The organism is Methylophilus sp. UBA6697, assembly GCF_002454655.1.
In the GTDB taxonomy this organism is placed as follows: Bacteria; Pseudomonadota; Gammaproteobacteria; order Burkholderiales; family Methylophilaceae; genus Methylophilus.
The window spans coordinates 1-41,326 of record NZ_DKJH01000011.1 but is presented as its reverse complement, the minus strand read 5'-3'; the positions used below and the strand labels follow the sequence as shown (position 1 = coordinate 41,326).

Genomic DNA, 41,326 nt, shown 5'->3' with positions numbered 1-41,326 from the left:
CTAAAAAGGCCTCAACACTCTGTGTTGGGGCCTTTTTTATTGCACAAAAATGGGGTTGGACATTAGAAATGCCTCCTTAAATATAAAAAAAACCTCTTAACAAGAGGCTTTTTTGCTTAGAGGATCGTTTAATTGATGGTTTGCCATTGGCCTTGTTCTGCTAGGCAGGCGCGATTGCTGGCTTGCTGACGTTTTCCCTGTTCTATCCATTCAAGCCGGTAAGATTTACATTTTTGATTGCTTTGCATGAAGTCTGCGGTTGGCGTGAGGTTGTATTCAATACGGCTATCAGGATTTACCCAATGAACCCGTTGCCCTATGCGTCCCAGTTCGAGCGCGTGACCTATACAGCCCCTATCGTTATTATCTATAGCTTTACCTATCTGATTACCGATCACTGCACCTATGACGGAACCGAGAATAATTGCAATCGGCTTATTTGAGCCTTCACCGACGCTGGCGCCCACTGCGCCGCCGATGACACCACCAGTGACCGTGCCGACGGTTTGCCACTGACATTCTCCGCTGATGACGCCATAGTCACGCTGCCACTGGTAGCCTGAATAGCCACGATAGTAAGGGTCGTGTTTCTTCCTCCAGCCATGTGCTGGCGCGTGGGCAGGCGGGTCCGCGTAGCTGGTGCCTAGTGTCGCGCACAGGGAGAATAAGACGCAGCTAATGATTACCTTGGTATTGTTCATGATTCGCTCCCGAGGATCTATTGTTATGATGGGTACTGCTGCTTGATTATAGAATGACTTTTTAACAAGTGTTTAAGTCGTCTTAAACAAAAGCAGGTAAGCAGTCATGAGGATGGCGTTTTGTTGCAATATCAGCCGCTTGATTTCAGGTGTGCCAAAGAAGTGCATGGCTGCATGATAAAATGACAGGATGACTCAATATCATGTCCTGATTCCCTGTGCCGGCAGTGGCTCGCGTATGCAAAGTGTTGCGCCCAAGCAATATTTACCACTCAATGGGAAACCAATCTTGCGTCACGCTATCGATATTTTTGAGGCGATACCTGCCATCAGCCGTATTTTTATTGTGACTGCACCTGAAGATGCTTATTGGTCGGATGACTTGTTGCAAGGCTGTCATAAGACTGAGGTATTGTCTTGCGGTGGCGATAGTCGCGCAGCTTCTGTCTATCAAGGTTTGCAGGCCATGGCGACATATATTGATCGCGATGATTGGGTATTGGTACATGATGCGGCACGCCCTGGTGTCGATGCGGTGATGGTACAGCGTTTGATTGACGCCATTAGGCCGACTGACGTTGGTGGTCTGCTGGCTTTGCCGCTGGCAGACACTTTGAAGCGTGCTGATACGACTCAGCATGTCGCTGAGACTGTGCCGCGTGAAGCATTGTGGCAGGCACAGACGCCGCAAATGTTTAAAGCCGGCATGTTGCAGCAGGCTCTGGCCACGCATTTGCACCGCCAGCCAACTGACGAAGCGCAGGCAATCGAATGGGCAGGCCATGCACCCAAGCTAGTGCTGGGCGATTTGAAAAATTTAAAAATTACGTATCCGCATGATGTTGCCGTTGTCTCGGCGTTGATGCAGGCTACGCAGAGCGAACAGGATGCAGAATGATCCCCTTTAGAATTGGCCACGGCTTTGATGTACACGCCTTGGTGACTGGCCGTGACTGTATTATCGGCGGCGTGCATATTCCTCATAGTCATGGCCTGGACGGACATTCTGATGCGGATGTATTGCTGCATGCGATTTGCGATGCTTTGCTAGGCGCGGCTGCTTTGGGCGATATCGGCAAGCATTTTCCACCGACAGATATGCAATTTAAAGGGATAGACTCCCGCACGTTGTTGCGGCATGTCGTGGCTTTGCTGAATGACAAAGGCTATCAGGTTGGTAATATTGATGCGACGGTGATTTGTGAAGCCCCCAGGTTAAGCAGGCATACGGCACAGATGTGCAGCAATATTGCGGCTGATTGTCAGGTTGCCGTTGACCAGGTGAATGTGAAAGCAACCACCACAGAAAAACTCGGCTTTACTGGCCGCAGTGAAGGCATCGCTGCCGAAGCCGTTTGTACCATTTATTCCAAGTAGTGATCATGCGATTATTCAGCCGTTTTGAAGCATTGGTGTCCCCATTTCCGCGCGAGATACTGCATCAGCTCCCCACCCGTTTCTGGCCTTTTATGTGGGCATGCTCGTATGGCATGCGCCGTTATATCCTAGCGATGACAATACTCACTGCCTGTATTGGTTCGTTTGAAGCGTTATTGTTTGCACTGATGGGCAAAGTGGTCGATAAGTTGACTGCGATTGCGCCTGGCCAGCTATGGACCACCCATCATGACACTTTGTGGCTGGTGGCTTCTATTTTAATGGGTAGTACGCTGGTTATTGTGTTGCAAACATTGATCAAGCACCAGACGCTGGCAGGTAATTTCCCCATGCGTTTGCGCTGGCAGTTTCATCAGCATATGCTCAACCAGAGCATGGGTTTTTACCAGGATGAATTTGCTGGTCGCGTCTCGGCCAAGGTCATGCAAACCGCACTTGCTGTGCGTGAAGTCTGGTTTATCCTCGCTGATATCATGGTCTATGTGCTGTTGTATTTCACCACGATTGTGACTGTCGTCGGCAGCTTTCATCCATGGATGGTGCTGCCTTTCCTCGGCTGGCTGTTGCTCTATGCTTGCGCCCTGGTCTATTTTATTCCACGTCTGGCCAAGGTGTCACAGCATCAGGCTGACGCACGCGCGCTGATGACCGGCCGCATTACCGATGCCTATACCAATATTTCTACCGTGAAATTGTTTTCGCATGCAGGGCGCGAGGCGAGCTATGCGCAATCAGCCATGCAAGAGTTTCTGGACACTGTCCATGGGCAAATGCGCATGGTGAGTTTTGTCGAAAGCATTAATCACTTTTTGAACATGTGCCTGATTATTGCCAGCGGCAGCATGGTGTTGTGGTTGTGGTCACAAAGCCTGGTCGCGGCTGGCGCTGTGGCAGCCGTGATGGCCATGGGCTTGCGCCTGAACGGGATCTCGCATTGGGTGATGTGGGAGCTGACTTCGCTGTATGAACAAATCGGCACGGTGCAAGATGGCATGAATACCTTGTCGGTAGAAAACCGTGTGGTGGATGTGCCAGACGCGTTGACGCTGAGTGTGCCCAAAGGGGAGGTCTTGTTCCAGCAGGTGGATTTCGCCTATGACAAACAGGCGCCATTACTGCAGGATTTTGACCTGCATATCCAACCAGGCGAGCGTGTTGGCCTGGTGGGGCGTTCAGGTGCCGGTAAATCGTCTATCGTCAATTTGCTTATGCGTTTTTACGATATTCAGGCCGGGCATATCCGCATAGATGGGCAGGCGATTGATAGCGTTAAACAGGATTCTTTACGTCAGCAAATCGGTATGGTGACACAAGATACTTCTTTGTTGCATCGCTCTGTGCGCGAGAATATTTTATATGGCCGCCCGGATGCGACGGATGATGAGATGATCATGGCCGCCAAGCGTGCCGAGGCGCATGATTTCATTCTGAGCCTGCGCGATGCCAAGGGCCGTACCGGCTACGATGCACATGTCGGTGAGCGTGGTGTGAAGTTATCAGGCGGCCAACGCCAGCGTATTGCCATTGCCCGTGTCATGCTGAAAAACGCACCAATACTGGTGTTGGATGAAGCGACTAGCGCGCTGGACTCCGAGGTGGAATTAGCCATTCAACATCATCTCGCACAATTGATGGAAGGCAAAACCGTGATTGCCATTGCCCATCGATTGTCTACCATTGCTGCCATGGACAGGCTGATTGTGCTTGATCAAGGCCGTATTGTCGAAACAGGCACGCATCACCAATTGCTGGCACACGATGGTATTTATGCCAAATTGTGGACGCACCAAAGCGGCGGTTTTTTGGGCGAATAAGCTTTCACGCTTACCACGGCTTTTCTTGGCTGATTTTTTAATCCATTTAAAAACATTTCAATAAATGTTATCCTCTGCTGGGTGTTGGCCGCCCAGACAGAGCGCTCACCTCATTGTCTGGCAGACTGGTGATGTTAATCCAACATTACAACTGTGACAGATTGTCATATTGCCGCCACTTTTCTGCAATCTAATCTGCTTAGTATTGTCATCAAATTTTCATGGAGTGTTAGCGATGCCTTGTCGTTCTGTCCGGAACAGTCGCGGTTTTACCTTACTAGAATTATTAGTGGTGATGGTGATTATTGGCCTGCTTGCTGGTTATGTTGGGCCGAAGTATTTCCAGCAGATCGGCAAGTCAGAAGTGAAGACGGCGAAGGCACAGATTGCGGCGCTGGAGCAGGCACTGGATCAGTATCGATTGGATGTTGGTCACTATCCGGCCACCGAGCAAGGCTTGCAGGCATTGATGACCAATGCCGATAACAACACGCACTGGAGCGGCCCTTATTTAAAAAAAGAAGTACCGAATGACCCGTGGGGCAAAGCGTACCAGTACCGTATGCCGGGTCAGCATGGCGAGTACGATTTGTTCAGCCTGGGCAAGGACGGTCAGGTAGGCGGTAGTGACGAAGCACAGGATATTACCAACTGGTAAACTGCCATGCATTATCAGGCAAAAGTGCTCAATGGTTCTACGCTCACGATGGTGGAGCTGCAGGCTGACGATGAGCAGGACGCGTACGCGCAACTGAAATCCAAAGGCTTGATGCCCGTGTCGCTGCATGCGCAAAAGGCAGCCAAAGTATCCCGGCGCGAGGCGTTTCCCCTGGCATTGTTCAGCCAGGAGTTACTGGCTTTGCTGGATTCTGGCCTCAACCTGGTGGAAGCGATTGATGCGCTGTCTTTGCGCCAGGACCACACGCGCAGCGTATTACAAAGCATTCTGCAGTCCTTGCAGCAAGGCAAGTCATTCTCTGCCGCACTCGAGCGCCAGCCTGCCGTATTCCCACCGCTGTATATCGCCACCGTCAAAGCCGCCGAGCGCACCGGTGACCTGGGCAATGCCTTGTCGCGCTATATTGCTTACGACAACCAGGTCTCACTGCTTAAAAAGAAAATCATCAGTGCCTCTATCTACCCCCTGCTGCTGATTGTGGTGGGTGGCCTGGTGATTGCCTTTTTAATGGGCTTTGTCGTGCCCAAGTTCAGCAGTGTCTATGAAGGCACCGGGGCTGACTTGCCGTGGATGTCGAAAATGATGTTGCAGTGGGGCACGCTGATTTCACAGCATGGCGAGACCATGCTGGTGATACTGGCAGGCATGATCATTGGCCTGGTATTGCTATTCAAAACGCCTGCCATGCGCCAGTCCATGTTGCGGACACTGTGGCGTATCCCCGCCATTGGCGACAAGTTACATCTCTATCAACTGGCCCGTTTTTACCGCACCCTGGGCATGCTGCTGGCCGGCGGTACACCGATTATGACCGCGATTGACTCGCTGGGCGGCTTGCTCGACAGCAGCCTGGCCCTGAGCCTGCAACAGGCACAAACCATGATCAGCGAGGGCCAGCCACTGTCACAGGCCTTTCAAACTGCGGGCATGACCACTCCGATCGGAGAACGCATGCTGCTGGTCGGCGAACGTGGCGGTAACGTCGCGCAGATGATGGATAGAATCGCCAGCTTTTATGATGAAGAACTGGCACGCTGGATAGACTGGTTTACCAAATTGTTTGAGCCTTTGTTAATGCTGTTTATCGGCCTGGTGATTGGGGTCGTGGTGCTACTGCTCTATATGCCTATCTTTGAACTGGCGGGACAAATCCAATGAACCAGCCTGTGCCCAACCACGCCTTATCCGCCTTGCCGGCAGACCTGTTTGCCCAGGCGCAAACACTGGCGCAACAACAGCAACGCCGTGTGATTGAAGTGCTGGAGGAATTGCTTTCTTTAGAGAACGAAGCGCTGATCACACAATTGGGTAGCCTGTTGCATTACCCGGTGGCTACCATGCGTGAGATGCGCGAATGGCAGGTTGCCTTTGATGTCATCAGTTATAACACCGCCCAGCAGAAAGAGTGCCTGGCATTTTATGATGCACAACAAACCCTGATTCTGGTGTTTGCTGACCCGTTTAACCGCCAGTTGCCGCTATGGGTGCAGCATGCGGTACAAGTGCCGTTTGAATGGCGGCTGGCGCACAGGTTGGAAATCAGTGCTTACCTGGCCGGTGAAGAAGAAACCATGCGTGCCATGGATGGTGTCGGCTTGTCTAGCGAGCAGGCGCAAGAGGGCGACGAAGAAGTCGTCATGCAGTTGTCGCTCAAGTCTATCCATGAAGACGCCAACCCCATCGTCAAGCTGATCAACTCCACCTTATATGACGCGCTTAAAACCGGCGCCAGTGATATCCACCTGGAAACGCATCCTGGCGGCCTGGCCGTGAAATACCGCATTGACGGCGTCATGGCCAGCATTGCCAACAGCCCGGGGCTGGACAGCGCAGAACAGGCCATTTCACGCATCAAGGTCATGGCGCAGCTGGATATTGCCGAACGACGGATTCCACAGGATGGCCGCTTTAAAGTGCATGCCATGGGGCGGCTGATCGACTTCCGCGTCTCCATCATGCCCAGTGCCTTTGGTGAAGATGCCGTCTTGCGCGTATTGGACCGTAAGGCATTGACCGAGCAGGCGCAGGGCCTAAGCCTCAAGGCCCTGGGCTTTGATCCGCAGGTCATTGCCGGCTTCAGGAAACTGGCCAGTGAGCCGTATGGCATGGTACTGGTGACCGGCCCGACCGGCAGTGGCAAAACGACATCCCTCTATGCCGCCATTTCGGAAGTGAATACCGGCTTTGACAAAATCATCACCATTGAAGACCCAGTCGAATACCAATTACCTGGCGTCCTGCAAATCCCCGTCAATGAGAAAAAAGGCCTGACCTTTGCGCGCGGCCTGCGCTCCATCCTGCGCCACGACCCCGACAAAATCATGGTCGGTGAAATCCGTGATGCCGAAACGGCGCAAATTGCCGTGCAGGCGGCATTGACTGGTCACCTGGTGTTCTCCACCGTGCACGCCAACAGTGTGCTGGATGTGATCGGCCGCTTTATGCATATGGGGGTGGATCCCTATCACTTTGTATCTGCGGTGAATGGCATTATTGCCCAGCGCCTGGTGCGTGCCTTGTGCCCACATTGTGCCGAGCCTTTTGTGCCGGATGAGGACATGTTAAAGGCTTCCGGGCTGACATCCGCGCAGGCGGCAGGCATGCAGTTCAAACACGCACAAGGGTGCGGCCATTGCCGTGGTACTGGTTATAAAGGGCGTAAGGCCGTGGCAGAAATGCTGGTGCTCAATGATGAGCTGCGCGAGATGATTATCGCCAGGCAACCGATCCGGCAACTTAAGGAGGCTGCAGCCAGAAATGGCATGCGCACCATCCGGGAAGCCGCGATCACTGCGGTGGCAGAAGGCATGACCAGTTTACAGGAGATCAACCGTGTCACGTTTATTGCCTGATTTCCGTTGGTTAGGTTTAACGCGGGTGCTGATCACCGCAGACCGTTTACTGGCTGAGCACAGGCCTGCAGGCTTACACTCACGCAGGCTGACGGCACAAAGCAGCTGGACCGGAACAGACTTGCAAACTGCGCTGCCGGCATTGCTGGCACAACTGCCCGCCACCCGCTGGCAGCGTATTGAAATTTACCTTGCTGACAAGCATGTGCATCTGTTGCGCCTGCCTGCCATGACACACTCCCTGCAAACGCTGGATGTATCCGGGCAGGAACAGCAGGCCTATGCGCGGGCGCTATTGATGCAAACCTATGGCGAAGCCGCACGGGCATGGCCGTTCCGGTTAGCCGATATCCAGCAGCCACAAGACAGCTTGCTGGTGGCGATGCCTGCTTTGCAAGCGTTGAATTTAAATGCACTGTTGGCAAGCAAGGCCATGCAATGGTCGGTGCAACCCTATGCGTGTGCCTTATGGGCGCACACACGTCTGCCTGCGAGCGGCACGGTGCTGACGGCTGAGCCACATATGCTAAGGCTATTGCAGCTGGAACAAGGCCAGGTGACCCATGTTGCCAGCCTGACAAAAGACATGACTGAGGTGGAAGCCATGGCTGCCTGGTTGTTGCGTGAACGTACCTTGCTGGGTGTGCAGGCGAGTCCGTGCTATTGGGTGAGTGAACCGGCCTGCGCGCCTGTGGCTGCCACCGGGCGACGGCTCTCACAGCAACTGGCAGGGCAGTTGCCATGGCAACTGCTCTATGCTGCGAATCAGGTGACTTCGCTGTGGCAGGAGGTCATGCATGTGGCCTAATCCTAACTATCAATTTGAATTTGCGCAGCCAGCGTTTGCCTGGCAGGCATTGCGCTGGCCAGGTGGATTGCTGGTTGTGCTATTGGGTGTGTTAGTCGCCGTGCAGTATACGGGACTGACAGAGACCGAGGCGCAGTTGCAGCGTCTTGCGCAACGCCAGCAGCAGTTGACGCAACAACAGGCCGGTGCGACAGCCACAGAACATCAGCCAGCCACTAAAGTGGCAGTCAAACAGCCTGTCGCGGTATTAAGCCAACCACAGCAGAAGGTCGCTGAAAAAATTGTGCAACAGTTAAATGTGCGCTGGTTCGATCTGTTGCAAGCCTTGGAATCGCGCCAGGTGCCAGACATTGCCTTATTGCAATTATTGCCAGATGCCAATCGCGGCCAGTTTGTGCTGTCAGGCGAAGCCAAGAGTTACCAGGACTTGCTTAAATATGTGAGCCAGTTACAGGCTGTGCCAACGCTCAACCAGGTGCATCTGCAAAAGCACCAGGTGAACGAAAGCCATCCGCAACGCCCGGTCAGTTTCGAGATACAGGGCGGGTGGCAACCATGACTGCATTGCGTCTTGTGACACCCATGACCGTGATATGGCTGCTGCGCCGTTGTGCCTGGTATTTAGGCTGGGTGCCGATGGTGTTGTCTGTGGCATTGCTGGTGATGTGGCTAGTCTTGTCGCAGCAGCAATCTGGTCAGCTGGCGCAGCTGGGTGCACTGGAACAAGAGATTCGGCAGTTGGTTGCTCAGCCTGTGCATCAAGACCGGGTGACGCCAGCCAAGCCTGAAAAAACATTGGCAATAGATATTAAAACAGCACAAGACGAGCCAGTGGAGTTGGCGGCACTTTGGCAGCAATTGCCTGCATTTGCTGACTTGTCTCCGCGCATGATGCATATCGCCAGCTTGGCGCAAAAGCGGCAGATTGCATTGAATGTGGGGGACTATCAATGGCAGGCACATCAAGCTACTAGCGCAATCCAGGCTAGCAGCGCCACACAAGACATTCAGCAGTTTGATATGCGCTTTACGATACAGGCAGACTACGCGACCTGCCGCCAATTTATGATGGATGTGTTGAAGCAATATCCGTCGATGGCGTTGACCGGGCTTGAGCTACGCAAGAATGAAACGGTACAGCCAGTCGTCGATGCCACGCTGACATTCTCGGTGTTTATCCGTGGAGGGCATGCACATGGCGCTTGAGTCTAAAGCGGCACCACAGCCTTTCTTATGGCTGGCCTTGCTGCTCACACTGGGCCTGGTCTATTGGCAGTGGTCGCAAGAAGACACGGCTGATGTGACGGTGGTGGCTGCAAATACGAATGGCGCGCGATCTGCGTCAGAAACGCCAGCAAATCCTGTACCACAAGCGACAGTCAGCCAGACGTTGGCGCCGCCGGTGGTCACATCATCGTCCATTACCCCATTAGCATCTACGCCCGACAATACTTACTTCACGAGGCAACTGCCAGCCGCAAAACTGAGTCATGCCTTGTTTGCTGCGCATGAATGGTTACCGCCACCGCCAAAGCCACAACCGCCACCGCCGCCCGAAGTGCCACCCTTGCCTTATACCTATGTTGGCAGCATGCAGGATGTGCCGGGTGGGGATACAGTAATTTTAATGCAGCAGAAAAAGATGTTGTTACCGAAGCTGGGAAGCAATATCAATGCGCAATGGCGTCTGGACCGGGAGGATGCGCAGTCTGTTTATTTCACTTATGTACCACTCAATAAAGTGGTGGTGTTGAGTAAAACCAAAACAACGTCAGGTGCTGGCCAACGTCAGGCGCTCACCGATAATAATCAAGATGAAATGTTAAACCAATGAATGTCTTTAACTTGAGATCCTCTTTACAGACGGCGATGCCGCGCTTTGTGGCGATTAGCTTGTCGGCATGGGTGTTGTCTTCTTGCGGACTGTTCCCACCCAAGCTGACCGCTACCACCCCGGAAGGTAAAGTGCATGAGCTGGCACAGCAAGTGGCCGAACATCCATCTGATGCCGTGCTGCGTAATCGCTGGTTCCGCGAGCGTGAGCAGGCAATTAATGCGCTGTCTGCCGAGGCAGAAGCCGCCGATGCCAGAGGGGATATTACGACGGCCAAGCAGGTATATGCACGTATTCTGACCCTGGATCCGCACCATATTAAAGCATTGGCCTATGAGAATGCCAGTGCGCGTGAAATCGCCTTGCGCAAGCAGCTCGAAGCCGTCAAGCAGCATATGGATAATCCTAAGCAGGCCTTAAAAGAGGTGCGCGATATATTGCTGGAACAGCCAACCAATGCCGAAGCACAGGCGCTGGAAAAACAGCTGATTGCGATGGAGCCGCGTGCGCGTGCGGCCTTGCCACAATTGCAAACCGGACTTAGCAAGCCAGTGACGCTGGAGCTACGCGATGCCAATATCAAGGTGGTATTTGAAGCCTTGTCACGTGCCACGGGCGTGAACTTTGTATTGGATAAAGACATCAAGCCGGAAACTAAGGCTTCAGTCTTCGTCAAAAAGATGCCGATTGAAGAAGCCATAGACATGGTGCTGGCCAGCAACGGTTTGCAGAAAAAAGTGTTATCGCCAACCAGTATGCTGGTTTATCCGGCTACGCAGCAAAAGAACAAAGACTATCAGGATTTACTTATCCGCAACTTTTACTTTGCCAACACCAGTGCCAAGCAATGCGCCGATATGTTGCGCACCATTTTGAAGGTCCGTGATGTGTATGTGGACGAGCGTTTGAACATGCTGGTACTCAGGGACAGGCCGGAAGTACTGGCACTGGCGGAGAAAATGATCAAGGCACAGGATATTGCCGACCCGGAAGTGATGCTGGAAATTGAGGTGATGGAAATCACGCGCGGCAAAATGAACCAGTTGGGCATCGTTTATCCTTCGTCACTCACCGTTCTCGACAGTCAATTGACGCTGGAAGCGCTCAAGCGTATCAAGTCTTCTGATATTGGTGTCAGCCCTAACCCCAGTCTGCAATTCAAGACCACAGACAGTGATTTGAACCTGTTGTCCAACCCGCGTATCCGCGTTAAAAATAACGAGAAAGCCAAAGTGCTGGTGGGTAACAAGGTGCCGGTGATTACGACTAACACCACCGCCAACGTGGGCACTTCAGAAAGTGTGTCTTATGTCGATGTTGGCCTCAAACTGGAGGTTGAACCACGGGTGATGCTGGACGATTTTGTCAGCATTAAAATTAACCTGGAAGTGAGTTCGCTGGGCGAAGCGATTACGCTGAGCAATAACTCCAAGGTCTATAACATCGGTACCCGTAACGCGACTACCATGCTGCGCCTGAAGCACGGGGAAACCCAGATTCTGGCGGGTCTGATTCAGGATTCAGAGCGTAAGAATGCCGACAAATTGCCGGGCTTGGGTGAAATCCCGATTCTGGGCCGCTTGTTCTCACGTCATATTGATGAAAAAAATAAAACTGAAATTGTGCTGGCGATTACGCCAAAAGTGATCAGCAATGTGACTTTGCCGGAGGCGACCTTCTCTGAGTACTGGAGCGGTACTGATACCGTAATTTCTGACAAACCCTTGTTAAACAGTACGCCGAGCAATGCACCGGCGCGTGGCCAGCAGGCGCGTGAACAGCAGTTGCAACGTCAGCGCGAGTTGAATGATGCCGCAGATGTGCCAGTCAATGACACGCCTGAATCCGCACCGGCGCCTGAACCTGCTGCATTACCTGCGCCAGATGCACAACCGGCCAATACTGAGTCTATGCAGCCTGCGCCAGCCATGCCGGGCTTGTCTAATAACGTCAATGGTATTTCCGAGCAGGGCACGACCACCTTACCGGCACCCAAGGTCATTCCTTGATGGTCTATATAGTGAAACGCACGGCCGGATTTACCTTGATTGAACTGATGGTGTCGCTGGCGATTATCGCCATCATGGCCAGTGTGGCCACGCCCATGATACAACTGACGGTGCAGCGGCAAAAAGAGCAGCAATTACGTGAGCATTTGCGCGAGATGCGACGCGCGATTGATGCCTACAAAAAGGCCGCGGATGAGGGCAGGGTGAAAAAGAGTGCCGATGCCAGTGGTTATCCACCCAATTTGCAGGTGTTGGTAGATGGCGTGGAAGATGCCAAAAGTCCCAAGCATGAACGTTTGCGTTTTTTACGGCGTATCCCGACAGACCCCATGCTGAATGGCCAGGCGAACAAGGGATTGACGCAGTCCGCCAGCCAATGGGGACTGCGCAGTTATGATAGCCCGCCGGAGCAGCCACGTTATAGCCAGGATGTCTACGATGTGTATTCATTAAGTACGCAGACCGGTATCAATGGAGTCGCTTATGCGCAATGGTAAGCAACGCGGTTTTACGCTGGTAGAGTTGCTGGTGGTGTTGTCGATTCTAGCCTTGCTGTTATCGCTGGCGGTGCCGCGTTATTTTTATGGCGTGCAGCGCGCCAAGGAGCAAGCATTAAAGCAGCAACTGGCAACTACCCGCAAAGCGCTGGATGAATATTATGCCGATCAGGGGCAGTATCCGGACACCTTGCAGGAGTTAGTCGACAAACATTATCTGGACAAATTACCCTGGGACCCGATTGCCGAGCGTAATGATGTCTGGGTGATTACGCCGCCGGAATTGCCTGTGGTAGGTGCGGTGTATACCTTGCACAGCAGTGCAGTCGGGCAGGCTGCCGATGGCTCTGCCTATACCGACTGGTAAACGACGGGTATGTTCAGGCAAGACGGTTTTTCTTACATAGGCGTGATGGTGACGCTGGTGATTGCGGCCATAGGCATGCAGGGGGCGGCGGTCATATGGCAGCAGCAATCCCAGCGCAGCCATGAGGCTCAATTGCTGGAGACCGGTGAAGCGTACCGGCTGGCGATTGGGCGCTATTATGAATCTACACCGCAGCCGGTCAAGCAATACCCGGTACGCTTGGATGAGTTGATAGAAGACAAACGCTTTCCGGTACCCAAGCGGCATTTACGCAAATTGTATGCAGACCCGTTTGCGGTCAAACAGGGTATGACCCTAGTTATCAGGGATGGCCGTATTGTTGGCGTGCACAGCCAGTCGCTGTTGGCTCCCATACGCAGCAGTGGCTACCAGGAGTCCCAATCAGGCTTTCATGGCGCCAAGCATTATCGCGAGTGGTTGTTTGTGTATGAGCCTAATACCCTGGCGGACCTGGAGCAGGCCTGGGTAAATCGTTAGAGCGGATCAGTTACTGAGCTGGCTGGCGTAACCTGTGGGTGCGAGCCGGGTTTTAAACGCCTGATAGTAGCCAAGCACCTTGGGAATATATTGCCTGGTTTCGGCAAAAGGCGGCACGGCGTGCTGGTGGGTTTTTACCGCTTGTGGCCCGGCATTATAAGCGGCTAGTGCCAGCGGAACATTGCCTTCAAACATATCCAGCATGCGTCTTAAATAATGCGAACCCCATAATATTTGCTGCGGCACCGACCATTGTTTGACAGGAATGGCAGTCATGGTTTGTGCGGTGGCTGGTAGCACTTGCATCAGGCCGTAAGCGCCTTTACGTGACAGCGCTTTGGGGTTGTAGCCGGATTCGGTGGCAATCACGGCATGGATCAGTGCCGGATCTATCTGCGTCGCCTCAGCTGCGGCTTGCACCTCGGCTTGGTAAGGGACTGCACCGCTTTTCCATTTGGACGGCTGGCTGGCGGGGGATGGCGCGAAAGGCTCACTCTCTGTCTCCGACGCGTCAATATTACTGATCACTAACTCCATGTCGCTGGAGTTATCCAGCAGGATATGCTCGGCTAATGTCTGCGTCGTTGAGGCTGTGCCAACAGGGAGCGTCTCCGCATGTGCTACGCCACACACGATCACAGTTGCCAGCAACGATGCCAGTCTGATTTGACGCAGGGGGGAAGCGGACGCATTCATGATAAGACTGATTGTGCCACAACCATGTGACACAGCAAAGACAATCGGTCCTGCGCTGTCAGGCATGCTTTGCCTGGACATTCATGTGATTGTCATGTGGGTACAGACCTGTGCCAATAAAACCGGCCGTTGGTAAAGTGCCGATTTCCCTTTCTAGTCATACCGCTAATCCACTGTCATCAATTTATCAATCAACTGACACGTGCCAATCATTTTTCTGTCACAAATTCTGAGCAAACTTGCTGCATTTATATAAATGTGGTTAACACATGGATACAACAATAACAGGGATGGATCAGGCCAGCGACCAGTGGACGTTGGCACTAAATGAAGAGCAACGCGCGCTATTTATGGAGGTGATTGAGGAGTCGTTGCGTCTGCAGCATCGCTCACACCTTTTTAACTGGCTACAGCGAGGGTTTCAGTGTTTGTTGGCGCATGAGGTGGTGATTATTGGTGTGCGTAGCTTGGAGCGTGCCAGTTATGACTATGAGTATCTGACCTCCAGCCGCTATTTTGGCGACACCCAGTTTGACCAGGTGCTCAACGATGAAGATGGCCTGGTCAGTGAAGCCTTTACACGCTGGAGCAAGCTGGGTATGCCGGTGTTTTACCATACTGAGCTCGCCGCGCAGCAATATAACCATTATGCCGTTGAGCATGTCGATGCTGAGCGCATGCTGGCTTCCGAGCTCAAGCGCTTTGTTGTGCATGGCTTTGGCAACGAGCACAGCCGCATTGCCACCATGGTCATGTTTGGCCGTTTAAGCTCAGCGGCCAATGCGCAAACTGCCCATTTGCTCGAGTTGCTGATGCCGCACCTGCATTGCGCGATCGTTAAAGTCACTGCTAATAAATGTCCTTCCGTGTTATCCACCACCGCGCGCAATGGCCGTATCAAGCCTTTAAGCAAGCGAGAGCTGGAAGTGCTGGAATGGCTGCAAGCAGGCAAAACCAATTGGGAGATTGGCAACATCATGCAAGTCAGCCCGCTCACGATTAAAAATCACGTGCAAAACATCCTGCGCAAACTGGATGTAGAGAATCGCGGCCAGGCGGCCAGCAAAGCACTCAAATTGGGCCTGATCACCCGCAAGCAATAAAGATTACCCACCGCATTTTTACCGCTTTCATGCAATGACTCCAACTAGTCCGAACGGACTAGTTTTTACTTTAAGCCTGTCATTTTGAGTTTCTAAACTACTTAGGATTTTTATGCGGCTATTTTGCGCGGCCAGACTAGTCCACATGGACTAGGTTTACAAAGTAAGGCTGTCATGTAGCGACTGCATAATTTTTTGGGATGAGTTTCATCGTATTCGCTCAGGTATTAGTAGTTTGCTCTTTCTATTCGGTTTGCTCAAAAAATTAAGGAGAAGTTTATGAAATTTCAAGTAAAAGCATTGGTTGCTGCATTGGCTCTGTCCGCTGCAACTATTCCAGCACACGCGGCTATGACGTTCGCAACAAGCGGCAGCTCAAGCCTGATTCTGACTTTGCTGGACTTTAACAGCAACACATCGGCAACATTTGATTTGGGCTACGGTTACGATAGCTTCCAAAGCCTGGTTGTTGATGCACATACTAACGGCACAATTTCTGCAGATGGTTTGTCTAAAACCTTTGCTTTTGATGTGGCTGGTGGTGACTATGCTAATGCATGGAGTTCTTTCTGGAGCACTGCTTCAGCTTCAACTACCAAGTGGGCGATTTATGCTGCTGATGGTACCGGTACTGGTGCAGGCGCACGGGGCATTATTTCTACCTATAAATCAGGTGCAAACCTGACAAACTCTAACCAGTTGCAGACTTCAGTTGCAAACTTCAATAGCTACATGACCAACAACAACGCGTTGGACAACCACAACGCTGTAGACAATGGTGCAAGCTTAGTGACTTCAAACCTGTCACAGGCCTATGCTGGCCGTGCTGTGGCTTACGGCTCTACAGGTCGTATCAACGGCCAAGGCCATGTATCTATGGATAACCTGGATAGCTCTATGACTGTTGTGCAACAACTGACAGGTGCAACAGCGGCTTCTCCAGTGGCATTCAATACACTGGGCTTAAATGGTAACTTCCAATTCAAAATGACATCCGGTGGTCTGTTGGAATTCGTAGTACCAGTTCCAGAAGCTGACAGCTATGCAATGTTGCTGGCTGGCCTGGGTGTAGTTGGCTTGGTAGCTCGTCGTCGCAAGGCTTAATACAACATTAAAAAAGCCATGAAAAACGGCCGGTTTACAAGCTGGCCGCTAATCAAATCTTTTATCGAAGGAAGCGAAAAATGTTTAAATTTAATAAAGTATGCTTGGCTGTAGCCGCTACTCTGTTTGCAGGTCAAGCTTTTGCTGCGCCTGTCACTCAAGCACAAATCAATACTGCGCGTGGTAATAGCGCATTGAATGAAACCTGGATTTCTGGCGCTTCAGCACCAACTTACAATGTTTTCCAAGGCTTTGCTGCTGGTTGTGATGCAAACACACTGTCCGTGTTCAACAACGGCTCAGCAACAGCCGCAGTAAGACCAGGTAACTCAGCTGCAAGCAACTTCCTGGCTTATGCTTGTACACGTGGTGGTAAAGTGTCTGTGGTTTATCACACGATTGATGGCGGTTCTTTTAACGCTTACGCACCACATATCCCAAACGATGTTGATGGCGATGGTACAGTGGGTACTGCTAATTTGCGCCGTATTGGCAAACTGGGTGCTAACGCTGGTTGTGTTGCTCAAACGGGCACTTTGTCTTTGCCAGGTCAAACTGCAATTGCAAGCTATCGCTCATGTGCGATTGTGACTCCAGCAACTGCTGCTGATGGCGCAACTGTTAAACCAGCAGGTGGTTTCTCTGACGTTGAAGCTGCATTGTTCGGTGTATCCGTTGATGGTTACGGTGTTGAGTCAAACGCTAACGTTGGTCAAGCATTTGGTATCGCTACTTCAACTTCCTTGTATCGTGCGATGCAAGTTGCACAAGGTATCTATGCGAGCGTAGCCGCAGCGAACTCTGCTGATCCTGATTACTTGCCAGCCAATGCACCGAGCATTTCTCACGTGCAGTATGCTTCTATCGTGAGTGGTACTGCTGCTGATGCGGGTATCTTGGTACCAGGTTCTACAGCTGCCTTGAATCTGGCACGTCGTGTGCCAACTTCAGGTACTCAAGCGTCTTCCAATGCGACTTTCCTGCGTAATCCATGTAACGGTGATGCTGCGATTGCCGGTGCTTTGGCACCTGTAGGCCTGGCTGACTCTACACCTACCTTGATCATCACCGAAGGTTCTGGTACGGGTAACGCAAAAACTGCGTTGTCTACAGCTGGCTTTGCGATCGGTGTGTTGTCTCTGGAAAACAACTGGCGTACAGATACATCATCCAACGGCTATCGTTACATCAAGCTGGATAACACTCACCCTGAAGCGCCAGTAGCTGGCTCCGGTCAGACAACAGATGCTAACGCACGTTACACAGCTGCTCAAGGTTTGTACGATTTCCACATGGAAATGAAATCTTTTGTTGCTAACTCAGCTTCCGGTACATTCGGCGAGACTGTGATCAACGAAATCGTTGGTGCTTTTGCTGGTCTGGATTGTGCTGAAGTACCACGTGGTTTGACACTGAACCCATTTGCCGGTTCATCTTGCACGGTCGGTACAGTGGTTGCTAAAGGCTCACGCAATGGTAACAACTGCCAAGCACAACAATTGTTCTAATTCCAAGCACTAGCAGTCAAAAGCTGCGACGTTTGATTAAAAGCACACCCGAACCGGGTGTGCTTTTTTATTGCCTGATTCAATCAAAAACCAGTTGTTATCCGCAAATGTCTGAGTGCCTCCTGCAATGGCTCACATGGGCTATACAAACAAGTCCGCGGACTAGTCCGCATTTCATCTTTGTGACACGCTGCGCTTTCAAAATGGCAAGCCTTGAGAAGTGCTTTAGGCGATTGAACCAAAAAAGAAAGGTGTTGCGATTGTTGCTGCGTGTGATGAGTTGTATGTGTGTTCTGTGGTCTTTTGCATTGCATGCAGAGGAGGCTTCAGAGTCCGCCCAGCACCCTGTGAATGGTTGGGGGACAGAGGTTCCCGGCCAAGCGGCTGCAGAAGTGCTCGCCAAAGACCAGTTCGATATTTTTGAATACGTGGTCAATGGCAACTCCGTGCTCAGCGTGACAGAGATTGAAAAAGCTGTTTATCCCTATCTCGGTGAGCATCGCTCAATTGATGATGTAGAAAAAGCGCGTAGTGCGTTGGAGCAAAGCTTTCATGAGGCTGGCTACCTGACGGTGTTCGTGAGTATTCCAGAACAAGAGGTAAACGGTGGGGTTATTAAGCTGGATGTGCTGGAAGGGAAGGTTGAGCGTTTAAGTGTGGTCGGCTCCCGCTATTACTCCCTGGGCAAAATCAAGCAAAACGTCACAGAGTTCCAAGAGGGCCATGTCCCGCACTTTCCAACGGTGCAAAAACAAATTGCCTCGGTCAATATTAATCAGGACCGTGTGGTAGCGCCGGTGCTGCGTCCAGGCAAGTCACCGGGCATGGTTGAAGTGGATTTGAAGGTAGATGACAAGTTTCCGTTACACGCCAGCATGGAATACAACAACCGGTACACACCGAACACGACAAAGACACGTCTTTCCGGCAACCTGAGATACGACAATCTCTGGCAAAGCGATCACAGCATTGGTCTAGGTTTTCAGGTGACACCGGAAGATGCTAACGAGGTGAAAGTATTTTCGGGCACCTATGTGATTCCTTACGCTGGAGATTACTGGGCTATGTATGGCGTGGTTTCTCAAAGTGATATCAGTGCGGTAGGCGATTTGAATGTGGTCGGTAACGGTAACATTTATGGCCTGCGTTACATTCACCCCATGCCTAGTCCGGTTAAATCCTTCAATCACAATTTGACCCTGGGCGCGGATTACAAAGACTTTAAAGAAAGCACGCGCAGACTAGGGGCGGACTTGGGTAATAACCCGATTACTTATCTGCCTTTCCTGATTGGTTATACCGGCAATTTGGTCATGCCTGAGAGTACCACCAAGTTAGACCTGAACTTTGTCTTTTCAACCAAAGCGCTGGTTAACGATGACGCTGAGTTTGCCCAGCGGCGTTACCTGGCAAGGTCGAATTTCTCTTACTTGAGAGGGCAGCTTGAGCACACGTATACCTTGCCTTATCAATGGCAATGGTATGGCTCTTTAGGCGGGCAAGTGACTGGCGACTCACTGGTTTCAAACGAACAATTCTTTATTGGTGGTTTGGATACTGTGCGCGGCTTCCTCGAGTCCAGTGCGCTGGGGGATACGGGTACCAACCTGACGATGGAGTTGCGCTCCCCACCTTTGCAAAAGTATGCAGGCTCATGGGTGAAGGAAATGCGCCTGCTGGCTTTTTACGATTACGGCTACGCTAAAACGCGTGATCCAGCGACGTTTGCCGATGACCGGTTCTCACAAATCCAGCAATACATCCTGTCCTCATACGGATTGGGTTGGGATGTGAAGGCAGCACACGGCTTGTTTGTGCGCCTGGATTTTGCGCGTGTCTTGCAATCAAGCTGGACATTGGAAAATGGACACACTGCGCCACTCAAGCCAGCAGGGATGGCTGAAAGTGGTGATACGCGCCTGCATTTTAAAGTGGGTTTTGACTGGTAATAAGCGCTTAGCTGAAGTAAACGAGGTGAAATGATGAACAAGTTACGATTCAAGTTGGTATTTAGCAAACGCTTGGGCATGTTGGTACCCATTGCCGAGATTGCGCGTACTCATCAAAAAACAGTGACTTTAGCGGGTGTGGTTGATTGTGATGCCAGCGTAGAAGTCATGCTTCGTCCTTTATGGCGCATATCAACGAGGAGTGTTGTGTTACTGATAGCGGGCTGTCTGAGCTGGGCATCTGCGCCTGTTCTGGCGGTCGATGCAAGTACATTGCCAGTTCAGCAACCCGGTTATAACTTACCGGCCGGTGTGAGTATCCCGACACCAGTGAACAACACCATGAATATCAACACAACGATTCAGAATGCGGTGATTCGTTGGGATAGCTTTAATATCGGTTCGCAAGCCGCGGTCAACTTCAATATGCCTAACGCATCTTCGAGTGTGCTAAACCGCGTCATGGGTAGTGGGGCAAGCTTTATTAATGGCACACTCACCTCGAATGGGCATGTGTATATTGCCAACCAGAATGGCATATATTTCGGCGCTGGTTCACAAGTCAACGTGGGTTCGTTGACAGCGACTACACTGGATAATTTAAAGAACAATAATATCGAAACGATTTACCAGAACGGCATTTTGTCTAATAAGACCGAGCCCGTATTTTCCTTTGCCGATGCCGTTGGTGTCATTGATGTGGCCAAAGGCGCAAACATTACGACTACCACTGGCGGCCGAGTCATGTTGCTGGCGCCTGATGTGACTAACAGCGGCGTGATTAAAACACCTGATGGTCAAACCATCTTGGCAGCGGGCAAGACGGTTTATCTCAGTACGCTAGACAAGTTTGCAGGTTTGTTGGTGGAGGTCAGCTCTGGTGGCAATGCGACTAACTTGGGTGACATTATTGTTAATCATGGGAACGCCAGCTTGATTGGCCTGGCGGTAAACCAGCAGGGTAGTATTTCTGCGAAGACCTCTGTACGAGCTAATGGCTCTATTTTCCTCAAAGCCGAACAAATCGGCTCTAAAAGTGGGGAGCTTAATATCAATCCGCAATATGGCAAGGTGACCTTAGGCAAAAATAGTCAAACTGTTGTGGCGATTGACGTTGATGACAAGGAGGAAATTACGGATGCACAGAAGCTGCCAGTATCACTTTACAAGCTGGATGGTACGCAGACGACCCAAACAGAGCTTGATGGTTCAGTGATCAATATTCAAGGTAAGGACATTGTGATTGATGGTGCTGTGACAGCCAACAGTGGTCATGTATTCGTGACTGCAACAGATATCCAAAATAACAATGGTGGCAGTATTTATCTGGGGGATAACGCGCTAATTGATGTGTCAGGTGTAGATGCGACCGCACCCATGAGCCGCAACCAACTGGCAATTCAACTTTACTCTGACCAGTTAAGGGATTCACCTGTATTAAGGGGCGGCGCCCTGTTTGGCGAAATATTGTTCCTTGATGCTCGGAAAGGCACCAAGCTGCTGAGCCAGAGTGTTATTGATCAAGCCAAGGCTGGCATTACAAGAACTGTGGCTGAGCGCTCTACTAATGGCGGGCAGGTGAATCTTTCTGCGGTGAATATGGTCAGCAAAGCCGGATCCAAAATTGACCTGTCAGCAGGCAGTACTACTTATACTGAAGGTACGATTCGTGAAAGCAGCTTACTTATCAATGGTAAATGGGTGCTGGCTTCTGAGGCGCTCCCTAATACGCCATACCAGGGCATAAGTGATTACTACTCTGTCTCTAGTGGACGCTGGGGTCAGACCCGCCGATGGGCACTGACAGCCAATGCTTTAAATGGTTTGGCAGGCGCCTCTACCGAAAACGCAGCTAAAAGTGCTTCAGTGAGCGGCTATTTGCAACCGGGCTACCAACAGGGCGGTAATGCAGGCGCCCTCAATGTATCGACAACCAATATGGCACTGCAGGGCGATGTGCTTGCCAGCACAGTGAGTGGTCTTTATCAGCGCGGAGAGACTGGGGCGCATAGCACACCATTGGGTGGCACCTTCAAGTTGACCTATAACAACTCCGGCGCCTTGAATATCGTCTCATCTGCTGCCCCGCTGTCTGATAGCTTTAATGAAGACAGCCAGCTGAGCACAGAGCAAAAGCAAACGTCCGAGTTAAGCACAGCCATGCTGGCAAATGGGGTCAACCATGTAGTGATCAAAGCCACTGGGCAGGTCAACCTCAATACAGACCTCAATATGCAGGCGAATGGTAGCCTGCATGTGTTAGGGAGTGGCGGGGTAAACGTGAATAACGATATTCGTTTGCCTTCCGGCACAGTAGCACTGTCAGCCAGTCAAAGTGCCGACGTGAACGTGGCTAATAACGTAAAGATCGATGTTGCGGGCTTGTTTACGAATGATTTACCAGGCGTCAATGGCGCAATGCTGGGCAAGGTTGCGCTCAATGGCGGCAACATTACCGTTGGCAGCATTGTCGTTCATAAGGATACTGGTGACATCATTACCGATGACAGCATCACCCAAGACACCATTACCCTTTATAGTGGTTTGCATATGGGGCAAGGTGCTAGCATGGATGCCTCATCTGGGGCATGGCTCAATCAACGCGGGCAACTCACTGCCGGACACGGTGGTGACATTACAGTGACCATGGCAGATAACAAGATCGGGGCTGGCAGCTTTAACAGTTATGGCATGATGGTCGACGGGCAGCAAACGCAGGGTGGCCATTTAACGGTGAAGTTACAGGGTGAGCAGGCGACAGGGGTGGTGGATCACATCCAGTTGGGGGGCATCAATCCGCAGCAAGAAAATACACTGTGGCTATCAGAAGGCTTTTTCCAGCAGGGTGGTTTTTCAAACTACACCATCAGTAATGCGGACCGCCTGAACGGTGATGTGATCATCGGTGACCAGGCCAATAGCCTGGTGACGATACGCCCTGAGCAACATTCCCGTGTTCTGGGATCCGCTGCGCGCGTGGCACAAAGTGGTAGTGACTTAAACGCACTAGTCAGGAAGACATCACTCGCTGGTAGCATGCGTACACCGGCCAGCATGGTGGTCGTGGCAGGGGATGACCTGACGCTGCAGTCGAATGCCAGTATCGTGATGGATACTCCTGCTAGCCAATCCGGGCCCAGAGGTAATGTCAGCCTCACGTCTAAAGGCCAGATGACCATCCTCGGGGATATTACCGCCCCTGGTGGTGATATCAAGCTGGCGATTGATAACATCGTCCCTGATAAAGGTGACTTCACGCTGCCTAATAAGAGCTTTGATCCAACATTGAGTCTGTTTTTGGGTGAAAATGCCACGCTGAGCGCACGGGCACAATATGTCAAGCCGCCTACCAGTGACGGCAACTTACGCACAGCCTTTGTGACCAAAGCTGGCAGCATCTCTTTAGCTGCTGGTAATGGGGTATTGATTGCAAAAGAAGGTTCAGTCATCGATGTGTCTGGGACCAGCGGTAACGTGGATTTGTCTGTGCCCGGTGGCTATGCACGCCAGTCTGTGGCAGGCAGTGCAGGTGTTATCTCACTGAGCGGACGTGACGGTGTTGCGCTGGATGGAGCATTATTGGGCACCCCGTCAGGTCAAGGTGAGGGCGGCACACTGAATATTACGTTAGGCGGTGTTGATGGCGGCGCTGTAGAAGGTGGCGACCCCCCGTTGTATTTTGTTAATGGCACACGAGTGCTGACCGTGACAAACAACAAGGAGTTAATGGCTGCGAATAATACTGCGGGTGGTAATAATGCCAATCTCATTAATACCTCGAACTCATCTACAATGCCTTTGACCACCGCGCAAGGTGTCGGCCAAATTTCAGCTGAACAAATTCGCCAAGGCGGATTTGATAATGTCGCCTTGACCGTGGAGAACGTCAGTACTACGACTGGCGATGCGATACATTTCGCCAATACCACGATGAGTGTGCCATCGCTACTGACGCTGGATGCCACGACTTTCTCTGGTTCGGCAAATCTCAGCGCCTCTACATTAGTGCTGGCGAACAAGAGCAGCGTTAATATGGATAGTAGTCAACTGGCTGTTGGAACAGACATCTTCAAGGCCCGGGCAAATTTTATTGAGATACAAGGGGCGGTCGCCATCAATCAGGTTGCCCAAACGAGTTTATACAGTCAATCCGACATTCGGGCGCGTGGGCTGATTTCTTCATTGCAGGGCACCGCATCGCTTTCATCACCTGGCCTGATTCAGTTGGATGCTGCGCAAATTTATCCGGCGACCGCTGTTGATTTTACGGTCACAGCCACCGGTGCTGGCAGCAGAATTGAAGTGAGCAACCAGGCTAAAACCGCAAGTTCTGTGCCTTTATCTGCCGTAGGTAGTTTGACCTTAAATGCAGATTCTATTCTGCAGGCAGGTGTGTTACGTGCGCCGTTGGGGCAAATTACCCTGAATGCTAGCCATGATTTAACACTGGCACCAGGTAGCCTGACCTCAGTGTCTGCAGAGGGTAGCTTGATTCCTTATGCTGTGACTGTACTTGGTGGTAGTGAACTGGCCGATACCAAAGGTGCCATCAACAACTTCATGAGTGCAGTTGACAAGAAAAAAGTCACGCTGAATGCCAATAACCTGAATTTGCAGACAGGTTCACGCGTGGATATTTCTGGCAATGGCGATACTATGGCCTATGAGTGGATCCAAGGTATAGGCGGCTCTGTCGACGTATTGTCGCAAGCTGGCTATTATGCCGTCTTGCCATCGCTGGGCAATCAGTACGCACCTTATGATTACCTAATGAGCGCAGGCTCCGATGTAGGTATTGGTCAGGCCATTTACTTGTCTGGGGGCAATGGCTTGGCAGCAGGTAAATATACCCTCCTGCCTGCGCATTATGCACTGTTGCCTGGGGCTTTCCTGGTCAGTGCCAACGGCGCCAATGTCCAGGTCAATACGCAGCTCACCCAAGCTGACGGGACCGGTTTATCTTCAGGCTATTTAACCAAGATTGATGGCACTAGCCGCGGCCAATATACGAGTTTTAATATCGTCAATGGCAATAGTTTTTACAAAGATTACGGTACCAAAAACTATAAAGGCCTGGCTGAGTATCTGGTGAGTTCTGGCAATGCCTTGTTAACCAAGAATGCCATCAGGGATGGTAAGGAAGTCCCAAGGCTGACAAACGATGCTGGCCAATTAGTATTAGCGGCAGGGAATGGCCTTAACCTGGAAGGGGACATTAATACCAGCAATGTGGCAGGCGCCAAAGGGGCGTTGGTGGATATTTCTTCTAACGATATTCGTGTGGTTTCAACGGTTGATCCGCTGCAAGCCGGGGTGTTGCAGATATCAGCAGATCAACTCAGTAAAATCAATGCGGACTCTATCCTGTTGGGCGGCAGCCGCTCTGTAAGCGGTAAGACGCAGACCATTACAACGACTGCTTCCAATGTGACTTTCAGTAACGACTCTGATCATGCCGTGCAATCTGGTGAGTTGATTGTTGCTTCCAAAGATGCGATCACTGTGAATCAAGGTGCGGTGGTGAAGACCGGCGCCAAGCAAGACAAAACAGGGACTACAACCCTTGTCACCAGTGGTGATGGTGCACTGTTGGCAGTATCGGCCAAAAACGACTTCGACTTCTCCAGAACAGGTGTGACAGCTACGCCGACAACAGGCAAGTTAACCATTGAACATGGCGCAAGTGTCACTGCGGCAAGGTCTATGGTGCTGGATGCCACTAATGCCTTTGATCAATCGGGCACTATTGAGGTCGCTGATGGTGGGACGGTTACTTTGGGAGCCAATCAGTATGCCATTGGTGACCAGCCCGTAAACGGGGCAACGCATATTAACTCAGATACCTTGGGTGATTTTGGCCGCTTATCTGCGATCACGTTTAATAGCTATAAAAACATCGATATTCTGGGTGCGGTTAATTTTGGCAATAACAATCTGAATATCACGTTTAATACTGCGGGAATTGCGCATCATGACGCCGGTAATGTGAATATCAATGCCAATAATTTTGTGCTTAAAAACACAAATAACGCTTTATTTACTGCACCTGTAGCCCTCAATGGGCAACTGGCCATCAATGCCAACCAGATTACTTTCGGCGACACGGGTAGTGTGTCCACTAATATTGGTGGATTTAATAGCGTCAGTCTGAATGCCAATAAAGATATCCGTTTTACAGGTACAGGGACGGTCAATATCAACGCTGACCAGACAACCATGAGCAGTGCTGTAATGACGGCAGATTCTGGGGCCAACTATTCTCTTGCAAGTACTGGTAGCCTGCAGACAGTGAGCAATGGTCAGCAGTCAGCGAATACCTCAGGCCTGGGCGCAACGCTTAACCTGTCTGCAACCGATATGCAGTTGGGTGGCAAGCTGGTGTTGAATGCCGGTGCTGTAAATGCGGTGGCACGTAGCGGCAATCTGACAGTGGCTTCAGGAGGCTCGATTGACGTCTCTGCGGCGACGGTTGCTTTTGATAGTACCCATTCCGCCACGACGGATGCAGGCAATGTGCACCTGACCTCGACGCAAGGCAATGTCCAGATCGAAAATAATGTGCTGTTGAATCTCAAAGGCGGCACCACTGCCGGGAATGCCGGTACATTGCAAGTAGAAGCGAAGAATGGTCGCTTTGTGGTCGCTGATGGCACCCTGCAAGGCCAGGCGGCCAAAGATCAAAAGACTGCCTCACTCAAGCTGGATGTCGCCAGTTTAGATAATTTCAGCGATGTGAATAAAGCGCTGGAAAGCGGCCGCTTTAATGAAAACCGTGATATTCGTGTGCGTAGTGGTGACGTCACCATTGCCGCCGGGGATACCGTCACTGCGCATGCCTTTACCCTGGGGGTTGATGGCGGCAATGCGACGGTTGCCGGGCATATTAATGCCGATGGCGACAAAGGCGGTGATGTAGCTATTTATGCCAATGGTTTGGTGACCTTGGCTAATACTGCGCAAATCACCGCACGTGGCCAAGCGGCCAATCAGTCTAGCGGAGACCGGCAAACAGGGTCTGGTGGTTCTGTGCTGCTCTCCTCTAACAGCCTGTCTACTGTGAATGCGGTATCTGCTGATACTGGCGCCCTGATCGACACTAGCGGATATGATGCCGCGGCTAATGGCAAAGTGGGCGTCGATGGCTACGATGGCTCGGTGACATTAAGAGGTGCACGCGGAACCACGGGCACTACCAATACTGTGAATGTGGCGTTTAACACGACTGCTGCGATCAAAAGCGCGAGCGAAGTTACGGTTGAAGGCAGCCGTACTTATACAGCTACAGCATTTACCGCTGCCAATATGGCCGGCATGATCAGTGATACCAACAGTTTCTATAATGCGAATACTGGTGCAGGCAATTACGCACTGACGCAAGATGGCAGCAGCGCGAAAGTGTTGCCTCATATTGAGGTGCGTAGCACCACTGGCAACACGGCAACCGCAATGACGGTTGGCACAGCCGATGTGAATTTGCGCTCATTTGCTGCGTTGCTGCCGGGGCGCGGTGGCTCCCTGACTTTGCGTTCAAATGGTAATCTGACCTTCAGTGGTTCTTTAAGCGATGGCTTCAACACCGCGACTACAGCAGGCGTGTTACAGCCGAATGCAAACACGTTTAACTTTAATTTGATTGCCGGGGCTGACTATAGTGCTGCGAATATCACTGAGACCAAAACAGGGACTGGTGATTTCACGCTGGCAAGTAATAAACTCATCCGTACAGGTGAGGGCAATATCACTATTGCTTCCGGTGGCAATATGACCTTGGGGAATGTCGGCTCCGTCATTTATACGGTGGGTAAAGAGGAGGCAGCTCTGAGCGGATTTACCCCGGCATCCGTAGGCACTAACGTACCGACTGCCGCCAGCTATGTGAATAATGGCGGAGATATTGCCATTGATGTCGTTGGCAATATCACTGGCGCGGCCACGACGCAAAGTGTCAACCAATGGTTGTTGCGCCAAGGCGGTAACGGCGCGGATACCAGCTGGTGGGTGCGCCCGGACCTGTTCCAGCAAGGCGTTGCCGCGTTAGGTGGTGGTAACGTTAATATTCAGGCGGGTGGAAATATCACTAACGTGTCAGCTTCCTCTGCAACGAACGCACAGTTTGTCAAAACGCTGGATGCTAAAGGTAATGAGGTACGTAAGAGCCTGGTCAATGGCGGCGGCGATGTGTCTGTTTCCGCAGGTGGTAACTTGACTAATGGGGTGTATTACGTTGGTCGTGGGGAATTAGCGTTAGAGGCTGGTGATAGCGTACTTAAATCGGGCACGACTGGCACGGTGATTGCCTTGCAGGACGCTAGTGCGGACGTGCGTGCTAAGAATAATCTGAAGATTGAGACCGCGTTTAATCCTACTCTTTGGGTGCAAGGCAGTACATTGGCGCAGAACCAGGTTGCAAATAGTACTTTCTTTAATACCTATTCAGCAGACTCTGCCTTGAATGTAGCTTCTTTATCAGGCAACGTTGAAGTCGGGCAAAGTAACAGGCAGTCGATTGTGAGTACGGGCCTTAATTCAGCGGGGTACACGACATTAACCAATAATGATATGGCTGCTATCCACCCGGGTACAGTCAATGTGACTGCGTTTACAGGGGATATTACGACCTATAAGATGCTGCTGGCACCAGCAGCGAGTGGCAACTTGAGTTTATTGGCCGCTGGTAGTGTTGTCAGTGGTGTGAATACAAGTGGAAATATCAACCCTACAGCGAATATCTTGATTTCAGATGCAGATTTAAGTGCTGTTTTGAACGTCTTTAATCCTACGACAGGTAGTCCAATTGACAGCAACATTACAAGCATTCTGGGGAGTATTAAAACTGGTGTTTCTGCTGTACCCGTGCATCAAAACGATTCAACAACAGCCGTGATTGTGGCACGTGATGGCGACATTCGAATGACTGGGACGCCCACTGAGAAGGGTAGCACCAATATCTATGGCATCAAATCTTCTAAACCAGTTTATATCAATGCTGGTAATAACGTGACCTTGCATGCCTCTATTCAGCATAATAATGTGGATGATGTGTCAGAAATTCACGCCGGTAAAGATTTTGTCATGGAAAACGGTAAGCAGCAGGCACGTATTGATATTAGCGGCCCAGGAGAGGTACTGATCAAGGCAGGCCGCACTATCGATTTGGGTAATACCAGCGGTATTCTCTCTTTGGCGAATACCGTGAACCCTAACCTGGCTGACAACAGCGCTAACGTTACCTTACTGGCAGGTATGGGCAAATCGGGCACTAATATCGATGGTTTTGTCAGCACCTATATTGACCCAACCGGCAGCGGCCCTGCATCTCTACAAGGCGATGCTACTGCATTGACTAATTATCGACAGGCCACCGCTGCACGTGTACAGGCTTACATGAATGAAGTCACCGGCAGCAAAAATCCAGCGACTGGCAAGCCGTATACTGCGCAGGAGGCCATGACTGCATTCCTGGTGCTGGATACGACCAGGAAAGAGATTTTTGCCTTGAGGCAATTCCAGGCTGAATTACTGGAAGCCGGTAGGGAGTATATCAAGACCGCCAGCACCACCAGAAGTGACGATGTCATTGCCTCCTTGTTCTCTGGCAAGGACTACTCCGGCGATCTGCTGATGTATCAAAGCCAGATCAGGACCTCCAGGAATGGCAATATTAACCTGTTTGCCCCTGGCGGCTTGATTAATGCTGGCGTGGCTTCTAACAACTCACTTGAGCACGATATTGGTGTTGTGACTGAGAAAGGTGGCAATATCGGCGCTTACGCTGACGGTAACTTCCTTGTGAACCAGTCGAAAGTGATTACGCAGTATGGTAGCGATATTCTGATCTGGTCCAATCATGGTGATATTGATGCCGGCAGAGGCTCCAAAGCAGCACAGTCTGTGCCTGAGCGCGTGGTCAGCATCAACGCCAACGGCGATGTGACTGTCGAGGTAAAAGGGGTGGCTTCTGGTTCTGGCATTCGTGCACAGACTTATGACCCAGATGGTCCTAGTGGTCCACTGCAAGGGCCTAAACTCGAAGATGCTACCGTTGCGTTATTCGCGCCGCGTGGTGTGTTGGATGCGGGTGAAGCAGGCGTAGCTGCGGGTAATCTGTTGGTAGGCGCTACACAAGTGCTGAATAGCTCCAATATTACCGTTTCAGGTACTTCTTCCGGGGTTCCTGTGGCAGATACGGGTAGTCTGGCTGGTGCAGCGTTAAGTTCTTCAAGTACTTCTGCAGGCGCTGCCAATACCATGACTGAAAATCTGGGTAATCAGATGAATAATCAAAGTGTCACGCCTAAAGAGTTGCCGCCTATCGTGACGGTAAAAACGATTCGTCTGGAGGATTAAACGCTTGATCGTAAAAACGCCCACCAACCGGTGGGCGTTTTTATTTCTGTGTGATTAATGTATTTTCCCGTTGCCAGCAAAGGCCTTGCGTAACTCACCAATCGCAAACACCTGTGCTTCCCTGGCTTTGGCGACGACATCGGCCATGCCAAAAAACTCATGGGTGACGCCATCAAAATGGCGATAACTCACAGGCACACCATCTTGTTGTAGCCGTTCGGCAAATGCGCGTCCCTCCTCATATAAAGGATCAATTTCCGCCGTGATGAGGGTGGTGGGTGGGAGTGCTTTGAGGGACGTTGCCTTGTCTGGTAACGCATAAGCGCTATCAGCCTCTGTGGCTTGGCTGTCGTGTTGAAAAAACCACTGCATCATGGCGGCATTCAGCGGTTTGGCATGGGCATTGTCCGTATAGGACGCATTCTGCGTATCGTTATTGACCAGCGGATAAATCAGTAATTGATGGATCGGCAGGGGTACATCCTTGTCGCGCGCCATCAGTGACGTCACCACGGCAAGATTGCCGCCAGCACTTTCCCCGGCGACGGCGATGCGCTGGTGGTCGCCATTCAATTCTCCTGCATGTTGTCGCAGCCATTGGTAGGCTGCGAATGCTTCATCGGGCTGGATCGGGAATGGGTGCTCGGGTGCCAGGTGATAATCAACCGCGACCACGATGGCGCGTACACCTTGTGCGAGCGCAAGAATCGATGCCTCATAAGTTTTGCTGTCGGCAAGCACAAAACCACCGCCGTGAAAATACAGGATGATCGGAAACGGTCCTTCGCCTGCCGGGGCATAGACATGGGCAGGAATGTTACCGAGTGGCCCGCCGGGCAGGCTGATTTCTTTGCTGGATACCTGTGCGGTGGCTGGGAATTGACCTCGTTCTTGCAACACGCGCTTGACGGCATCTGCCGGTGTTGGTTGCTCGCGTGCTTCAGCAGGCGACAGGGTTTCAATCGGTTTGCCACCTAGCGCGGTCAATGCATCCAGTACCAATTGCATGTCCGGGTCGGCTTGGGGTGGTTCAGGGAGAGGGGGCATCATTTCCGCCAAAGGAGCTGCACCTTCAATGCTTGGCACGAGGGCGACGACCTTGTCGAGTAAAGATTCATGTGTGTTTGCCATTGGTGTCCTTTCTTGCATACATGGTTCTAAAGCTCACACTGTAAGCGGCTCACTTTTTTGTCGGTATCAGGCATTGCGCAATCTCATGTAGGACAAGCCATCCGGCACGCTTTTGGTGCATGTGACTAGTAGGCAGGTCTGGTCATTGACCAAAAACTGTACCAATTGCCGCGGATTTAAGGTGGTTTTCTAGTCCGACCTGCCTAGCGTGTTGGTATGAAACTTAACATTGACAGCAATATAGATTGCTAAAGTATTCAGGATTTTATCGAGTCATAAAAACTTCGGAGTCCTGAATGAAATTTAAAAAAATGCATTGGGCGCTAGCCTGGCTAGGCCTGTCTTCCCTGAGTCTTCCTGTATATGCCGAGGTGGTCATTAGCCAGATTTATGGCGGCCAGGGCAGTGTCTATAACCAGGACTTTGTTGAATTATTCAATGCTGGTGCAGCCGCGGTGAATATCAATGGCTGGTCTGTGCAGTATGCCAGCGCGACTGGCAACGGTAATTTCTCTGCCAACGGTGTGACTGCGCTGTCTGGCATGTTACAGCCTGGCCAATATTACCTGGTGGGCTTGCGCAGTGCGGCCAATGGCCTGGCATTGCCTACGCCTGATGTGGGCAATAACGCTACCGACATGAGCGGCACGAATGGCAAAGTCGTGCTGGTAAATAATAACACTGGCCTGGCCTGTAACGGTGGCTCTGTGGTGTGTAGCCCGGCTCAGCTGGCACAGATTGTGGACCTGGTCGGCTACGGCACGGCCAATTTCTTTGAAGGGGCTGTTGCTTCGGCAATCAACAGCAGCACCGCTTTGTTACGCAAAAATAATGGCTGCCAGGATACCAACCAGAACGGCAGCGACTTTGTGACAGGTGCACCTGCGCCACGTAACAGCAGCAGTGCGGTGAACGTGTGTGGCGGTGGTACGGGCACCAATCAGCCGATTGTGACTTCTTGCCCGGCAGTGACTTTGCAAGTGGGCGAAGCGGATTCGGTATTGCTGCAAGCGTCTGATGCGGACAGCGTCGTCAATGCGGCAACCTTGTCAGCCTCTGCGCCAGCCGGTATTACATTGAGCAACTTTGTCGCCGCGGGCAGTGATGGTCAGTCAGCCAGTGCGAGCTTGCAACTGGATGGCAGCCTGCCAGCGGGTAACTATGCTGTTGACGTGCAGTTTGCCAACAACGAAGCGCAAACGGCCACGTGCAGCGTGAGCATCAATGTACAAAGCAGCAGCATTACCCGTATTTTCCAGATTCAGGGCAGCGCCTTGGGCGTGGACTCAGTGAGTCCACTCAATGGGCAGACCGTGACCACTGAAGGTGTGGTGACGGCTGTGTTCCCGGGTTTGAATGGTTTTTACATGCAAGATGCCAGCGGCGATGGCAATCCACAGACTTCTGACGGTATTTTTGTTTACCTGGGTTCGGGCGTGACACCGACGGTGAGCAAAGGCCAGAAAGTCCGCATGACCGCCAGCGTGACAGAATTCAACACCATCACCGAGCTGATCAATATCAGCGGCTTGCAGGTGTTGAGCAGCAACAATGTGATTCTGCCAACAGACATCACATTGCCGGAAGTGACCGAAGGCGATCTGGAAGCCTATGAGGGCATGCTGGTGCGCATCACCACGCCAATGACAGCTTCACAGAATTACTTTCAGGGACGTTATGGTCAGGTGACCTTGTCTGCAGATGGCCGCATGATCAAGCCTAGCAATATTTATCCGGCCAACTCAGCGGCTGCCGCACAACTGGCAGATGAAAATGCCCGCCGCCGCCTGGTGCTGGATGATGGCAGCAGTGTACAAAACCCCAACCCGATTCCATTTATCGGCGAAGACAATACCTTGCGCGCTGGTGACGTCGTGGAAAACCTGACCGGGGTGATAGATCATGGCCTGATCACTGCATCCAATCCGGGTCCGCGTGACTACAAATTGCATCCGACAGAAGCGGTGCAGTTTAGCCGTGAAAATGCGCGTACAGCGGCGCCTGCCAGTGTAGGCGGCAACGTTAAGGTGGCCAGTTTCAATGTACTCAATTACTTCACTACTTTCACCAACGGTGCCACGGCCAGTGGTCAAAGTGGCCAGGGATGCAGCCTGGGTAATAGCGTATCGGCCTCTAATTGCCGCGGCGCCAATAACCTGGTGGAGTTTAACCGCCAGCGTCAAAAAATTATCCGTGCACTGACTGCGATTAATGCCGATGTCGTTGGCTTGATGGAAATCCAGAATAACGGCACAACTGCGGCACAAAACCTGGTCAATGGCCTGAATGGTGTGTTGGGGGCCAATACTTATGCCGTGATTGCTGATCCAGCCAACGGCACAGGTACGGATGCGATCAAGGTGGCCATGATTTACAAACCGGCCAGATTGACGCCAGCAGGGGCTGCATTGTCTGATGCCAACAGCGTCAATAACCGTCCTACGCTGGCGCAAACTTTTCAGGCAGCCAACGGTGAGAAGTTCTCGGTATTGGTGAATCACCTCAAGTCCAAGAGTTGCTCGGATGCCAGTGGCGCAAACCAGGATCAGGGCGATGGCCAGGGTTGCTATAACCCACAGCGCCTGGCACAAGCCAATCAGCTCACCCAGTTTATCCAGACCGTTAAAAACCAGGCCAACGATCCCGATGTGATGGTGATTGGCGACCTGAATGCCTATGGCAAAGAGGATCCGGTGCTGGTGCTGGAAAACGCTGGCTTGCAGGATCAGATTGCACGCTTTAATCAGCAGGCCGGATATTCCTATGTGTTTGATGGTGAGTCTGGCTACCTGGACCATGCCCTGGCCAATGCCGATTTGGCCACACAAGTTACGGGTACGGTGCACTGGCATATCAACGCAGACGAACCATTTGTGATTGATTACAACACCGAGTTCAAACCGCAAGACCTCTATAGCGACAGCCCTTACCGTTCTTCTGACCACGACCCGGTCATTGTGGGCTTGCAACTGGTGAAGTCTGTGCAAGGTAGCGCGCAGCGTGACACGCTGGTAGGCACACCAGGTGACGATGTCATCACGGGTGGCGTGGGTGCGGACACTATCACGGGCCTCGCCGGACGCGACACCTTTGTCTATCAAAGCATGCGTGATGCGACTGACACCATCACCGACTTTACGCCAGGTGAAGACCAATTGCAGATCAGCGAATTGCTGCAAAGCATAGCTTATACAGGTAGCCAGCCATTTACTGATGGCGTGGCGCGCTGGGTGAGCGTGGCAGGTGGTGTGCAATTGCAAATCGACACCGACGGCACTGCCGGTGCGGCGACTGCCAAACCGCTGGTGACCTTGAAAGGATTAGCCGTGAACCAGCTGGACGCACAAAGGGATGTGCGCTGGTAATTAAATCATCAATAAAACCCTAATCAATCAATACCTTGTTTTTTAAATATCTAGTGAGAGGATAGTTTTATGAAAAAAATCAGTTTAATCGCAGCTTTGTTGCTGTCCAGCCAAGCCAACGCGGCCCTGAATGCCGGTGACATCATGTTCACCGCCTTCAACGCCGATGAAGATGGCCTGTCTTTTGTGACCTTTGTCGATATCGCCGCCAATACCACTATCTACTTCAGCGATAACGAGTGGACAGGCAGTGCTTTCAATACAGGCGAAAGCTACAACCAATGGGTATCCAGTGACGTTGTGAGCGCAGGGTCTGTGGTGCGTTTCTCCGCTTACGACAAAGCCACCCTGTCTGCCTCTACCGGCGTGTTGTCCCGTGTCACTGTCAGCGGCAGCAGCAACTGGGGGATTTCCAATTCTGGCGAAACCGTTTATGCCTACCAGGGTACTGGCGCCACCACGCCAACGACTTTCCTGAGCGCGATTACCAACGGCAAATTTACAACAGATGGTTCTTTGACCAACACAGGTCTGACTGCGGGCGTGAACGCCATTGAACTGACTGCCAAAGCCGGTGCTTCCAGCGAGCCTGACTACGCCGAGTACAACGGTGTGCGTGACGGCCTGAGCAATTTTGCTGATTACAAAGCGCAAGTGGCTAATGTCAACAACTGGAACGTAGACACCGTGAATAACAGTGCTTCTGCAACGTTGATCCCTAACACCACTGCTTTTACTGTCGCAGCGGTGACACCAGTGCCGGAAGCTGACAGCGTAGGCATGTTGCTGGCTGGCTTGGGTGTATTGGCCCTGGTACGTCGTCGTCAATCACGTTAATACTTGAATGAGTGCATGCCGTGATGCGTCACGGCATGTATGGAGAGAGCAATGTTTAAACTGAAACAATTAACGGCTTGCGTGGCGTTGGCATTGACTGCCGGTGCTGCCTGGGCCGAGGGTGTGACGGTGTTACACGTGGGTGACCAGGAAAGCTGGTTGTTGTCTGCGCAAGGCAATTTGCGCGATAACGCTGGTCAGGCCATTTCTTTTTACGGCGGCATTGACCGCCTGGCGTCTGTGATTAAAAATGCAGAAACCGCGGCGACCAGCCAGGGCCGCACTGTACTGAAGTTGAATGCTGGTGATGCATTCTTGCCAGGCCCGCGTTTCACCGCCAGCCTGAACAATCTGGCCAATAGCTACACCGATGGCGGCCAGGATTTTTACGATGCGATTGCCTTGCGCCAAATCGGTTTTGACGCCATGGTGTTCGGTAATCACGAGTTTGACCTGGGCCCGCAAGTGGCTGCACGTTTTGCCAAAGTATCCGGCAGCACCTATCTTTCCAGCAACCTGAACTTTAATGCCACCGCCGAATTCAGCGCCTTAAAAGCCAGTGGTAAGGTTGCGCCTTCCAAAGTGATTACGACCACTGCGGGTCATAAAATCGGCCTGGTGGGTGCAACGACACCTTTGTTGCCGAATATCTCCTCTCCAGGCGCGGTGAACGTGATTGGATATGACGCAGGCAATACTGAAGCGCAAAACTTGCAAGCATTGATCCCGCTGATTCAGGCAGAAGTGAACCGTCTGCGCAGCGAACAAGGCGTGACGACCGTTATCTTGATGAGCCATTTGCAAAATGCCGCGAATGAAATCGGTGTGGTGATCCCAGCCCTGACCGGCGTGGATCTGGTGTTGTCCGGTGGTGGTCATGAGTTGATGGTGGACCCTGATGATGCCCTGATCAATGGTGGCGTGGCAGCGACTTATACGTCACATCCAGTGAATGCCGTCGATGCACATGGCCGTACCGTGCCGGTACTCACCAGTCATTTCGGTAACCGTTATGTCGGCCAGGTCAATTTCACCATTGATGATGCCCATGGCACTTTTGTTGGCATTGAGTCCAGCAAAATGATGCGCGTGACTGGTGCAACGGCCGATGCTGACCGCGTAAGTGGCGATACGGCGATCCAGGCACAAGTAGTGACACCCGTGCTGAACTATATTTCTGCATTAAACGCACAAATCATCGGCACCACTGCGGTGAAATTGAACGGCCCGACACATACCACGTGTGCTGCACTGCCTTGTACCTTTGTGGCTGGCGTACGTAACGCTGAAACCGGCCTCGGTAACCTGGTGGCAGACGCCATGCGATTTGCTGGCAAGACTGAGGTAGCGATCCAGAATGGTGGCGGTATCCGTACCAATATTGCAACAGTGGGCAATGTGTCTATCGGCGATACCTTCAATGTGCTGCCTTTTACCAACCTGGTGAAACGTGCGCCGGCTGTCAATGCCACGCAACTGAAAGATTTGCTGGAACATGGTTATGGCGATACCAGCCCGACTGGCCGCGCCAATGGCCGTTATCCACAAATCTCCGGCATGCAAGTAGTGTATGACAGCCGCAACACGGCCAGAACCACCCAGGGCACGGGCAACCGTATTCAACGTGTGGTGCTGGATGATGGCACTGTGCTGATTGATGGTGGTGTGGTGATCAATAACAGCCGCACATTCTCTTTCACCACGATTGACTTTACTGCTGCAGGCGGCGATGGCTTCCCATTCGCAGCCAATGCCGTGGTATTTGAAGATAGCCCGTTCACCATTACCTACCAGGAAGCTCTGGCCAACTATATCCAGTCACCTAAAGCCGAAGGTGGCCTGGGTCGTCTGAGCAATGCCGATGGCGATGAAGTCACCGGCAACTTGTACGGCCTGGAGAACCAGTATGACAAAAGCGGCCGCCTGATTGACCTGGCCATTGCAACGACCACGCCTGGCGTGACGCGCAACGGCGCTGCCAGCCGCGACGTACTGGTAGGTACTGCCGGAGATGACATCATCAATGGTGGTCTGGGTGTGGATACGCTGACCGGAGGCGCTGGCAATGATGTGTTTGTGTATAGCAGCATGCGAGACGCCGGAGACACTATCACTGACTTCACGCCTTATGCCGACAAGTTACAACTGACAGCTTTGCTGTCTTCACTGGGAATTTCTGCCAATAGCGCACTTAGCGGTGCTTACCTGAGCCTGGTGGATGTGACTGGTGGCGTGCAGGTCATGGTGGACACTGACGGTGCCGCAGGCCCGGCAGTAGCCAAACCATTAGTGACCCTGAAAGGCTTGACCGCGAAACAAGTGTCACCCGCCAGAGATTTCATACTTTAATGTTTACTAAAGGAATTTTGCAATGAATTATTTAATGAAAAAAATCACGCTGGTCGCTTTGCTGGCAACGTCTGTAAGTATAGCCATGCCAGCCCAGGCGGCCATTCAATCCCTGCAGTTTGCAGGTCAGGTGGAGTCTGGTTATTACAATGGCACCAGCTACCAGGGCCAGTTCAGCTTTGATGATGCCGGTTTGCTGGCATCAGGCACTGAGTTGCTCAACCTGAGCAGCCTGAACTTCAATTTCGGTGGCAGCCTGTTTAACCTGGGCACACCAGCATTGGCCGATGCCACTGCCGTATTCCAGGACGGCGTGTTTACTGGCCTGGAGTGGTCTGTGGACTCAAACAGCCCGGCCATTGGCTTTAGCCTAGTAGCTGGTTATGCCGATACTTCAGATGCTTTCTTTGCCTATGACACCGCGTTGGGTTTGTCCGGTACCGGTAGTCTGGCCTATGCCGCCACTGTGCCAGAACCGACACAATCCGGCATGATTCTGGCTGGTTTGGGCCTGATTGGCTTGATCGCTGCCCGCCGTCAATCTTAAGACTACCCACGTCTGCAATGCACGACAAAGCCCGGTTCGCCGGGCTTTTTTTATGCCCCAAAAAAGGATATCAGGCAGGCATAGTCCGACTAGTCCGATCTTAATGTGTCTGCAACATTCGCTCTATAGACTTGCCACTCGAATTAACTCGTCAGCGAAGCTATGAAGAAAAAACTTGGTTTATTGCTTGGATTATTAGGGCTCAGCCTGTCCACGTCCGTGTTTGCCGCCTGGAATGCAGATTGGGCTGCACAACAAAAAATTACGATAGAGACCGCCAATATTAAAGAGGCTGTGAACCAGGCACCGGTACTGGTGCGCCTGCATTCTGGCAACTTTGATTTTACCGGTGCCAATGTAGATGGCGCAGACCTGCGTTTTATCGCTGCAGATGATAAGACGGAACTCAAATTCTCGTTGGAAAAATATGACGCAGTCAATGAGTTGGCTGTGGCATGGGTCGTGTTGCCGCAAGTATCTGCCGCTAATAAAGACCTGGCGATCAGCTTATATACCGGTAACGAAAGTGCCAAGGCAGCCAGCGATGCCCAAGCGCTCAATGACCCGGCCCTGCTGGCGCGGTTTGCTTTTTCAGACAATGCCTTGCTCAAGGATAGCGGCCCTAGCCAGCTGACTGCGAGTGGCAATGCAACGGTGCAAAAGGCCGGTCTGATTGCCGAAAGTGCCACGCTGAACAATAGCCCGCTGACCATCACTTTGCCAATGGCGCCAGTTTTGGCTAATGGTAGCACTTGGTCAGTGTGGTTAAAACCTGCCAACCTGCCGCAAACCGCTGAAATCTTTAAAAGCGGTAACGTCACATTGAAGCTGGAAGGCAGCGCTTTGGCATTGCAGGCAGGAACTGCAAGCACGCAAGCGGGTGAATTAAAGCCTGGCCAGTGGCAGCATATTGCGCTGGTGTTTCAGGGTGGCCAGGCCATTATTTATGTCAATGGCCAAGTCGCAGGCCAGGTGGCGGCCAGCGATGCACAGGCCGCAGCTGGCTTCACGCTGGGTCAGAATCTGAATGCCGAAGTGGACGAGTTGCAACTGGCTGTCACTGCCCGTAGCGCGGCCTGGTTGGCACTGGTAGCGCAATCACAAGGGGCGGATGCCAGTATCGTTAAAGTGACGGCAGCCGACGCTGAAGAAGAGGGCGAGGGTGGCGAAGCCAACTACATGGGCATCCTGATTGATAGCCTGACCGTCGATGCCAAGGTGGTGATTGGCATTCTGGCGGTGATGTTCGCTATCAGCGTCTGGGTGATGATCAGCAAAGCCCGTCTGGTGGTGCGCACCGATAAAGATAATGCCTTATTCCTCAAACGCTTCCAGCAAGCCTCTGCCAAGGACTTGCTGGACTTGGACAAGACCGGCACTTATGCCAATTCCAATCTGTTTGGCTTGTATAAAGCCGGTTTGCGTGAAATTAAAAAACGCGAGCATGACGGCAAAGTACAGTTAAGCGGCGCATCGATTGATGCCATCAAGGCAGCGGTGGATGCCGACCAGGTACGTGAAACCCAACGCCTGAACAGCATGATGGTATTACTCACCATCGCGATTTCCGGGGGGCCTTTCCTCGGCCTGCTGGGGACCGTCGTCGGTGTGATGATCACCTTTGCTGCGATTGCGGCGGCGGGTGACGTCAACGTCAACGCGATTGCGCCAGGTATTGCCGCTGCGTTGCTGGCCACGGTGGCCGGTCTGGGCGTAGCGATTCCAGCCTTGTTTGGGTACAACTACCTGGCCAGCCGTGTCAAAAACATCACCATCGCCATGCAGATTTTTGTCGATGAGTTCATTACCCGCACCGCTGAACTGTACGGTAAGGAATAAGGCCGCGAGATGTCAGAAGGCGTCAAGGAAGAGAACCAGCTCTACGATGAAATCAATATTACGCCCATGCTGGACCTGGCGTACGTATTGCTGGTGATTTTTATCATCATGACTACCGCATCCGTGCAAGGCGTCAAAGTCGATATGCCACACACCGTGAACTCGGCCGCACTGGCTAAACCGCAAATGCGCGCGATCACGGTGACCAGTGACGGCAGTGTCTACCTGGATGCGTTTCCGGTAGATATGGCGCAACTGGAGCAGCGTCTGGCTGAATATAAAAGCAGCAACCCTGAATTGCCCGTGGTGCTTAAAGGCGATGCTGCGGCGCATTATGAAAAGGTGTCTGAAGTGCTCGAAATCTGTAAACGGCTGGACATTACCGAAGTTGGCCTGGTGACCAAGAAAGTGGTGGAGTAAACCATGCAGGTACAAAACGACGCTCAACCTTACGACACCATCAATATCACGCCGATGCTGGATTTAGCTTACGTGTTACTGGTGATTTTTATCCTGATGACCACCGCTGGTGTGCAGGGTCTGACCATGAATCTGCCCAAGCCGTCTAACAAGCCGAGTACCGAAAAACACGATATCAAAATCGTGCAGGTGCAGCAGGGCGGCACGCTGACGATTAATGGTGTTGGTGTGAGCATGGCCGAGCTGGAAACGCAACTCAACCAGGCCAAGGCCATGGACCCCAAATTCAACGTCATGATTAAAGGCCAGGCGCAAGCACCTTATGCCGGTGTGATTGGTGTGATTGATCTGGTCAATCGCCTGCAAATTGAAAATGTCGGCCTGGTCACCGGCAAGATCGGGACATAAGCATGGCATTGCATGAAATGGATGCCGTGGCAGACGAAACACCAGTGCCTACCGCGCGTTTATGGACAACACGCATCGTGATTGCGTTGCTAGTGCTGGCTGTGTTGGCGGGTGCTGTTTATGGCATCAAAAAATTATTTTCAGGGGGCGCTACGCATAAAAAGCAAATCACTACAGTGAAGTTGTTGCCGGATACGCCGCCCCCTCCACCGCCCCCACCGCCAAAAGAGCCACCCAAGGAAACGCCGAAAGAGCAACCTAAGGAA

The 41,326-nt window shown here is 51.9% G+C and carries 29 protein-coding genes and 1 pseudogene; 27 read left to right on the top strand and 3 right to left on the bottom strand.

Going from position 1 to position 41,326, the window contains the following annotated elements; translation table 11 throughout:
* Positions 1-128: 128 nt before the first annotated feature.
* Positions 129-701 carry a glycine zipper 2TM domain-containing protein gene (locus B3355_RS04175; RefSeq protein WP_292780508.1) on the bottom strand — a complete coding sequence of 191 codons (573 nt, stop codon included), beginning with the start codon at positions 699-701 and terminating at the stop codon, positions 129-131.
* Between the two features lie 190 nt (positions 702-891).
* Here B3355_RS04175 and ispD point away from each other — a divergent pair, with 190 nt between their 5' ends.
* From ispD to B3355_RS04105, 14 genes are all read left to right on the top strand, one after another.
* Positions 892-1,599: a 2-C-methyl-D-erythritol 4-phosphate cytidylyltransferase gene (gene ispD / locus B3355_RS04170; protein ID WP_292780505.1), complete on the top strand. Its 708-nt coding sequence runs from the start codon at positions 892-894 to the stop codon at positions 1,597-1,599.
* Complete coding sequence (gene ispF, locus B3355_RS04165; protein ID WP_292780502.1) at positions 1,596-2,078, top strand: 2-C-methyl-D-erythritol 2,4-cyclodiphosphate synthase; 483 nt, start codon at positions 1,596-1,598, stop codon at positions 2,076-2,078. The genes ispD and ispF overlap by 4 nt, the downstream gene beginning before the upstream one ends.
* A 5-nt stretch (positions 2,079-2,083) precedes the next feature.
* Entirely contained in the window at positions 2,084-3,913 is a 1,830-nt protein-coding gene (locus B3355_RS04160; RefSeq protein ID WP_292780498.1) for an ABC transporter ATP-binding protein, read from the top strand.
* A 235-nt stretch (positions 3,914-4,148) separates the two neighbouring features.
* On the top strand, positions 4,149-4,571 hold the full coding sequence (gene gspG, locus B3355_RS04155) for a type II secretion system major pseudopilin GspG (protein WP_019883079.1): 423 nt from the start codon (positions 4,149-4,151) through the stop codon (positions 4,569-4,571).
* Between the two features lie 6 nt (positions 4,572-4,577).
* Positions 4,578-5,750 (top strand): type II secretion system F family protein, encoded by a 1,173-nt coding sequence (locus B3355_RS04150; protein ID WP_019883077.1) that lies wholly within the window; start codon positions 4,578-4,580, stop codon positions 5,748-5,750.
* The gene (locus tag B3355_RS04145) at positions 5,747-7,444 is read left to right on the top strand and encodes a GspE/PulE family protein (RefSeq protein WP_019883076.1); all 1,698 of its coding nucleotides are present in this window, start codon (positions 5,747-5,749) and stop codon (positions 7,442-7,444) included. Before B3355_RS04150 ends, B3355_RS04145 begins: the two co-directional genes overlap by 4 nt.
* Positions 7,425-8,252, top strand: coding sequence for a hypothetical protein (locus tag B3355_RS04140; RefSeq protein WP_292780493.1), 828 nt, complete (start codon positions 7,425-7,427; stop codon positions 8,250-8,252). The genes B3355_RS04145 and B3355_RS04140 overlap by 20 nt, the downstream gene beginning before the upstream one ends.
* Complete coding sequence (locus B3355_RS04135) at positions 8,242-8,811, top strand: PilN domain-containing protein (RefSeq protein ID WP_292780491.1); 570 nt, start codon at positions 8,242-8,244, stop codon at positions 8,809-8,811. Before B3355_RS04140 ends, B3355_RS04135 begins: the two co-directional genes overlap by 11 nt.
* A gap of 23 nt (positions 8,812-8,834) precedes the next feature.
* Positions 8,835-9,458: a hypothetical protein gene (locus B3355_RS04130; protein WP_292780488.1), complete on the top strand. Its 624-nt coding sequence runs from the start codon at positions 8,835-8,837 to the stop codon at positions 9,456-9,458.
* On the top strand, positions 9,448-10,086 hold the full coding sequence (locus B3355_RS04125) for a hypothetical protein (RefSeq protein WP_292780486.1): 639 nt from the start codon (positions 9,448-9,450) through the stop codon (positions 10,084-10,086). Before B3355_RS04130 ends, B3355_RS04125 begins: the two co-directional genes overlap by 11 nt.
* Positions 10,087-10,097: 11 nt before the next feature.
* Positions 10,098-12,095, top strand: a complete 1,998-nt coding sequence (locus tag B3355_RS04120) for a secretin N-terminal domain-containing protein (RefSeq protein WP_292780483.1) — start codon at positions 10,098-10,100, stop codon at positions 12,093-12,095.
* Positions 12,095-12,592, top strand: coding sequence for a type II secretion system protein (locus B3355_RS04115; protein WP_292780511.1), 498 nt, complete (start codon positions 12,095-12,097; stop codon positions 12,590-12,592). The genes B3355_RS04120 and B3355_RS04115 overlap by 1 nt, the downstream gene beginning before the upstream one ends.
* Positions 12,579-12,959 carry a type II secretion system protein gene (locus B3355_RS04110; RefSeq protein WP_024929357.1) on the top strand — a complete coding sequence of 127 codons (381 nt, stop codon included), beginning with the start codon at positions 12,579-12,581 and terminating at the stop codon, positions 12,957-12,959. Before B3355_RS04115 ends, B3355_RS04110 begins: the two co-directional genes overlap by 14 nt.
* 9 nt (positions 12,960-12,968) lie before the next feature.
* Positions 12,969-13,457 carry a type II secretion system protein gene (locus tag B3355_RS04105; protein ID WP_292780477.1) on the top strand — a complete coding sequence of 163 codons (489 nt, stop codon included), beginning with the start codon at positions 12,969-12,971 and terminating at the stop codon, positions 13,455-13,457.
* A gap of 6 nt (positions 13,458-13,463) precedes the next feature.
* Here B3355_RS04105 and B3355_RS04100 read toward each other — a convergent pair whose 3' ends face one another.
* A complete protein-coding gene (locus tag B3355_RS04100; protein ID WP_292780474.1) occupies positions 13,464-14,153 on the bottom strand; it encodes a lytic transglycosylase domain-containing protein in 690 nt (229 codons plus the stop codon).
* A 269-nt stretch (positions 14,154-14,422) separates the two neighbouring features.
* On the opposite strand from B3355_RS04100, the gene epsA reads away from it, so the two are divergent.
* The 5 genes from epsA (at position 14,423) to B3355_RS04075 (ending at position 30,164) form a co-directional block, all read left to right on the top strand.
* Positions 14,423-15,256, top strand: a complete 834-nt coding sequence (epsA, locus tag B3355_RS04095) for an XrtB/PEP-CTERM-associated transcriptional regulator EpsA (RefSeq protein WP_292780472.1) — start codon at positions 14,423-14,425, stop codon at positions 15,254-15,256.
* Positions 15,257-15,535: 279 nt separating this feature from the next.
* A complete protein-coding gene (locus B3355_RS04090) occupies positions 15,536-16,360 on the top strand; it encodes a PEP-CTERM sorting domain-containing protein (protein WP_292780469.1) in 825 nt (274 codons plus the stop codon).
* An 80-nt stretch (positions 16,361-16,440) separates the two neighbouring features.
* Complete coding sequence (locus B3355_RS04085) at positions 16,441-17,868, top strand: hypothetical protein (protein WP_292780466.1); 1,428 nt, start codon at positions 16,441-16,443, stop codon at positions 17,866-17,868.
* A 284-nt stretch (positions 17,869-18,152) separates the two neighbouring features.
* On the top strand, positions 18,153-19,817 hold the full coding sequence (locus tag B3355_RS04080; protein ID WP_292780463.1) for a ShlB/FhaC/HecB family hemolysin secretion/activation protein: 1,665 nt from the start codon (positions 18,153-18,155) through the stop codon (positions 19,815-19,817).
* A gap of 30 nt (positions 19,818-19,847) precedes the next feature.
* Entirely contained in the window at positions 19,848-30,164 is a 10,317-nt protein-coding gene (locus B3355_RS04075) for a filamentous haemagglutinin family protein (protein WP_292780460.1), read from the top strand.
* Positions 30,165-30,218: 54 nt separating this feature from the next.
* On the opposite strand, the gene B3355_RS04070 is transcribed toward B3355_RS04075, so the two are convergent.
* Positions 30,219-31,295 carry an alpha/beta hydrolase gene (locus B3355_RS04070; RefSeq protein ID WP_292780457.1) on the bottom strand — a complete coding sequence of 359 codons (1,077 nt, stop codon included), beginning with the start codon at positions 31,293-31,295 and terminating at the stop codon, positions 30,219-30,221.
* A 296-nt stretch (positions 31,296-31,591) separates the two neighbouring features.
* On the opposite strand from B3355_RS04070, the gene B3355_RS04065 reads away from it, so the two are divergent.
* The 8 genes and pseudogenes from B3355_RS04065 to B3355_RS04030 form a co-directional block, all read left to right on the top strand.
* Positions 31,592-34,660: an ExeM/NucH family extracellular endonuclease gene (locus B3355_RS04065; protein ID WP_292780454.1), complete on the top strand. Its 3,069-nt coding sequence runs from the start codon at positions 31,592-31,594 to the stop codon at positions 34,658-34,660.
* A gap of 69 nt (positions 34,661-34,729) precedes the next feature.
* Positions 34,730-35,497, top strand: coding sequence for a PEP-CTERM sorting domain-containing protein (locus B3355_RS04060; protein WP_292780451.1), 768 nt, complete (start codon positions 34,730-34,732; stop codon positions 35,495-35,497).
* 51 nt (positions 35,498-35,548) lie between these two features.
* A complete protein-coding gene (locus B3355_RS04055; protein WP_292780449.1) occupies positions 35,549-37,846 on the top strand; it encodes a 5'-nucleotidase C-terminal domain-containing protein in 2,298 nt (765 codons plus the stop codon).
* 34 nt (positions 37,847-37,880) lie between these two features.
* A complete protein-coding gene (locus B3355_RS04050) occupies positions 37,881-38,393 on the top strand; it encodes a PEP-CTERM sorting domain-containing protein (protein WP_292780447.1) in 513 nt (170 codons plus the stop codon).
* 162 nt (positions 38,394-38,555) lie between these two features.
* Positions 38,556-40,232 (top strand): DUF2341 domain-containing protein, encoded by a 1,677-nt coding sequence (locus B3355_RS04045; RefSeq protein WP_292780444.1) that lies wholly within the window; start codon positions 38,556-38,558, stop codon positions 40,230-40,232.
* A gap of 9 nt (positions 40,233-40,241) precedes the next feature.
* The gene (locus B3355_RS04040) at positions 40,242-40,652 is read left to right on the top strand and encodes an ExbD/TolR family protein (protein WP_019883051.1); all 411 of its coding nucleotides are present in this window, start codon (positions 40,242-40,244) and stop codon (positions 40,650-40,652) included.
* A 3-nt stretch (positions 40,653-40,655) separates the two neighbouring features.
* Entirely contained in the window at positions 40,656-41,060 is a 405-nt protein-coding gene (locus B3355_RS04035; RefSeq protein WP_019883050.1) for an ExbD/TolR family protein, read from the top strand.
* Between the two features lie 2 nt (positions 41,061-41,062).
* Positions 41,063-41,326, top strand: a pseudogene (locus tag B3355_RS04030) (TonB C-terminal domain-containing protein); the annotation flags it as partial.

Excerpts from the sequence above, each read along its gene's own strand:
- B3355_RS04130 (WP_292780488.1), top strand. The coding sequence starts at position 8,835 with ATGACCGTGATATGGCTGCTGCGCCGTTGTGCCTGGTATTTAGGCTGG.
- B3355_RS04065 (WP_292780454.1), top strand. The coding sequence starts at position 31,592 with ATGAAATTTAAAAAAATGCATTGGGCGCTAGCCTGGCTAGGCCTGTCT.
- B3355_RS04055 (WP_292780449.1), top strand. The coding sequence starts at position 35,549 with ATGTTTAAACTGAAACAATTAACGGCTTGCGTGGCGTTGGCATTGACT.
- B3355_RS04070 (WP_292780457.1), bottom strand. The coding sequence starts at position 31,295 with ATGGCAAACACACATGAATCTTTACTCGACAAGGTCGTCGCCCTCGTG.
- B3355_RS04150 (WP_019883077.1), top strand. The coding sequence starts at position 4,578 with ATGCATTATCAGGCAAAAGTGCTCAATGGTTCTACGCTCACGATGGTG.
- ispD (WP_292780505.1), top strand. The coding sequence starts at position 892 with ATGACTCAATATCATGTCCTGATTCCCTGTGCCGGCAGTGGCTCGCGT.
- ispF (WP_292780502.1), top strand. The coding sequence starts at position 1,596 with ATGATCCCCTTTAGAATTGGCCACGGCTTTGATGTACACGCCTTGGTG.
- B3355_RS04115 (WP_292780511.1), top strand. The coding sequence starts at position 12,095 with ATGGTCTATATAGTGAAACGCACGGCCGGATTTACCTTGATTGAACTG.
- B3355_RS04100 (WP_292780474.1), bottom strand. The coding sequence starts at position 14,153 with ATGAATGCGTCCGCTTCCCCCCTGCGTCAAATCAGACTGGCATCGTTG.
- gspG (WP_019883079.1), top strand. The coding sequence starts at position 4,149 with ATGCCTTGTCGTTCTGTCCGGAACAGTCGCGGTTTTACCTTACTAGAA.
- B3355_RS04145 (WP_019883076.1), top strand. The coding sequence starts at position 5,747 with ATGAACCAGCCTGTGCCCAACCACGCCTTATCCGCCTTGCCGGCAGAC.
- B3355_RS04050 (WP_292780447.1), top strand. The coding sequence starts at position 37,881 with ATGAAAAAAATCACGCTGGTCGCTTTGCTGGCAACGTCTGTAAGTATA.
- B3355_RS04135 (WP_292780491.1), top strand. The coding sequence starts at position 8,242 with ATGTGGCCTAATCCTAACTATCAATTTGAATTTGCGCAGCCAGCGTTT.
- B3355_RS04060 (WP_292780451.1), top strand. The coding sequence starts at position 34,730 with ATGAAAAAAATCAGTTTAATCGCAGCTTTGTTGCTGTCCAGCCAAGCC.
- B3355_RS04105 (WP_292780477.1), top strand. The coding sequence starts at position 12,969 with ATGTTCAGGCAAGACGGTTTTTCTTACATAGGCGTGATGGTGACGCTG.
- B3355_RS04090 (WP_292780469.1), top strand. The coding sequence starts at position 15,536 with ATGAAATTTCAAGTAAAAGCATTGGTTGCTGCATTGGCTCTGTCCGCT.
- B3355_RS04075 (WP_292780460.1), top strand. The coding sequence starts at position 19,848 with ATGATGAACAAGTTACGATTCAAGTTGGTATTTAGCAAACGCTTGGGC.
- B3355_RS04045 (WP_292780444.1), top strand. The coding sequence starts at position 38,556 with ATGAAGAAAAAACTTGGTTTATTGCTTGGATTATTAGGGCTCAGCCTG.
- epsA (WP_292780472.1), top strand. The coding sequence starts at position 14,423 with ATGGATACAACAATAACAGGGATGGATCAGGCCAGCGACCAGTGGACG.
- B3355_RS04080 (WP_292780463.1), top strand. The coding sequence starts at position 18,153 with ATGTGTGTTCTGTGGTCTTTTGCATTGCATGCAGAGGAGGCTTCAGAG.
- B3355_RS04160 (WP_292780498.1), top strand. The coding sequence starts at position 2,084 with ATGCGATTATTCAGCCGTTTTGAAGCATTGGTGTCCCCATTTCCGCGC.
- B3355_RS04175 (WP_292780508.1), bottom strand. The coding sequence starts at position 701 with ATGAACAATACCAAGGTAATCATTAGCTGCGTCTTATTCTCCCTGTGC.
- B3355_RS04085 (WP_292780466.1), top strand. The coding sequence starts at position 16,441 with ATGTTTAAATTTAATAAAGTATGCTTGGCTGTAGCCGCTACTCTGTTT.
- B3355_RS04110 (WP_024929357.1), top strand. The coding sequence starts at position 12,579 with ATGCGCAATGGTAAGCAACGCGGTTTTACGCTGGTAGAGTTGCTGGTG.
- B3355_RS04125 (WP_292780486.1), top strand. The coding sequence starts at position 9,448 with ATGGCGCTTGAGTCTAAAGCGGCACCACAGCCTTTCTTATGGCTGGCC.
- B3355_RS04035 (WP_019883050.1), top strand. The coding sequence starts at position 40,656 with ATGCAGGTACAAAACGACGCTCAACCTTACGACACCATCAATATCACG.
- B3355_RS04040 (WP_019883051.1), top strand. The coding sequence starts at position 40,242 with ATGTCAGAAGGCGTCAAGGAAGAGAACCAGCTCTACGATGAAATCAAT.